The sequence below is a fragment of the uncultured Friedmanniella sp. genome, assembly GCF_964244285.1.
Lineage (GTDB): Bacteria > Actinomycetota > Actinomycetes > Propionibacteriales > Propionibacteriaceae > Microlunatus.
The window spans coordinates 1-45235 of the sequence record NZ_CAXTHT010000015.1 but is presented as its reverse complement, the minus strand read 5'-3'; the positions used below and the strand labels follow the sequence as shown (position 1 = coordinate 45235).

Sequence of the window (45235 nt, the reverse complement as noted above, 5' to 3'; positions counted from 1 at the left end):
CCATGTAAAACATCAACCGCAGCAGCCATGTCAACCATCACCCGAAGGCATACAAGCTGTTGGTGGGCCCCGTCGGACTCGAACCGACAACCCGCGGATTAAAAGTCCGCTGCTCTGCCAATTGAGCTAGAGGCCCTGGTCGCTGCGCCGCACACCATGCAGGTGGAGCGGAGCGTCCGCCACATTCAACCCCAGCGGTGGCGCAAGTCCAAGCGGCTAGCGGGCGCAGTCCGACCCCCGACCCGTGACCCCCTCCCTCCCTACGCTGAGGCCCGACGTCCCAGAGCTACCGGAAGGGGACCCTGTGGCGCACCGGCGCCGCGCCTTGGAGCAGGCGACCTTCCGCAGAGCCGTCGTCGACCGGATCGTCGTCCTGGTGCTGGCGGTGGTCGCGGCGTCAGGGCTGATGAGCATCCTGCCCAGCCAGACCCAGGTGGCCGTCTCGCGGCTGGGGTGCCGGGCCGTCTCGCTGGGGCTCGGCAGCTGCGGGGCGCCGGGGCTCGACCTGCAGGACACCCAGCTGGGCCAGGCTCGGTGTCCAGCGCTGGCCACCCTCGACGCCGCGCTGCCCGAGGTCCGCGTCCGGGAGCTGACCGCCGCCCAAGGCATCCCCGTCCGGATCAGCACCGAGCGCTCCGGCGACGTCTTCGTCCAGCTCGGGTCGTCCGCCCAGCCCGCTCCGCCGGCGCTGCTCCAGGGGCAGGTCCGGCCCTCGCGCGACGTCATCGACGGCGTCCAGGTACCCGCGCAGGCGGAGTGGTACCTGCCGCGAGGCCAGGGCCTGGAGCAGCTGCTCGTCGCGGTCCAGGACGGGCACCACACCTACGTGCAGCAGCATTCGGCTTTGGGGCTGGTCTCGCGGGTGCTCCGTCGCCGAGGTCGGGACGTCGCTCCGCCGTCCCTGCTCTTCAGCCAGGTCGACCTCGGCGGCCGAGCCTGGCCCGGTGTACGCGCCGCGTCGGCGCCTCCCCGCCGCAGGGCACCCGGTCAGAGCACCCCCGGCCCCGTCGCGGTGGCCAGCTCCGTCACCCTGCAGACCTCGACCCCGGCGGTCTCGACCTACAACCGGGTCACGCACGAGGCCGCGGTCGTCGCCCCGGTCCTCGGGCAGCTGGGCGCCCGTCCCGTCACCGGCGCGATGCGCTGGGTGCGCGACGACCAGGGCACGGTGATGTCGGTCCTGATCGCGGTGGTCTCGCCCGGCGCACTCTCACCCGGCGAGCCGGCGACGGCCGCCGAGAACCCTGGCGTCGCCTACATCGCCATCCCCGTCAGCACCGCACCGGAACGGGCCCTCGTCCAGTCCTGGCTGTCGGGTCCCGGCCCCGTCGTGGTCCCGCTCGACGAGCTGCTGGGTCTACGGGCGCCGTCGGCCAACGACCAGCTGGGCTCCTTCCTCACGCGCGCCGTCACGATCACGGTCCTGCACGAGAGCGGAGTCGGGGTGGCCGACCTGCAGGAACGCGTCACCACCGAGCTGCAGCAGCTGCGCCGCCAGGAGTGGCCGGGCACCAGGATCGTGTCCGCGGGCACCATCGCCCCGCAGCCGAGCGGCGGGCAGCGCCGCGTGCTGGCCGACCCGGGATGCACGACGTGACGTCCGGGCGCTGGACCCGCCGGTCCGCGCTGGTGCTCGGGCTGTCCGTGCTCGGCCTCGGGCTGGGCGTCGAACGCGCCCCGGCCGGCGTCTCCGCGGTGACCCTCGGCGGGCTCCGGTTCGACGTGCCGACCGCCGTCCAGCCGGCCGCGCGAGTTCCCGGCGTCACCCGGCCCTGGCCGTGGCAGGGCCTCACGCCGGGCGCCACGGGTTCGGCGCCCGCCACCGTCGTGCTCGCCCGCGCCGACCTCGACAGCACCGATCCCGAAGAGGTCCTCGGACTGCTGCTCGCCGGCACCAGCGGAGGCCAGTTGCCCGGGCTGCTGCTCGAGCCCCGCCGGACCCGCACCCTCGGCGGTGACCGCGGCGACCAGGTGCGGATCGACCTCAGCTACCAGGCCAGTCCCGCGCTGCGCTACCGCGGCACCCTGATGGTCCTGACCCGCCCCCGGCCCCCGGCCGCCGTGCTGGTGGTCCTGGGCAACGACGACCTGACCGCCGGGAACGTCGACTTTGTCCTCGACTCCGCGCGCTGGACCGCGTGATGAGCAGCCACGAAGGCATCCGAACGACCGCCCGCGCCTGGGCCGCGTCGTCGGTGACGCTGCTGGTGTCCTCAGCCGGCCTCTTCGCCGTCTCCGCCACCAGCACCACGACCTCGACGGCCCGGATGGCGGTGGCCGCAGCCGTCCTGAGCGCGCTCTCGTCGCTGGCCGGCCTGCTGGTCACCGACGTGGCCGGGCGGACCCTGCCGCGGCGGGTGCTGTGGGGCGGCACGGTCCCGATCGTCTGGGCGCTCGGGACGGCGGCCCTGGTAGCGGCGACCGCGGACCTCGGCCCGGCGCTGCTGGCCGGCCTGCCGTGGCTGCTCGGCGCCGCACCGGTGGTGGCCCTCGGCGCCCGGCTGCCGGTCCTGCGCGGTCTCGGCCTGCGCGCAACGCTGGGTCGGCTCCGTGGCCGGGTCCGCTCAGCAGCCCTGCCCGACGAGCGCTGACGGGCTCAGCGGACCAGGCGGGGCCTCACGTCGGCGAGGTCGGCGGCCAGACCCACGAACCCGAACCGGGCCGACGCAAGCGAGAAGGCGAGCCGGAGCAGACCGGTACCGCAGTCGATCGAGGTGCCGACCGGCGCCGGCGAGGGCGGCGGGGCGTCGTCGTCATCGTCTGCGGCCGGCGCCGTGGTCGGAGCGTGGAAGTCGGCGTCGAGGGTGCAGCTGGAGGCGTCGAAGCTGGTGGCGGCCACTGCGGAGGCCGTACCCGGCGTGCTGTTCATCGCCACGTCGGTGGCGACCTCGTCGCGAAACACGTTGTAGCAGTAGCCGGTGAGCGTGGCGCCGTTCTTGGCCGCCAGCCGGCTCGCCTCGAGCCGGCCGGTCTGGACGCAGACGCCGCCCCCCATCAGATTCGCGATGTCGCTGGGCCGGAGGAACCCGGGCGCCAGCTGGTCCGGCAGGCCGTCCAGGATCGCCTGCGCCCCGGCCAGCGCGGAGGCATCAGCCGCGTGGGCGGCGTTGGAGCGCTCGTCCCCCGCCACGGCGAACTTGCCGGTCAGGACGACCGCGGCCAGCAGGGCCAGGACGGCGAGCACCATCACCGCCAGGACGGGTCCCGCGCCGGCCTCGCGGCGACGACGCCGATCACGTGCGACCATCTCGGGTTCCTCTCGGCGGCAGGGCTTGTGACCGAAGAAAAGACGAACAGGAGCGACACGATGACCGGGCGAAGAGCCGTAGCCCTTCGCCCGGTGGGGTCGGTCGATCAGATGCTGGTGACCTTCTGGATGGCGGTGCTGACCAGGGTGCCCAGGGTCGCGCCGGCGGGCTTCAGGATCGCCACCACGGCGGCGATGATGATGCAGGCGACGGCGACCATGGCGACGTACTCGAGCGTTCCCTGGCCGGACTCGCGGCGGGCCTTCGCCTTGTCCAGCAGGGTGTCCTGGAGGACGAACAGGGTGATGAAGAGCTTGTTCATGATGAACTCCTTGTGGTGAGCCTCGACGGCTGGTGGTGGTGGTGAGGAGAGCCCATTTCCTCGTCGGGGCTGCCCTACAACGTCAACACTAGGAAGATCCGAGGCCGCTGACGTGGGCCCAGAGACCCACTGCCGGACCTAAATCCTCAGGCCTCGCAAGGCCACGAAAAGCCCTCACGACAGGGCCAGCCACAGCGCCACCGCGTGCCCCCGGTTGTTGGCCTGGAGCTTGGTGAAGATCCGGTTGATGTGGTTCTTGACCGTTTTCTCGGCGATGAACAGCTCGGCCGCGATCTCGCGGTTGGCCGCGCCCTGGGCGATCAGCTGCATGATGTCGGCCTCGCGTTCGGACAGCCCGTAGCGCAGCGCCAGCGCCGCCCGGCCGGGCGTGGGGTTGGACAGGGCACGGACGGCCTGGGCCGAGAAGGTGCCCATCCCGCGAGCGGCCATCCGCACGGCCCCCAGCAGCTCGTCCTCGTCGAAGTGTCCGTGCACGAGGTAGCCGCGGGCGCCGGCACGCACCGCCGCGGCGATGATCTCCGGGCTCTCGGAGTAGGTCAGCATGATCACCGCCGTCTGCTCGGCGATCTCCGACGCCGTCAGCACGCCGTCCTGGCGCGGCATCCGGACGTCGAGCAGCATCACGTCGGGACAGGCCCGACGGACCAAGGCCACCGCCTCGACCCCGTTGCTCGCCTCACCGACCACGTCGATGTCCTCGGCCGTGGCCAGCAGGCTGCGGACGCCCATCCGGACCACTGCGTTGTCGTCGGCGAGGGCGACCCGCACCGTCTGCCGCCGGGTGGCGCTGGCGGTCATCCGCCCTCCCCCTGTCGTCGTGCCGTCCAGGTCACGGTCGTCCCCTTCCCCACCTCGGAGTCGATGTGTACCGACCCCCTCACCGCCGACGCGCGCTCGCGCAGGCCCCGCAGGCCGAAGTGCCCGTCCCGTTCCCGATCCGGGGCGCCGGCCGGGTCGAACCCGACGCCGTTGTCGCTCACCACCAGCTGGATCTCGTGCTCACTGCCCACCAGGCCGACGAGCACCTGGCTCGCCCCGGCGTGCTTGGCGACGTTGTGCAGGACCTCGCCCAGGGCCGCGGCCAGCTGGCGCGTCACCTCCGGGTCGGCATCGACCACCGCAACCTCACTCAGCAGGGCCGGGATGCCGGTCTCGCGCTGCCATCCGGCGAGCACCTCGGTCACCACGTCGACCGTCGGCCGGTCGTGCTGGCCCGCGCGGAGCGTGAGCAGCAGGGCGCGGGCCTCCCGGGCGGCCTGGTCCGCGGCGCCGGCCAGCGAGCCGGCCAGGTCGCGGGCGAGCACGGGGTCGGAGTCGACGAGCCGGCGCAGCGCCTTGGCCCCCAGGGAGATGCCGTGGATCGACTTGCCCACCGAGTCGTGCATGTCGCGGGCCAGCCGGGCGCGTTCGTCGGCGGCTCCGACCGCGGCCACAGCCTCGGCCACCTCGTGCCGGGCCTGGATCATCGCCTGGGTGCTGCGGCGGACGCCGGACCCGACCGCGCAGACCCCGATGACCAGGGCGGGCAGGCCGGCGACCAGGGCGAGCCACCCCGTCCAGCTCGTCGGGGCGGCGCCGAAGAAGGCCGCGGGCGCCCCGAGGCTCGCGACCACCAGAGGCACCAACAGCAGCACCAGGACCGCGCGCGGGAACAGCAGCCCGCCGAGCAGGGCGGAGCAGACGACCGTCAGCGTGGCCGGCTGGCCCACCGGGACGCTGACCAGCAGGGCGACGCTCGTCGCGGTGTCCAGGAAAGCCAGCAGCGGATGCCGGATCAGGATCCGGATCAGGGCGTCGCTGCGGCCGAGCACCAGGCTGGACACGGTCAGCAGGCCGAGGCTCAGGGCCGCGGCCACCGTCGTCGCGCTCGAGCTGAAGACGGCGGGAGCGGCTAGGGCGAGGCAGACCAGACGGGCCGTGAACACCCAGCGCACCAGCTGCACGTAGCCCCGGTCGGCGAGCAGCGGCTCACTCGAGGAGGCCGACCCCCGGCTACGGGTCCGGGGCAGACCGAGGCCCCGGATCCCGGCAACGGCGGTCACCGCCGCGCCGTCGTCACGAGAAGGTCTTCAGGATCTCGCCGAGGTCGAGGCCGGTGCCGATCAGCAGCCCGACGCCGACCATGATCAACACCGCCGGCACCAGCACCAGCGACGTGACGAGGGTGACCCGCGGGGCCGTCTGCGCCGCCCGCCGCCGGATCCGCTGCGCACTCTCGCGCCTCATGTCGAACGCGATCTGGTTCAGCGTCTCCGCGAGCGGAGCGCCGAGCTCCTCGGCCTGGAGGAAGGCGGAGACGAAGCTGTGCATGGCCTGGGATCCCGAGCGCCGCTCCATGCTGGCGAACGCGACGCGCAGGCTCGCCCCGTGGGCCAGCTGGTCCAGGGTCAGCCGCATCTCGCCCTGGAGCGGGCCGTCGAAGCGGTCCGAGACCCGCGACATGGCCGCGCGGAACGCGATCCCGGCGTTCACCGTGACGGCCAGGATGTCCAGGAAGTCGGGCAGGTCGCGGTCGATGCTCTCCTGGCGGCGACGGGCCGTGCCCGCGATCCGGCCGAGGGGCAGGAACACCGCGACGACGGGCAGCAGGGGCAGGACGACGGCGAGCCCGCCGATGATCAACAGCACCCCGACCGGCAGCAGCAGGAGCAGCCACCACAGCATCTTGCGCAGCAGGCCGTCGACCGTGACCCCGACCGGGCGGCCGGCGTAGTCGACCTGACGCTGCAGGTACCGCACCCCGCCGGCGCCGATCAGCCGCCGGACCCGGGGCACGAGACGACCGGCCAGCCGTTCCAGCGGGGTCAGCCGACCGGCGGCCTCGCGTCGCCGCTCCTCCTTCAGCAGGATCAGGTCGGCCGCGTCGAGGTACTCCCCCGCGCTGCCGCGCATCAGCCGGTAGCCGAGCAGGAAGGCGACCAGGGCACCGGCACAGCCCAGCGCCGGCCACAGCGTCGAGAAGCTGAGCATCAGGCCTCGATCCGGGTCAGCCGGCGGACGACCAGCTGGCCGAACGCGAAGAGAGCGAAACCGACCACCAGCGCGGCCTGGCCGAGCGGGTTGCGGGTCATCTTGTCCACCAGGCCGGGCTGGATGAGGTTCAGGATGAGCAGGATGCCGATGCCCATCACCATCACGAGCGTCCCGGTGGTCCGCGCCTGCGCCAGCGTGGTCCGGACCTCGCGGCGCACCTCCTTGCGGTCGTCCAGGGTGAGGGAGATGTCGCGGAGGGCCTTGATCAACGAGCCGCCGGAGCGCGAGCTGACCACCAGCGTGGACATCAGCACCCGGACCTCGCGGGCGGGCAGCCGGTCCAGCAGCTGCAGCATCGCCTCCTCCAGCGAGGCGCCGAACCGGACGGCCGCGTTCAGCCGCTGGATCTCGCTGCGGGCCGGCTCCTCCATCTCACCCTCGGCGACCACCCAGGCGGTGGAGATGCTGAGGCCGGCGTTGGTGGCGTTGGCCAGCACCCGGGCCAGCTCGGGGATCTGCTGGACGAAGCGTTCCCGGCGTCGTTCCCGGCTGTGCCGCAGCCAGCTGCGCAGCAGCAGCAGGCCGCTGGCCAGGCCGAGGACGCCGAACGCCGGAGCCAGCAGCTGGGCCAGCACGTAGGGCACCACCAGCGAGATCGCCAGGGTGACGCCGAAGACGACGACCGGCGGGTGGCTGATGCCGGCCGAGAGCAGGTTGCGCTCCAGGGAGTGGCCCAGGCGCGACCGGTTGAACAGCCGGCTCATCCGCGAGAAGCGGGACCGCGGGGCCTCCTCCTTGAGGGTGCCCTGCAGGGCACCGACCAGGATGGTGCGCTGGTCGGCCGCGTTGGTGCTGAACTGGTAGGCGCCGGCCACCAGCAGGCCGGTGAACGCGGCCAGGCCCGTGAAGATCCAGATCATGCCGCCTCCACGTGCCAGCCGCTGGGCACGTCCTCGCCGCCGGCCCGCAGGGTGCTCACCAGCCGTGCCGGCAGCACGGAACGCAGGAACTGCCGCGACAGCGGGTCGAACCTGGCGAGCGTGGCCAGCTGGTAGTCCTCCCGACGGGCGGAGGTCAGGTAGGCCAGCTCGACGATGCGACGCGTCCCGTCGGCGTGCCGGTTCAGCTGGACCACGAGGTCGATGGCGGAGTTGACCTGGTCCCGGACCGCCGCGAACGGGATGTCGATGTCGCTCATCGTGGCCAGGGTCTCGATCCGGGACAGGGCGTCGTAGACGTTGTTGGCGTGCACGGTGGCCAGCGAGCCCTCGTGGCCGGTGTTCATCGCCTGCAGCATGTCGAGCGCCTCGCCGCCGCGTACCTCGCCGACGATGATCCGGTCCGGCCGCATCCGGAGCGAGTTGCGGACCAGGTCGCGGATCGTCACGTCTCCGCGGCCGTCGACGTTCGGCGGCCGGGTCTCGAGCCGGATCACGTGCTCCTGGTTGAGGGCCAGCTCCGCCGCGTCCTCGACGGTCACGATCCGCTCCCGGCTCGGCACGAACTGCGAGAGGGCGTTCAACATCGTGGTCTTGCCGGAGGCGGTGCCGCCCGACACGATGATGTTGAGCCGCGCCCGGACGCACGCCGACAGCAGCTCGGCGCTCTCCCGGTCGAGGGTGCCGCGCTGCAGCAGCTCGGCCAGTCCGTAGGCCTTCGGGAACAGCCGGATGGTGACGGCCGGGCCGTCGACGGCCAGGGGCGGCAGCACCACGTTCACCCGGGCGCCCCGGGGCATCCGGGCGTCGGCGGGCAGCCGCGCGTCGACCATCGGGCTGGACTCGTCCACCCGGCGGTTCACCGCGGAGACGATCCGGTCGATCGTCTGCAGCAGCTGGGCTTCGGAGGTGAAGCCGGACGGGATCCGCTCGACCCGGCCGAACCGTTCCACGTAGACGGTCTCGTGCCCGTTGATCATGATCTCCGAGATCGTGTCGTCGGCCAGCAGGGGCTCGAGCACGCCCAGCCCGACGGCCTCGTCGACCACCCGGCGCACCAGCGTCGAGCGCTCACGGCTGGAGAGGATGACGCCCTCGCGGGAGATCAGGTGGGCCAGCACCCGTTCCAGCCGGGCCCGCCGCTCCTCCCCCGACAGCCGGGACAGCTCCTGCAGGTCCACCTCGTCGAGCAGGATCTGCTTGAACCGGCGGATCTGGGCGTCGTCGGCCTCGCTCTCCGACGCCAGCCGGACCTGCGCCCGCACGAAGCCGGAGCTGAACTCTCGCCTCGCCTCGCTCACGGCATGACCACCGATCGGGTGACGGTCCGGGTGAGCAGCAGCACCGGCGGCGACTGCACGGTGACGGTGACGCCGTGGTCGGGCCCGTAGGTGTTGACGGCCACCAGGTGCACCGAGCCAGGCAGGCTGGCCTGAGCCGCGCCGACCGGAGACTGGTCGAGGGAGTAGGCCCGGGCCCCGTCACGGGCGGCCTGGGAGGCGGCATGCGCGGTGTAGGCCAGCGCCATCACCTGCACGACCACCACGAGCACGACGCAGAAGACGGGGATCAGGCCCACCATCTCCAGGGTGGCCTGACCACGCTCGCGACCGGCCTGGGGAGCCCGTCCGGTTTGGTGGGTCTGGTGGGTCTGGCGGAGGACGCTCATCGGGGCTCCTTGACCACGACGTGGTTGACCGGGATGGGCACCTCGCGGGCGACGCCGTCGCCCACCAGCAGCTTCGAGGTGACGGTGACCCCCACCGACGACCCGTCGGCCGCGACCGAGCTCTTGGCCCGGAAGGCCGGCGGCAACGCCTCGGCCACCGCCAGCTGCGGGTCCTGGCCGAGCGAGACTGCTCGCGCGGCGTCGCCGGCGGCGATGTCGGCGTAGGCCAGGGACACCCCGAACACGATCATCTCGACGCAGAGCAGGAACAGGACCAGCGCGACGGGGAACAGGGCGGCGGTCTCGAGGGTGGCCTGACCCGCCTCCTTCAACCGCCGCGGCCCGCGCCCGGGCGCGGCGACGGCCACGGCCTTCACCGACTCGCTCTCGGGCTGGGCCCCGGGGGACGCGGGAGCCGCCGCGGCGGCGGGCGTCCGCTCCTGGTCAGGCCCGCCGTTGCTGGCCAGCGCAAGGCGGAAGGAGACGTGCACGTCGAGCTCCTCGCCGATGGCCCGCAGGCTCTTCCACCAGGTCTGGTTCTTGACCTCCGAGGGCGTCCGGCTGTTGCCTGCGCGCTCGAGGCCGCGTTCGAGGTCGGGGATCAGCACCTGGGAGCGGGTCCCCAGGGTCAGCGCGTCAATGGTGTCCTGCTGGATCTCGCTGCGGCGGACGAAGCGGTTGACCACCACCTTGACCGCGTCGGAGCTGGTCACCCCGAGCGACTCCCAGGCCACCACCTGGCGACGCGCCGCCCGGAGCGCCGGGACGTCGGCGGTGACCACCTGCAGGGTGACGTCGGCGGACTCGACGGCCGCGGCCTGGGTGGTGGTGATGGCCGAGCCGACGTCGACCAGCACCAGGTGGTAGAGCGCTCGCAGCTGGGTGAGGATGCGCCGGACCGCCTCGGGGGTGATGAACTCGGTCTCGCGGATCTCGGTCGGCGCCAGCAGCAGGTGCAGCCCGCTGGTGTGCACCACCACGGTGTCCGCGACGGCCCGGCCCGTCAGGTCGTCGCTGATCTTGGCCAGGTCGGCGATCGAGACCCGGTGGCTGACGTCGAGGTAGCTCGGCACGTCACCGTTCTCGACGTCGAGGTCGACCAGGCAGACCCGCATCCGCCGCTCGGTCGTGGCCGCGTCCCAGGCGAGGTGGGACGCCAGGACGGTGGCGCCGACACCGCCCTTCGCACCGGCGACGGCGATGACGCGGGCGCCTCGGCTGGCGGTGCCCTGCGCCGCGGCCTGGTTGTCGGCCAGCACCCGGCGCACGGTGGTGTTCCACTCCAGCAGGCTGGCGAGCCGGTGGTTGAGGTCCTCCAGACCGAACGGGCTGGTGAGGACGCCCCGCGCCCCGGCGTCGAGAGCGGCGCTGTAGGAGTCCGCCCCGTCCCGGGTGGTGACCACGAGCACCGCCAGCGCGGGGTTGCGCAGCGTGAGGTCGCGGACGAGCTGCATCACCGGCCCCGGGCCCAGCTGGTCGTGGACGAAGACGATGGAGGGGCGCTGGCTCAGCACTGCCGAGACCATCTCCTGGGTCGACTCCGCGACGAAGGCCACCTCGACCTCCGCGTCGCTCTGCTCCAGCCGCGACCTCAGCTCCTGCACGATCACCTGGTCGGCGACCGCGATCACCGCCCGCGTCACTGCTGAGCCGCCTTCGTGGGGACGGCCTTGCCGCCGAGCCCACGGGCGTCGAAGGTCCGGCGTTCCTTGCTGCGGTCCTGGGCGACGCCCGGCGGCAGCCCGATCAGCCGGACCTCAGCAGCGAAAGAGCTCGCGTAGGTCACCGAGAGGGCAGCGTTCGGGGAGAGGGCCAGGGTGACCGGGATGACGTTCTCGATCGACTTCGCGTCGGGGGACTGCACCTGCTGCTGGCCCAGCACCGAGACCACCCGCACGTTCTCGACCAGGATCCGCGACTGGTCGGTCAGGCCGACCACCTTCGAGAAGACCGCGTAGACGTCCACCCGGTCGCCGGGACGGACGCGGCCGGCGAGGCCCGTGACCGCATCGACGTTCACGGCGACCTCCCGCTCGTTGGCGTCGAGGTCACTCGGCGGGACGAGTCCGTCCAGGCTGATCGTGGCGCCGGCCGTCATCGGGGTGGCGGTGACCCGGCCGTCGATGTCGGCGGTCTTCAGCACCGTGTTGTCCGCCGCCCAGCGCTCGGGCACCTCGGCGGGCTCGGTGTTCTCCGCCGACAGGGTCGTGAAGGCCGGCAGGTCCTTGGTGACGTGGTAGACGGTCACCATCGGCCCGACCCGGCTGTTGACGCTGCCCACGTAGGTGGACACGCCGACGAAGACGAGGATCGCGGCCAGCGCGGACAGCACCATGAGGAGCACACCGCGTCGCTGACGAGGGTTCATGTGGGCACACCTTCTGAGGAGCGGGTGCCGGCCACGCCGGCGGGGACGGGTGCGGCGGTCGACGAGGGTGTCGGCGCAGCGAGGGTGATCTGGGCGACGGGTTCCGCCGTAGGAGCCCGAGCGGCCTGGGAGGCCGGGCGCCAGGGCCCGTGGCCGCAGAAGGGGCAGAGGCCGTCGAGCAGACCGGCCGAGCACGAGCCGCAACGACCCTGGGGGCAGGTGCGCGTCGTCGAGGTGACCAGCACGGTCAGCTCCACGCTCGACCGGGTGGAGTACGGGGCGCGGGCGACGGCGACCTCGACAGGCACCAGCGTGACCGCGCCGAGCTGCCCGGCCAGCAGGGCCGGGGCCCCGGCGACGTGGTGCACCGTGGCCCCGAGCGGCACCGGCGAACCGGGGCGGGCGGGGACGAGGGCGGGGTCGGCGGCCAGGTCGCGGACGTAGCCCGTCCGGCGCAGCAGGCCCGCGACCAGCTGGTCGGCCCGCGGGCTGGGCTCCTCGAGCCCCCACACCCGCCGGTACCAGACCAGGCTGTGCGACCGGGCGGCGTGTCGCCGGGCCAGCTGGACGGCCGCGCTCGGGTCCGGCCAGCCGTCGGCGGCCGCGGACGAGGACTTCAGGGCCTGGGCGATCAGCACCAGGGTCAGCGGGTGGTGGTCCAGGGGCAGCACGCACACCCGGGCCAACGGGTGGGCGGCGACGAGAACGTGGGCCTGCTCGCGCGCCGCGGTGGTGTGGTGCCGCGGGGTGAGCAGCAGGACCGGCTCGGTGCTCGAGGTGACCAGCGGCAGCAGACCCTGGTGGTCCTCGGGCAGGACGCCGCTGACGTCAGCGTGCCCGGAGGCCCCCGTCACCGCGATCAACACAGATTCTCTCCCCGGACTCGGCGTCGCCGAAGGGCGTGGTCGCGAGGTCGCGGGAACGCGGATCGCGGTCCGGCCGCGCCGTCGAGCCGGCCTGGACGCGCAGAAAATTACCGCGGGAGGGGGTCACGGCCGGGCCCGAGAAGAGGGCTCAGCGAGAGCGGCTGCGCCGGCGCAGCAGCAGCCCGACGCCGGCGGCGAGGACCACCACGACCCCGAGCCCGGAGAGCAGTCCGACGGCGAAGCCGCGCCCGGACGAGCCGCTCGGCGGCGCGCCGGTGGTCGCCGATGAGGACGGCGCGGGGGTCACCGGCGCCGGCGACGGCGACGGCGACACGCTGGCGTCCGGCGTGGGGCTGGGCGAGGCGGTCGAGGCATACTGCGGCTGCCCGGCCGGCTTGCCGTCCACGGCCACGCTGACCCGGACCGACATGGGGCTGCCGGTGAGGGTCTTCTGGATCGGGTCGAGCTTGATCCCGACGAAGTAGTCACCGGCCACGGAGGCGGTGCTGGAGTCCGGGCTGACACTCGCGGCGTTGCCGTTGCCGGCCAGCGGCGTCTCGCGGTTGCGCACCCGTACCTGTGGCGAGGCGGCCGTGACGGTTGCCTTCTGGGCCAGGCTCGCGTTCTCGTACAGCTCCTTCATCGCGACCCGGGCCGGGGAGTACAGGGTGAGGTGGGTGGTGACGGCCTCGTTGGAGTCCAGCCCGCCCCTCTCCGGGCCCGACGGTGCGGTCACGGTGGCACGGAGCCGCTGGCCGACGTCCAGCGGGACCCGGTAGACGACGGTCTCCCCCACCGTGACCGTGTCGGACCAGGTCCCGGCCCCGATCTCCGGCGCGTTGGAGAAGCCGGAACCGCCCACGACCTTGTGCACAGTCCCGCTCTTGCCGACGGCCTTGCCGCGGCCGTCGTAGCCCGAGACCGGCCCGGGGAGCGTGGCCAGGTTCGTGACCGGCGGCTGCTCGGCCACGACCAGCTCGACCGGCACGTCGGCCGCCCCGCCACCGGGAGCCTGCCGGGACAGCGACCAGCGCAGCTGCGGGTCGGTCGCACACGCGGGTGGAGCCGTCGAGCCCGCACCGGGCGGGTACTCCGAGCGGACCACGCCGCCGTACACCGACGCCGCGGTCAGCGTTCCGGAGGCCGTCTGGGTCGTGGAGCAGACCTCGCCGTCCATCGTGGTCAGCTTCAGCGACCACTGGTCGGCGTTGAAGATGCCGAACGGCTTGACCACGGTGCCGATCGAGGCGGTGACCAGCGAACCGGGGGTCCGGTTGATCGTGTAGTAGCGGGGCTTGTTGCTGACGTCGTAGCGGTCGCGGTACTGACCGGCGCCGATCTCCGGCGCGTCGCCGGACTTGAGCGTCCCCTTCACCGGGGTCCCGCTCACCTCGAACGGCCGCAGGGCCCGCTGGGTGAGCTTGCGGACGGCGTCCTGCAGGGCGCCGCTGTTCCCGGCGTCGTAGTAGCTGCCGTCGCCGGCCGCAGCGATGCACTGCAGCTGCTTGCGGGCCTTGGCGCCGACGTCGAGCCCGATGGCGTTGAACTGCAGGTCGACGCCGGACTTGGCCAGCTTGCGAGCGGTCGGGCACGGGTCCCCGGAGCAGGTCTCCTCGCCGTCGGAGATCAAGATGAGTACCCGCTTGCCCGAGGAGCCGAGGTCGTCGACCGACTTGCCCAGCGAGTACGCGATCGGGGTCTCCCCCTTGGCGGTGAAGGAGTCGACCGCCTTGTCCATGCGCGACGTGTTCAACGGCCCGATCGGCAGCACGAGCTTGGTGTCGGTGCACGCCTTCGGGTTCTGCGCCTTCGGCTCGGCGATCGTGCTGCCGTACACCCGGAGGCCCACCTGGGTGCCGGCGGGCAGGGCGCTCGCGACCTGCTTCAGGGCCTTCTTCGCGGCGGCGAACTTGGTGCCGCCGGAGGAGATGCGCTCGTTCATGGAGCCGGAGACGTCCAGCAGCAGCAGCACCTTGGTCGACTCGTCGGCGCTGGCCCGCGGGCTCGCGACCCAGGACCCGGCCGCGACCAGCAGCACGCTCAGCATCGCGAGCGCCAGCCTGCGCCCCAGCCTGGTGATCGGCACCGTCGACTCCCCGTGTGTGGTTCCGGTTGCGGGGCCAACCTAGGTACCCGGGGGGTCGTCAGCCAAATGACGCACCCCCCCCCCGGTTGCGCGGGGACGGGTTCGGGTCAGGCCGGCAGCAGCAGGGCCCACAGGTAGGCACCGAGGATCAACGGCGGGCCGTAGGACACATGGGACGTGCGGGCACGCCGGTTCAGGATCAGCGCGACCGCGACGACGCCCGCGACGAGACAGCCGGTCACCAGGCCGTAGAAGGCGTTGGACCAGGAGAACCAGCCGAGCAGCCCGGCCAGCCCTCCCGACAGCTTCGCGTCGCCCCAGCCGAAGCCGTCCCCGTCGCGGTAGAAGAGGCCGGAGACCAGAACGAGGAGGGTGAAGACCGCCACGGCCACCCCGGCGCAGAGAGCGGCCCGGGCCAGTGCCGTCCAGTTGCCGGCGACCAGGGAGCAGAGCGCCAGCAGCACCGCACCGACGGGGTAGGCACGCAGCGTGAGCACGTCCGGCAGCCGGTGCACCTCCAGGTCGATGAAGGCCAAGGTCAGGCCCCAGACCAACGCGACGACGTAGGTGACGGCGACGGCGGCCGGCACCCCGGCGTAGAACGGGGTGCCGAGCAGCGCGCCGGCCGCGGCGGTGACCGGCAGCCACCCCGGGGCCAGGGTGCGCCGGACGAGGTCGTCGTCGTAGCGGTAGCGGCGGGTACGCAACCACAGCGCAGCCGCCAGGCCGAGCCCGGCGGCCAGCAGGACGCACAGCCAGCTCACCAGACCTCCTCGTCGACCGTTGCTGGACCTTCACGCTCGTACACTCACCGAGCGCCCAGACCGTACCGGCGCCAGGGGCCACCAGCCCGGTGAGAGGAGATCATGACCCGACCGAGACGGCGCGGCCCCCACGTCCCCGCCCTGCTCACCGCCCTGATCACCGCCCTGGCCTTCGGGCTCGGCGGCTGCTCGCAGCCGGCCGACCAGGACTACACCAGCGTCACCACCGGCATGCTCGTCGTCGACCGGCCGGCCGGCTGGCAGGACGTCATCCCGGTGCAGGCGCCGTGGGCGGTGGGCTTCCGGCCCACGCCTACCGCGGTGGAGCAGATCCAGCTGTCGGGGGATTTCGGACATTTCGTCACGGCCGGGGAGGCCGTGGGCTCGCTGATCGGCCAGGCGCAGGTGGGGCTGAAGGAGTTCCATGTCGTGGAGACCCGCGACCTGACGGTCCAGGGAGCCACCACCGCCCAGGTCGTGCGCTACACGATCACCGACAACCAGGACTCCCAGCTTTCCGGGGAGTGGATCGTGGCCAACCAGTGGCCGGCCCAGCAGTCGGCCGCGGTGTCCATCCTCACTCCGCAGTACCAACCCGACCTCGAACGACGGGTTGTCGACTCGATGCGGTTCAGCCCGAAGAGCTGAGGGATTTCTTGGGCCCGACAATGGGCCCAGAGACCCACGACCGGTGACGCCGCGCCCTCCTACGCTCCCCGAAGAGAGCCCGGACCGACCCGGTCCCGGCCGCGCACGACACACTCCGGGGAGCGGACCTGATGCCACACCGGCTCACCTGCAGGCCCGACACCCGCCGACGTTCGGCCGGTGCGGCCACGCTCGAGTACTCCGCGGCGATCGCCATGGTGGCCCTGCTGATCGGCGCCGTCGTCGTCCCGATGAAGGCCGCGCCGGTGGCCGAGACCGTCCGGGTGGCGCTCTGCAAGGTCTACACCGCGCTGGGCGAGGGTGGGTCGTGCGGCTCGCCCGTCCCGCCCGACCCGGACCATCCTGTCGAGCCGCCTCTGGACCCCAAGCCGACCCGGTGCAAGGTCACCGAGCACGGGGAGAAGGTGACCTCGGAGGTCAAGATCGCGTTCGTCAAGATCGGAGAGAACGCCGGCTTCATCGAGACGACCTACAGCGACGGTACGGTCACCTACACCGCCACCGACGGTGCCTCAGCCGGCCTGACCGGCGGCTTCGGGACCAAGCTGGACATCGGCAAGGTGGAGCGGGGCGCCCGCGTCGACTTCGGTGCCGACCTCAAGTTCGACTACGGCAGTACCTGGACCTTCGCCAACGCCAAGGAGGCGGCCGCGATGAAGAAGCAGCTCGACGACTACCTGACGGAGCAGGAGATCATCAAGCACAACCCGGAGTACTCGATCAAGTTCCTGTGGAGCGACCCGAAGGAGCCGCCTAAGCCGCCGAACCTGCACGTGTCGACGGTCGAGGTCAGCGGCAGTGTCGACGGTCACGTCGGGCTGAGCCTGCCATTCCCGAAGTCCGACCCCGACTCGGACTCCGGCGTCCCGAACCTCACGCTCAGCGACTTCGGGCTCAAGTTCGGCGGCAGCAACAAGTGGACCCAGATCACCGACACCGTGACCGGCTCGAAGACCTACACGACCTCCGGCGAGGGTTACGGGGAGGTCCACGGCACGGTCGGACCCCTGGCCGGGGAGCTGCGGGGGGTGCTCGGCTCGAGCCTGGCGGTAACCCGCGACAAGAACAACCAGGTCACCAAGGTCACGCTGGTCACGACCCGTGAGGGCAAGGCCACCAGCACCACCACCGCCGGCCAGAAGGACCTCGGCGGATCGGGCTCGGACGCCGACGGCGCCAGCCACGCGACGGTCACCACCGCCAGCCTGGACGTCAAGACCCCCGAGCAGCGCGCGCTGGTGGACGCCTGGCTGGCTGAGCAGGCCGGCGACCCGAATGCCTACGTCTCCCCCGAGACCTACTACCCGGACCGCCTGGCCCCGGGTGACCCCTTCCAGAACCTGATGTTCACCAACGGAGTGGTCAGCAACGTGGAGTACAACAACGTGAGCGACAAGCAGGGCTTCGCCGCCGAGGTGAAGCTGGGCGTGGCCTTCGGGATCGACCTCAGCCTCGAGACCACCGACTCCAAGGCCACCGCGGCCACCTACCTCGGCGTCCCCACCCCCGAGGGCACCCGGCCGCCGGTCGACTTCCCCGAATGCGTCAGCAAGTGAGCGGCCGCGCGGTGAGCACCCGTCCCGGCCCGGCCGGCCGCGCCGCTGTGGGAGTGCGGATGTTTCTGGTCGTGCTGCCGGCGGTGCTCCTCGGCTACCTGCTCGCGACCGTGCTGCTGCCCGGTTCGCTGCTGGTCGCCCACCCGCACCTCGGCTGGCTGCTCGACGTGCCGCCGGGCCTGCTGGCCGGGCTCGGGCTGGGGTTCTGGCTGCAGCCCCCTTCCGGTGAGCGCATCGCAGCCCGGCTCGTGCTGACCGCCGTCATGACCGCGGTGGTGGTGCTGGCCCTGCTGGGCCTGGCTCAGCTCCGGGCGCCGGCGACGGCGTCCGGGACGGCGGTCTCGGCGGTCGCGCTGGGCGTCGCGGTGACCGTCCTGGTGCAGGTCGTGGTCACGGCTGCTCTCTGGCGGACCCGGGGCCTCCGGTGAGCAGCCGCGGCGAGCGGGTCTTCGGCCCCGGCCGGCACGTCCTGCTCAGCGACGGCCGGCAGGTCGCCCCGCTGGCGATGGCGCAGACCTCCGCGACCCGTCGCCGAGGTCTGCTCGGCACCGACCGGGTGGAGGGCGCGCTGTGGATCACGCGCTGCCCGTCGGTGCACATGATCGGGATGCGCTACCCCATCGACGTCGCCGTGCTGGACCGCGACGGCGTCGTCCTGGCCGTGCGGACGATCCGGCCCTGGACGGGCGGGACGAGCTTCCGTCGGGGGGCGGTGGCCACGCTCGAGGCGGCGGCCGGCGCCCTTGCGGCATGGGGGGTCGAGCCGGGGTCCCGGCTCACGGTGGACCTGACAGGCTGAGGCCCATGCGCATCGTGGTCATCGGCGGCAGTGGACACATCGGCACCTTCCTGGTTCCCCGGCTGGTCCGGGCCGGCCACGAGGTGGTGAGCATCAGCCGCGGCCAGTCGACCGGCTACGTCGACGACCCGAGCTGGCAGCAGGTCGAACGGGTGACGGCGGACCGCGCCTCGGAGGACCGCGACGGCACCTTCCCGGGCCGGGTGGCCGCCCTGGAGCCGGACGCGGTCGTCGACCTCATCTGCTTCACGCTCGACTCCGCGACCGCCCTCGTCGACGGGCTCCGCGGGAACACCGGCCACCTGCTGTACTGCGGCTCGATCTGGCGGCACGGCCCCAGCACCCGCTTCCCCGTCACCGAGACCAACGGCGCCCCGCCCGTCGGGCAGTACGGCATCGCCAAGGCCGCCACGGCTGACGCGCTGAAGGCCGAGACGGCCGCCGGCGGTCTGGCCACGACGTCGATCCACCCCGGCCACATCGTCGGCCCCGGCTGGCACCCGGTCGGCCCGCTCGGCAACTTCGACCCCGGCGTCTGGCAGCAGCTCAGCTCCGGGCAGCCGCTCGACGTGCCCGGCCTCGGGACGGAGTCGATGCACCACGTCCACGCCGACGACGTCGCCCACGCCTTCCAGGCCGCGATCGACCACCGCGACGCCGCGGCCGGGGAGGACTTCGACATCGTGGCCCCCACGGCACTGAACGTACGGGGCTACGCGCAGATCGCCGCCTCCTGGTTCGGGCAGGCGGCCCAGCTGAACCCCGTCAGCTGGGCGGAGTTCCGGGCCGGCACCAGCGGGGACCACGCCGACGCCAGCTGGGAGCACCTGATGCGCGACCACTACGTCAGCATCGACAAAGCCCGCTCCCTCATCGGCTACCAGCCACGCTACGAGCCCGAGGCCGCCGTGCTGGAGTCGTTGCGCTGGCTCGTCGACCACCACGAGATCGACCTCGCGCACCCGCTCGTCGTCTAGACGAGCTGCTCCGCGGCGGGGTCTGCGGCACCCACCTTGCGGGCCCGGCGAACCGGCCGCTATACACACAGGAGAGACCACGAGCTTCGACGGAGAGGCCGACCTGTGCTTGCCCACCGCACGAACCGCCGCAGGATTGCCACGATCGCGGCGACCGGCGCCCTGATCCTGCCCGTGGTGTCGCTGACCGGAACCCCGACCGCAGCGGCCGCCGCACCGGTGCTGGACACCAGCCTGGCCCGGTCGCCGGAGCTGAGCGAGACCTCCCGGCTGGCCGACCGTCGGACGGTCGTGACCGGCGACCGTGCCTGGGTGCTGGGGACCGCGGACGGCCGCTTCCCGGCCGCCGGCTTCCATACCCGCGGAGAGATGGGCGGCATCTGGCTGCCGAACCTGAAGCTGCTCGACGGCATGTGGTTCGGGATCGACGGCGACTGGATCGGCGAGGGCACCAAGACCACGGCTGGCTGGGGCTACGTCCGCACCGACCTCCCCACCACCCACGGTGTCGCCGCGAGCCGGACCGACGTGGTGCCGGACGGCGTCTCGGGCGTCCTGATGGGGCTGAGCCTGCGCGCCACCCGGACCCGCACCATCACCCTGAAGTTGAACGCGCACTCGGAGCTGATGAGCTCCTACCCCTGGGGTGAGACGAATCCGAGCCAGACCGGTGTGAACCTGCCCGACACCGTCGCCCGGCGCGGTGGCAACCTCGAGTTCCGCGACCGGGGCACGGCGCCCGGCGCCCACCAGACCAAGCACAGCTGGGCGGCCGTCGTGGGCTCGAGCCTCGATCCGGCGGCCACCGGGAACGCGACCGGTGCCGACTTCCGCGGCCCTCAGGACCCGGCGACGATCTGCCCGGCCTCTGGCCCCGACGCGCCGACGCAGCCAGCACGCTGCGACGACACCGAGTACGGCCACGGCGCCGGCGGGCAGCTGAGCTACCGGGTCAAGCTCCGCAAAGGCGAGACACGGACCTTCTGGTTCGGCGTCGGCGGCTCGACCGAGGGTGTGGGCCGCGCCCGCTCCGAGCTCCGCGCCGCCCTGAGCGACCCCGCCGGTGCGCTCGAGGACCTCCGAGCCGCCCGGCAGCAGATCGACGCGAACACCACCGTCGACCTGCCCGGCGACCCCCAGCTGGCCGACAGCGTCCGCTGGTCCAAGCAGATGCTGGCCGCGTCGGAGCAGACCGTCGACGACGTGCACGTGCGGGTGGTCAATGCCGGGCAGAACTACCCGGCACCGGTCGGGACACTTCGGTCGATGAGCTGGCTCGGCGCCGGCTGGCCCGACTACACCTGGCTCTTCGGCACCGACGGCGAGTACACCGCCTTCGCTGCCGTGGCCGCCGGCCAGTTCGGCCCCATCGAGGCGCACCTGCGCGCGCTGCGCGACGTCTCGGCGATCGCCAACGGGGGCAGCGGCAAGATCGTGCACGAGGTGACCCCCGACGGAGCCGTCTACTTCGGGGCCAACGCCGATGCCGGCAACACCGACGAGTCGGCCAAGTACCCCTCGGCGGTCAACCTGGTCTGGCACTGGACCGGCGACCGGGCTTTCCTGCGCGACCTCTACCCGGCCAGCAAGGCGGCCATGGAGTGGGTCGCGAAGCAGGACGCCGACGGCGACGGCTGGCCCGAGGGGCTGGGCAACGTCGAGCGCGAGGGGATGGGTGAGGAGAAGCTGGACAACGCCGTCTACGCAGTCCGCGGCTACGCCGACCTGGCCGACCTGGCCAAGGCCCGGGGTGATGCGAAGACCCGTCGTTGGGCCGTCGCCCACGCCCGGGCGCTGCTCGACCACTTCGAGGCGGACTGGTGGTACGGCGGGGACACCCGGTCCTACGCCGACTCCCTCGACGACCCGGGCAACGAGCAGGTGTTCCAGCGGCACTGGATCGGCCTGACGCCGACCGACGCCGTGCTGCCCGCGATCCCGGGACGCAAGGCCGCTCCGCTCGCCAGCCGCAAGCACGCCGTGGCCACGCTGAAGGAGCACCAGGGCCCCTGCTACGCCGCGGTCGGTCTGGGCCTCTTCCACACGGGTACGGGACCGACGTCGGCCGAGACGGGCAACCCCGGGTCGAGCTGCGACTCGGTCGTGTCCGCGGTGCCCAGCGAGCGCAACATCTACACCCTCAACTCCGCCATCGCCGCGGTCAGCGAAGGTAACTACGGTCGGCTCGGCACCGGCCAGCAAGGCCTCTACACCACCGGCAACGCACGCGCCCAGCTCGACCCGAGCCTCTGGGAGATGCCCGGGATGATGCCCGAGGTCGTCCCCGGCGGCGACTCCGGGGCCAACATCGAACGCCTCTTCACCGAGCGCTCGATGGTGATGCAGGCCTGGGGCGCGTACGGGACGTTGTGGCCGGTCGTGCACCAGTGGCTCGGCGTCTCTCCCGACGCCGGCCGGGGCCGGGTGTCGGTCGTCCCGCAGGTGCCCCAGGGCCAGACGCAGGCCTCCGGTGACCAGATCCGGGTCGGGCGGGGCAGCGTGGACGTCGCCGCGCAGCACCACGGCTCGGTCTACAGCACCACCGTCGACCGGCACGGTCGGATCGCGCTGACCCTCGGCGCCGTCCTGCCCCGCGGCTCGGAGATCGTCTCGGCCACGCTGGACGGCCGGGCTGTCCGGCCGCGTCTGACCACCACCTCCCGGGGGCTCGAAGCCACGGTCGCCCGCGGGGGCGGCCAGGGCAGCTCGACGCTGGTGGTGACCATCGCCTGAGGCCGGGCCGCCGGCCGGGCTACCGGCCTCCAGACGATGGCGCAGCCGTGCATCCAGACGGCTGGCCCGAGCGCAGAGCAGGCGACGGGCGCGATGGACGCGCACCGCCTGACCCAAGGAGTTGGATCGTGCGCAGAGCACTTCTGACCGGCATCGCGGCAGCCTCGCTGCTCACCGCCCTCGGCACCGGAGCACCACCCGCCCAGGCCGCCAGCCATCATCACAAGCCGGCGAAGGCCGTCGTCACGATCCTGCACGCGGTGCCGGACACGCCCGTCGACGTGTACGTGAACCACAAGAAGATCCTCGACGACTTCCAGCCCGGCACCTTCAGCCCGTCGCTCAGCCTCAAGGCCGGCAGCTACAAGGTTGCCATCACTGCCGCGACCGCGAAGAACGACAAGAACCCGATCATCGGGCCCGCCAAGTACCGCTTCTACCCGGGCCACAACTACACCGTCGTGGCTCACCTCGACGCCGCCGGCAACCCGACGGCCACCCGGTACTTCAACACCCGGGCCCGCTCCGGCAAGGGCAACGGCCGTCTGATCGTGCGCCACGACGCCGCCGCACCCCCGGTCGACATCTTCGCCGACGGTGCCCTGACGATGCGTCACCTCACCAACCCGAAGCAGTCGAAGATCAACGTCGCCGCGGGTACGTACTCCGTGGCCGTCGCCCTGAGCGGGACCACCACCCCGGTGATCGGCCCAGCCGACGTCCGCGTCAAGGCCAAGCAGGACACCATCGTCTACGCCTGGGGCAGCGCCGCCGCCGGCAACCTGACGGTCGCCGTCCAGACGGTCAAGACCAAGTAACCGACCCGCGTCCTGAGCTTGTCCTCCGCGCCCTGGGCCGGTCGAAGGGCAGGTTCAGGGCGCGGCCCGGGCTACGGACTCCGCCCCAACATCTGATCGCAGCCTGGCGACACCGGTCTACTCGACGTAGAGACAGAACGGGTGGCCGTCGGGGTCGAGATGCACGAGGACGTCGTCCTGCGGCTGGAAGTCCGCGACGATGGCGCCGCAGGCCACGGCGTGCCTGCTGCCCGCAGCAAGGTCGCTGGCCCGGATCTCGAGGTGAGCGGTCATCTGCGGGTGACCCGGCTGGGCGGGCCAGACCGGCCGGACGTGGTGCTGCTCGGGCTGGAAAGCAAGCCCCGGCCCGCCGTCCGGGTTGGCCAGGGTCGCCCAGCCGGCGTCAGCGGTCTCGACCGTCCAGCCGAGCAGGTCGGCGTAGAACTGCACCAGCCGGTCGACGTCCGGGGTGCCGAGGTTGAGGTAGGTGACGCTCAGCCGGAGCTCCCCCATGGCTCTCAGCGCCCCCGGCGCCAGTCGGTGACCGCCGCCTCGACGTCGACGGTGGCGACGAAGACCGGGCGACCCGCGACCGGGCGACGGCGAAGGTCCAGGATGCGCTGGTTCAGCCCCTCGACCAGGTCGCGGACGACGCGCTCGTCGCGGACGTCGGCCAGCGTCTGCGGTAGCTCGGCGACCTCCTTGCGCAGCGCCATGGCCGGCGGCAGCGGTGGGGAGATCTGCTCCCGCTCCATCAGCCCCTTGACCCACCAGTCGGGGTCGTGCGGTCCGCCGACGCCGGGGATCGGCTTGCCGGCACCGGGCAGGTCGTCGAACTTCCCTTGCTCCTGCGCCTCCCGGACCTGGCGGTCGACCCAGCTCTCGTAGCGCTCCACGGCACCTCCTGCCTGTCGGCTGCTCAGGCCGCCCAGATTAGTAAGGTGTGCCACGCTGGAGGGATGGACCCGTGGAGCGTGGGGCTGGCGGTGCTGGTCGTGGTCGGGCTGGTCGCCATCGTCGTCGGTGCGCTCTACGACCGGCGACGCAACGAGCGGCGGGCGCAGGAGATGCTGTCGCCGCCGTCCCGCGCGATCCCCCATTTCCGCGCCGACGCCCCAGCCCCGCAGTACCTCTCCGAGCTGCAGGCCCGCCGGGCGCCCAGCACGAACGTGGCCGACGCGCTCTCGGCGGAGCAGCGAACCGAGATCACCACTCAGCTCGCCGACGACCGCACTCCGACGGTGGCGGCGGGCTACGCCTCGGCCGACTTCGTCACCGATCCCACGAGCCGCTGGGCGGTGCTCGAGGATCCCGTCGTCTGTATCTGCGGCGACGAGGTCGTGAGCACCCGCGAGCTGCTGGGACTGCTCGAGCGGGTGATCTTGAGCCGGACGCCGCTGGTCCTCGTCGCGCCGGAGCTGGCCCGCGACGTGCTCAGCACGCTGGAGGTGAACCGGATCCAGCGGCGGCTGTCGGTCGTGGTGGTGCTGGTCCCGGACGCCGCCGAGCGGGAGCGACTGGCACGGCTGTGCGGGGCGAGGCTGACGGAGCGCTCCGACCGGCAGGCGGGCTACCTGCCACCGGTCGACCTGGGCCGGTGTGAGCGCTGGGTCAGCACCGCTACGTCCAGCCACGTCGTCGCGCGGCGCACCGCGACCACCTGACCTTTTCCAGAGTTCCGCCGGACTGGGGCCACGCTGCTCGGCTGAGAGGTCGATCAGTCGTAGCCCAGCTCGTGCAGCCGGTCGTCGTCGATGCCGAAATGGTGGGCGATCTCGTGGACCACGGTGATGTGGACCTCCTCGACCACGTCGGCCGCGGAGTCGCACACGGCCAGGATCGGCAGCCGGTAGATCAGGATCCGGTCGGGCAGGACGCCGGCGTAGAAGCTGTCCCGCTCGGTCAGCGGCACCCCGTCGTAGAGCCCGAGCAGGTCGGGCTCACCCGGCGGCGGGTGGTCCTCGACCAGGATCACGCAGTTGTCGACCAGCTCCGCCAACACGGCCGGGATATCGTCCAGCGCTTGTCGAACCAGGTCCTCGAACTCGGACGTGGCGATCTCGATGCTCACGGTCGACCGGTCGGGAGGTCCCGCGGTGTCGGTGGCCAGCGGCGGTCGGCCAGCCAGGCCAGCACCGAGAAGGCGAGGATCAGCAACGCCAGCGCCACCGAGGTGACCGCCACCGCCGCTCCCCCACGGGCGCCGACGTCGATGAACGGGTACGGGTACCAGCCCGTCGCCGCACCGATGACCAGCGTGTAGACCAACCAGCCGACGGGGTAGATCAGGCCGAGCAGCACGACCCGCAGCGTGATCCTCGGCCGGGGACCGACCAGGAGCCAGCCGACCACGGCCAGCAGCGGCACCACGACGTGCAGCACCTTGTCGGTCACGTAGGGCCAGCCCGTCAGCTGCAGCAGCGGCCGCAGGAAGAACCAGTGCACGAGTCCCGTGACCGTGATGCCGACCACCGCATCCAGCCGGAGGACCCGCCAGAGACGGCCGTCCACGGTCGGCCGCCGCGCCGCTGCGGCGGTGGTGAGCAGCACCAGGAGGTTGGACAGCACGGTGAAGTAGCTGACGAAGTGGAGGAGGCGTGCGGCCAGGCCCGGTGGCCGGTCCTCGACCAGCACGGACGCGCCCGTGACGACCAGGACCAGCTGCGTCCCGAGACCCGCGGCCGCGGCCAGCGCCGTCACGGTGTGCCACAGTCGGGCCGCCGACGTCGAGGTCATCCGGGAACCCTACCCAGCCCGTCCACGACCAAATAACACCGTTGTAACTCATCTGATCTTATCGGCGAGTCGGCTTGCCATCTCTCACCAATCTCTACTCACGTCTTGCCGCAGGCCCTGAGAGACGCTTAGAGTCTGTGCAACTTGGGGTCAGAGAGACAGATGTGATGCGTGTGACTCAACGCGTGTCGCTCAACAACCGGTCGGCGTTCAGTGGGTTGTCCGGACAGAAGGGACAACGATGCGTGCGCTCCGAGCCAGGCTCAAGATCACCGGACTTGTGGTCGCGGCCGCCCTCCTGCTGGGCCTGGTGGGGACGCTGCCGGCGGAAGCCGCCGGCAAGGCCACGGTCACCGAGACCCTGAACGTCCGCTCCGGTCCGGGGACCAGCCACAAGATCATCGGTACCCTGAAGACCGGGCAGGCCGTCACCACCCGCGGCACCACGGCTGGCTGGACCAAGATCAACTTCAGGACCCGAACGGCCTACGTCGCCACGAAGTACCTGTCGACCGCCACCGCAGCACCGGTGGTGGGCACGAGCAAGATCAACAGCGGCACCGTCCGCGCGTCGAGCACGGACCTCAACCTCCGCGCGGGAGCGGGCACCACCTACGCCGTGCGACGGGTGCTCGCCTCGGGGACCCGGGTCACGATGACGGGCCGCACCAAGGGCACCTTCGCCGAGGTGATCGCCGGACGCACGACCGGTTGGGCGAGCACCCGATACCTGAAGGCGGCCAGCGGGCTGCCCGCGGTGGTCAGCACCCGGGTGGCCACCGCGGCGCTCGACCTGCGCACCAGCTCGGGCGCCGGCTCGACGACCGTCGGTGAGGTCGAGAAGGGAACGAACCTCTCGATCACCGGGGCCGTGGCCAACGCCCGGGCGCAGGTCGTCTACCGCTCCACCGTCCGGTGGGTGACCGCCCGGTACCTGGCCCTACCGGCCAGCACGAAGCCGACGGTCCCCGGCCTGCCGCCGATCACCGGCACCCGGTACGCGACCACGACCCTGGACATCCGCTCCTCCAGCGCGGACCGCTACGAGGCCGTCTCCGAGGTGCCGCGCGGCACCAAGCTCAAGATCACCGGCGTGATCAGGCAGGCCAGGATGCAGATCATCTTCGACGGGGCCGCGCGCTGGGTCACCGCGAGGTACCTGGCCACGAAGAAGCCCGCGACCGCGGCTGGCGGCAGCGCCTACGCGGTCGAGAAGGGCCTCAAGCCGAACGCGATCAAGGTGCACCGCGCCGCGCTGAAGGCGTTTCCGGAGATCGTCACCTACTACGGCGTCCGCAAGGACCCGATCCCCGACCACCCGTCGGGTCGCGCCCTCGACCTGATGCTGCCCGGCAGCTACCGGTCCGCGTCCAGCCAGGCTCTCGGCTACCGCGTCCGAGACTGGGCCCGCGCGCACGCCCGTGAGCTCGGCATCCAGTACGTGATCTTCCACCAGCACATCTGGAACATCCAGCGCGACGGCGAGGGCTGGCGACTGATGGGAAGCCGGGGCAGTGACACGGCCAACCACATCAACCACATCCACATCACCGTCTACGGCTGAGACGGCTCCCGACCCGGTCCCGACACGGAGCCGAGGGCGGCGAAGTCGACCCCGGTGAGCTCTTCGGAGACCGACCAGAGCCGGGCCTGCAGCGCGGCGTCGTGCGACTGCGGGCTCGAGGCCACCACCACCGGATTGCCCCGGGCCTCGGCGAGGCCGCCCGGGCCGTAGTACTGACCGCCGGTCGCCGTGGGGTCCGTCGCTGCCCGCAGCGTGGGGAGGGCACCCATCTGCGGGGTCTGCAGCAGCGGGCTGAAGACGCTCATCGCAGCCTTGACCCAGGCTTGCGAGTTCCGACCGAGCTCGGTGGCCGCGACCCCGGGGTGCGCGGCCAGGGCGGTCGTCGGAGCACCGATGGCGGCGAGCCGGCGCTGTAGCTCGTAGGTGAAGAGCAGGTTGGCCAGCTTGGCCTGGCCGTACGCGGCCACCCGGTCGTAGCTCTGCGTGAACTGCAGGTCGTCGAAGTGGATAGCGGCCCGGATGCGGTGCCCGACGCTCGACACCGTGACGACGCGTGAAGCCGGAGCTGCGAGCAGCGAGCGCAGCAGCAGACCGGTGAGGGCGAAGTGGCCGAGGTGGTTGGTGCCGAACTGCAGCTCGAAGCCGTCCGCGGTGCGGCTGAGCGGGGTGTACATGACGCCGGCGTTGTTGATCAGCAGGTCGATCGTCGGATGGGCCGAGGACAGAGCGGCCGACGCCTCGCGGATCGAGGCGAGCGAGCTGAGGTCCAGCGCCTGCACCGACACGTCGGCGTCCGGGACGGCGCTGAGGATCTGCGCGGCCGCCGCCTGTCCCTTCTGCCCGTCGCGGACCGCGAGCACGACGCTCGCGTGGTGCGCCGCGAGCGCGCGCGCCGTGGTGAGGCCGATCCCGGTGTTGGCACCCGTGACCACCGCCACCCGGCCACGCTGGTCGGGGATCTGGGACTCGGTCCAACGGTTCTTCGGCATGATGAGGTCCCGTCCTACGATATGAGAGATAGCGTTCCGTTTAATTATGCGGAACGTGCGCCCCGCTTGTCTAGAGGCGAGGGCGACCCAAGGAGCAGGAGACGACGTGATCGAGCGCAAGCTCCGGGCCGACGCCCTCCGCAACCGGGCTCGGCTGCTCCAGGTCGCGTTCGACACCTTCGCGGCCGAAGGGCTCGCCGTCCCCGTCGACGAGATCGCCCGGCGGGCCGGGGTGGGCGCCGGCACGGTCTACCGGCACTTCCCCACCAAGGACCTGCTCTTCGCCGCGATCATCAGTGACCGTCTGAGCCAGCACATCGCGCACGCTCAGGAGATCACCGCCCGAGCCGCTCCCGGGCCGGCGTTCTTCGAGTTCCTCGACTGGACCGTCCGTGAGGGTGGTGTCGACCAGGGGCTGATGGAAGCCCTCTCCGGGACAGGCTTCGACCTCGCCGCCGCCGTGCCTGAGGCCGAGTCCGCGTGGGTGGGCACCTTCGGGCGGCTCCTCAGCGCCGCCCAGGCCGCCCGCGCGGTCCGCGACGACATCGACGTGGCCGATCTCAAGTCCCTGGTCGTCGGCTACCAGGCCGCCCTCCGCTACCGCAACGACGACCACGCCGCCGACCGGCTCGTCGACCTGCTGCACGCCGGCCTCGCCCCCCGCCCCACCGACGGCACGGCCTGAGCCCGCGGGCGGCGGTATAGTCGCGCTGCACCAGGTCCCCATCGTCTAGCGGCCTAGGACACCGCCCTTTCAAGGCGGCAGCGCGGGTTCGAATCCCGTTGGGGATACTCGTCCAAAAAGCCTCTGACCAGGAGTAATAATTCGTTCGGCTTGAGCCGGTCAGGTATCGGGCGAGCCCCCATGGGGCGCTGATGGGGCAGTGGGAAAACCAAGCAGAGCGTCCAGGCGGTCAACAGCCTCGGCCGACCCGTCCTCGAAAAGGCCTCCGTAGCGGGTGAGCGTGAACGCCACACTGTTGTGGCCGGCCCACTCCGAGACCTCCCGGACGTTGCAGCCGGCGGCCACCAGGATCGCGACGAAGCTGTGCCGTAGTCCGTGGAAGGTGAATCCGTCCAGACCCGCGGCGGCGACGGCAGGATGCCATACGTGCCGCCCGAACGTTCCTCGGAACAGCGGCCCACCCTTGGACGCGGTGAAGAGCAGCGAGCCGGGACCAACGTCGACGAAAGCAGTCAGATGTTCGTCGATCCGGCGCATCACTGACCGCGCCACCGGGATCGTCCGCCGCGACCGCTTGGTCTTCGGCGCTTGGCCGAGCATGACCTTGCCCGCCACCTCGACAGCAGTGCTCTCAACGATGATCCGTGACCGAAACACGTCCACGTTCCGTCGGGTCAAGCCGACCGCCTCACCCCAGCGGAGTCCCGCGTATGCACCAACGAGGACCAGCGCCCGATAGCGCTCAGGCATCTTCTCGACCAAGCGCTCGAGCTCGGCCTGGGACAAGAAGAGCGGCGACGTTGCTGACTCGGACGGCAACGGGACAGCCGAAGCCGGATTGAGCATCAACCTGCGGTCAGCGACAGCAGCACTCAAACACTGCCGCAGAGCGAACACAGCCTTTCGCACGGTGGCGGCCGACAAGCCCGCGGCGATCATCTCCGCCACCCACGAACGCACGTCGGCATTTGATATTGCTGCCAGGGCTGTCGAACCGAACCGTGGGAGAACCTGACGGTCCATCGACACCCGCAATCGCGCCCAGGTCGTTGCCCGCAGGTCATGCCGGGTCTCGACCCACGCGACCGCCCACTCCTCCAGTTTCATCTCGCCACGACGTGGATCGAGCCAAGACCCGTTGGAGAGCTCGGCTTCGACCTCCGCACGGCGTCGATCAGCGTCCACCCGTCGGCGGAATGTCTCAACGTGCTTGCGCCCGGCCCGATCCCGGTACCGAACGTCGTAGCGAACTGTCGTCCGACCACCCTCGCGGGGGCCTACAGTCCTGCGCTCAACCCAGGCCATGCCGAGAGCCGCGAGGGTGACCGAAGGTGTCAGCTCGGGATGTAAGCCACCGCTCCACCTCCGAGCGCCGGTAGCGAACATGGCGCCCGACCCGGTAGCCCGTCGGGCCCTCGCCACGATGCCGCCACCCGTACAGAGTGGGTACCGGCACCCCGAGCATGTCCGACAGATCAGCCATCGTCATCAACTTCTCCAGATCAGTCAGTGGCATGATCAACTCGTCTTCGGACGGGTCATGCGCTTCGCCTCAGCCTTTGTGGCTCCGATCGGCAGCCGATCCTGCGACGGACTTTTCTCAGGCACCGGCCAAGGGAAGAGTGAGCCAGCTATGGCGACCGCATACGTGCCGTCGGTCTGCCGCTGGTAGTCGCTGTGCTGGTGGGATCCGCCGGCGTGACTGAGTGCAGCGAGGATGAGGGTCTGGTTGCCGCGGTCGACGCCGCTCATCACTTCGGCGAGGTTCCGGCCGAGTGGCTGGTTGCCGGACAGGGCAGCGACGACGGCCAGGACGCGCTGCTCGCCGCCGGAGAGCTGGCCCGTCGCCGGGTTGATGGCCTCGGCGTCGAGCCAGTACTCGTCCGGCCTCCCCCGGGCCGCTAACCAGGGTGAGCCGGGCAAGGCGAAGCGTCCGCCGAAGGAGCGGATGAGCAGCTCCACGCCAGCCTCGTCACCGTAGGATCCACGGGCATAAGCCCGGAGGCTGGCGTGGACGGCGGCCGCAGGAGGTACGTGCCGGTGTTGGGTGTCCCTCATGGAGCGTCCTTCGTTGGGTAGCGGGCGTCTACGAAAGCAAGACAACTGAGCCGGGTTCCTGGTCTCGTGTTCCACTTCAGCGTCGAGGCCCGACTGTGTCGCGTGCCCGGTGAGGGACCGCGCGATCAACGGCCTGAACGCCGGGGCTGCGGACACGACAGACGGTGGGAGAGATGTGGCTGCTGGTGTCGAGTAGGACGTGAGCAGCGGATCGGAGTAGCTGAGCTGCATCGACGTTACGGAGCCCAGTCCGGGTGAGGTCTTCCCGGAGCGGGACCGGAAGGGTGATGGGCGCGCGGCCCTCGAGCCGGGTCATGCCCACCCAGACCTGGAATGGGTTGGTATCGAGGAGCCTCTCAAGTGCGCCCTGGGTGAGCCTGACGACGACGTCGGTGGGGGCGCGGAGCCGGTCCGAGTCGAAAGCGTCGGCCAGGCCGCGCGCAATGTTGACAGCGGCGCCCAGGCTGCCGCCGATCAAGTGGCCGGCGTTGCCGCGGTCGAGCTCCGGGTCGCGGAGCGCCTGGTTGAGTGAACGAGACGCATCCGCGAGCTCGCGGGAGATCCCCGTCCTCGGTGCGGCGAGTCCGGCCCAGGCTTGGCGGACCTGCCGCCAGTGTTCGGCCGATCGGACGAGCGCAGGAAGCACTCTTTCGCGCTGCTCGGCCAGCTTGTCATTTCCAGCAGGGCCGGACCGAGCCGCACTCTGCAGCAATGCAGCGGTGTGGGCGAGGAGGCCGTGCTGGACGTCGCTGATGATGTAGTTGTCCTTTGGCTCGGGTGGCTGCTCGGACAAGACCTGGTGGGCAGTCGCCGTCCATCGGGCGAGGGCCATGTCGAGTCGTTGACCGGCGACCGAGTGGGGTGGCTTCCAGTGCAGGTGGACGTCGAGGACCTGCTCAGCGATGCCGACAGTCTCGCAGGCTCGTCCGATCTCTGCGAGAAGGTCGGGGTCCTTGGTGGCGGCGAGCTCCCGCCGCAGAGCGAGACCGGCGGCGTGGGTGACCAGGTAGCCGGCATGCAGCATCGACCCCTGCCCCCGTTGATCGCCTGTCGTTGCTGCGGCGCCTGATTGGGCAGGGTCGGACCGGTAGTGCGAGGTCAGCCGGTCGAACTGGAGGGTCAGCGCCGTCACCCGCGGGTCGGTGCTGTCGAAACGTGATGGGCCCGGCTGTCCAACATTGTTGATCATGGACTGGATCCCCAGGAACGGGTCCCGGCTTGCGGAGGTACGCAAGGAAGAAGTGGCAGCGCGCCAAGCCTGGGCGGCGTGGTTGATCATGTCCTGCCAGTTTCGGTAGGGGCCGGCGCCGACGGAGAGATCAGGGTCGGCGAGGAGGTCGCGAGCGAGCTGGTCGGTGCGCGCCAGCAGTGGGGCCGGCGTGCTCACCGTGGCGACCGTCCGCTGGTCTGGCTGGGCGGCGAGGCGTCGATGCGTGCGATCAGCGCCGTCAGGTCGCTGAGCAGGGTCGAGGTCCCGGCGGGGAAGCTCGTCAGGGGGCCGCGGCGGAGCTCCTGGGCCGCTGCGCGGAGCGTCGACCGAAGATCATCTCGTCGGTCGCCGGTGTGATGGTCGCTCCGCTCCCCGCTGTCCAACCGGAGCCCAGGCGGCAGCAGCGACAGCGCCTCCCACAGCACGGTCTTCACCTCGAACTCGATCAGCTGGTCGTCGACGGCGTGGTTGACGTTGATCTGCTCCGCTGTCCCGGCGGCGGCGTAGAGCGACTGCGCAACCCGCAGCAGGCCGGCTTGGGCGTCGTCGAGTTCAGGGATCGGCGGTTCCACGGGGGGCTGCGGGGTGTCCATCGGTCAACCTCCGGATCGGGTGGTCGTCGATCCGATCAGGCCGGCCGGAGCAACGTCCTGGACAGGACCGGACGCTCCGGCGCTTGCCGGCCGTTCCTGGACAGCCGAGACCCCGCCTGTGGATAACGGTTCCTGGGGACGGAAACGGCCCATTCCTTGAGTGAGGGGACTCGCCGCTGCCCTACGGAGAGGAACCATCCAATGCTCGAGCATCTGCTCCAGGTCGAACCCGGCGATCTGATCATCGGCGCCAACATCCGCACCGCCACCTGCACCGACTCCCACGCCGACGCGAAGCAGTTCGCCGCGTCGATCAAGGCGCGCGGTGTGTTGGAGGCGATCACCTGCCACCGCGACCCCGACAACCGGCTCGTCGTCCTCCGCGGACAGCGGCGGGCGATCGTCGCCGCCCAGGTCGGCACCCCGACCGTAACCGTTCCCGTGCGCGTCGTCGACACCCCCGGCGAGGTCGACCGGATCACCGACCAGCTCGGCGAGAACGTGCACCGCGAGCCGATGGTCGACACCGACGTATTCGGTGCGGTCGAGCAGCTCGCCCTCCTCGGCGTCAGTGCCACGCAGATCACCAAGCAGGTCGCGATCCCCCGCAGCCACGTCGACGCCGCCCTCACCGTGACCAGGGCGCCCCACGCCCGGGGAACGACTCCAGCACGGGCTGTCCCTGCCGGACGCACTCCTGTTCGCCGAGTTCGAAGCGGACCCGGACGCCACCGCGACGCTGGAGCGCGCCGTTGAGGAGGGGCAGCCGCTCGTCCACGTCGCGCAGCGGCTCCGCGACAACAGCGAGGAGCGCACCCTGATCCGGACCGAGATCAACCGGCTCCGGAGCGAAGGTGTGCCGGTGCTCGAACCGGCGGAGGTGCCGGTGTCGCTGTGGCGGCACCGCCTCGACGGCCTGGTGCGCGCCGACACGGGCCAGCCCGTGCCCGAGTCAGAACTGGCCGCCCTTCCGACCGCGGTCATGGTCGTCGGCGTCGAGTGGGCCGAGTCCGAGGCGGAGCCCGAGCCCGGAACCGAGCAGGACGATCCAAGCGGCCCGGACGGGTCCGCTGAGCCCGGGGTTTCCGGACGGCTGCGGGTGGTCAGCGAGTGGGTTGTGCTCGATCCTGAAGCGGCCGGCCTCGTCCCGTCCTTGCAGTGGCGCCAACAGCACCGCGGCACCGGAGGGCCGGTCCTGGCAGCCTCGACCGACGCGGACGCGGAGGCTGAGCGCGAGGCGAAGCGCGCCGAGCGGCGCGCGGTGATCGCGAACAACAAGGAGTGGGACAGTGCCGAGACCGTCCGCCGCGACTGGCTCGCGACGTTCTGCACCCGTAAGACCCCGCCCGAGAGGGCGGAGGAGTTGATCACCGCAGCCGTCCTGCTGGCCGAGGACAACCTCAGCCGCGCGATGACCGGCCACCACCGGCTGCTGCGCGGCTGGCTCGGTCTCGAGCCACAGACCTGGCAGGCCCCCGACGGGCTGCCCGGCTACCTGCGCGAGGTCCGCACACCGAAATGTCATGTCATGTTGGCGCTCGCCGCTGTCCTCGCCGCCTGGGAGGAAGGCCTGTCCCGCGAGTCGTGGCGCCGACACAACCCGTGGGACGCCCGCGTCCTTACCGCGATCACCGGCTGGGGGGACCAGCCGAGCGCGGTCGAGGACCTGATGGTCACCGCCGAGGATTCGTCCGCAACGGCGGACGCTCCGGCGGAGACGAGTGAGGTCGACACCGCCTAACCCAGGCGGCCAGCCGAAAGGCGACGGCGTCCCACCTCCGGTGGGGCGCCGTTCCTGCGTCCTGACCAGTGCTCACACTTCTGCGGCCGCCGTCTCGGCTGCAAGCCTCCGCAGCCGAGCGACTTCTCGGGCGGTGACGGCGCCGCAGCACCAGTCGACCACCGACGTGGTCGACTGCCCGAGTTCGGTGATCATCCGGTTGAGGGTGACGCCGGCCGCGATCTCAGCATCGCGCAGCCTCGCCCGCCCGTCTACGAGGGTCACCTGGACCTCGACCGCCAGCGCCTGCAGCTCCTTGTCCCGGGTCGCCTGTTCGCGGCGCCGTTCCAGCTGCGCCTCGTGCACCGCCCGCCTCGCCGCGACCCGATTCTCCGCACGCCCCACCGAGCACCTCCTCATCCGACGACGGCCCAGCAAGCACGACACCCGCAGCTCCCGGACACCTGAGCGTCCCGGCTGTCACCTGCGCTCCCCCCGGCCGTCCCGACCGACCCGAGCAGCACACACCTCTTGCACTCCGGGTCGGGGTCGGCGGTCGGCTCGTCCAGGAGCACCGCCGTGGCGGGTTGGTCTGGTTGTGACGATGTCGCTGCACAAGCTGACGGCGGGGTCGGGCTATGACTACCTGACCCGGCAGGTCGCGGTGCAGGACGTCACCGAGAAGGGCCATCTCGGCTTGGCGTCGTACTACTCCGAACGCGGCGAAATCCCGGGGGTGTGGATCGGTGCCGGCTGCGCCGGCATCCGTGACGACTTCGCCGGCTCGACCGTGACGGCCGAGCAGATGCAGGCCCTGTTCGGCGCCGGGCTGTCCCCCGTCGGCGCGGACAACCTCGCCGCACTCCCGGCCGACGCGACCGACCGCGAAGCCCGAGCCGCCCTGCGCCTGGGTGCGCCGTTCTCGGTCAGCGACCGGGAGGTGTCGGACTTCCGGATCCAGGTGGCCCGCCGGCTCGGTGCGCTCAACCGCACCCGCGGGCTCCCCCGGGACGCCACGGTTTCGGTCGACGACCGGGCCCGGATCCGTACCGAGGTCGCTACAGACTTCTTCACCGCCGAGCACGGCCGCCCACCCGCCGATGCGCGCGAACTCAGCGCCGGCATCGCCCGTCACTCGCGGCCGCGGACCACTGCGGTCGCCGGGTTCGATCTGACGTTCTCCCCGCCGAAGAGCGTCAGCACGCTGTGGGCGGTCGCCGAGCCCCGTCTGGCCGCCCGGATCGAACGGGCCCACCAGCAGGCTGTCCAGACCGCACTGCGCTTTATCGAAGCGGAGCTGCTGTTCAGCCGCGAAGGTGCCCGCGGCGTCCGGCAGGTCGAGGTCGACGGTCTGGTCGCCGCGGCGTTCACCCACCGCGACACCCGAGCCGGCGACCCGGACCTGCACACCCATGTGGCTATCGCGAACAAGGTCCGCACGACCGACAGCGGTAAGTGGCTGGCGGTGGATGGCCGCGTGCTCTACAAGGGCGCCGTCGCCGCCTCGGAGACCTACAACACCGCGCTGGTGAAGTCCCTTGAGGCGCTCGGGCTGCAGTTCTACGACCGCCCGGCCGCTGACCCGCGTAGTCGGCCGGTCCGCGAGATCGTCGGCGTCAGCCAGCGGCTGAACGAGCGCTGGTCGACCCGCCGCGCCGACATCGAGGCCCGCCGCGAGCGGCTGGTGACCGACTTCCAGGCCCGGCACGGCCGGCCACCGTCGCCGGTGGAGTCGATCAAGCTCGCTCAGCAGGCCACCCTGGAGACCCGCGACACCAAGCACGAACCGCGGACGCTGGCCGAGCAGCGGACGGTCTGGCACCGCCAGGCGACCGAGACCCTCGGCGATAACCTCGGTGATGACCACCGGCTGCAGCAGATGATCACCGGCGTCTTCCACCGCGACCAGACGCCACTCTCCAGAGCCGACGCCGGCTGGTTCGACCACACCGCCGATCAGATGGTGGGCGTGATGGAGCAGCGCGGCGCGACCTGGCAGGACACCCACCTGCGGGCCGAGGCGCAGCGACGCATCCGCCTCGCCGATGTCACCCTCGACAAGACCCCGGCCGCCGTCGACCACCTCGTCCGGCTGGCGAAGGACCGGTCGGTGTCGCTCGCCCGCGTCGACCCGGTCAACGAACCGACGCTGCTGCGGCGCTCCGACGGCGCCAGCGTCTACACCGTCCACGGCGCCGAGCTGTTCACCTCCGCCACCGTGATGGCCGCCGAACAGGCCGTCCTCGACCTCGCCGAACGCACCGACGGCCGCCGCCTCCCGACCCACATCGCGCAGGCGACAGTCGACGAAATGGCGGGATCGGCCACCCCGCTGACCCCGGGTCAGGAGGCGCTCGTCCTGGCACTTGCCACCAGCGGCCGCCGGCTGCAGCTGGCCATCGCACCGGCGGGCGCCGGCAAGACCACCGCCATGCACGCCCTGACCCGGGCCTGGACCGGCGGCGGTGGCACGGTGGTCGGGCTCGCCCCATCAGCGTCGGCCGCAGCGCAGCTGCGTGAGCAGACCGGCACGACCACCGACACGCTCGCCAAGCTCGCCTGGTCCATCCGCCACGGCGACCTGCCGCCCTGGGCTGCCGAAATCGGGGGCCGGCACCTGCTGATCATCGACGAGGCCGGGATGGCCGACACCCGATCCCTCGCCACCGTCAGCACCTGGGCCGCCGACCGCGGAGCGTCGATCCGGCTGGTCGGGGACGACCAGCAGCTCGCCGCGATCGGCGCCGGCGGCATCCTCCGCGATCTCCGCCAGCACAGTCACACCGTCCAGCTGACCGAGCTGATGCGGTTCGCCGACCCGGCCGAGTCCGCCGCCACCCTCGCGCTCCGCGCCGGGCAACCCTCCGCGCTCGGCTTCTACCTCGACCACCGACGCGTCCACGTCGGCGACCTCACCACCATCACCGAGCAGGCGTTCACCGCCTGGGACGCCGACCGCCGGCAGGGACGCGACTCGCTGATGATCGCCCCCACCCGCGCGGTCGTCGCCGACCTGAACCGCCGCGCCCGAGCCCAACGCCTCGCCGACAACCCCACCAGCCCCGGGCAGACCACTGGTGGACGGAACACGCCGAGTCAGCGCAGGGAAGCCCGGTTGGCTGGCGGGAACCGCGCCTCAGCGGGCGACATCATCATCACCCGCAGGAACGACCGGCGGCTGCGGACCTCGCGCACGGACTGGGTCAAGAACGGCGACCGGTGGACGGTGCGTGACGTCCGGGGGGACGGCAGCCTCCGCGTGCAGCACCAGACCAGCCGCCGGATCCTCACCCTGCCCCGCAGCTACGTGGCTGACTCGGTTGAGCTCGGCTACGCCTGCACCATCCACTCCGCCCAAGGGGTGTCGGTCGACACGATGCACGGCGTAGCGACCGGAGAGGAGAGCCGCCAGCAGCTCTACACGATGCTGACCCGCGGACGACACGCCAACCACCTGTGGCTGCAGACCGTGAGCGACGGCTCCCCCGGCACCCTCATCCACCCCGACGGCACCCACCCGCCGACACCGACCGACCTACTTGAACGCATCCTGGCCCGCGACGACACCGCCCGCTCCGCCACCACCCTGGCCCAAGAACAACAAGATCCACGGCTGCTGCTCGGCGACGCCACCCAGCGCTACCTGGACGGACTCAGCGTCGCCGCCGAACAGCTCGCCGGACCCGACCTCGCCCGCGCGATCGACCAGCATGCCGACCGGCTCCTGCCCGGCGTGTCCGACGAGCCGGCCTGGCCCGCTCTGCGCTCCCACCTGCTCCTGCTGGCGGCCCAGGACGTCGATCCGATCGACGCCCTCACGACAGCTGTCCGCCGCGAGGACCTCGGTAGCGCCCGTGACCGCGCCGCCGTGCTCGTGTTCCGGCTCGACGACACCCGCCTAGGGACCACATCCGCCGCTGCGCCCGCCCCGCTGCCCTGGCTCCCGCCCATCCCCAACCGCATTGCCGCCGACCCGACCTTCGGGCCCTGGCTGACCGCCCGCGCCGAGCTGATCACCGGGTGTGCCGACGAGCTGCGGACTCAGACCGCAAGTGCCGCGGTCCCGCCGGGCTGGTCGCTGGCCGGTGCCCGCCGTCTTGACGGTCAGCTCCTCGCCGATGTCGAGATCTGGCGGGCCGCCACCCAGACCGACCCTGACGACCTTAGACCCACCGGGGTCGCGGCCCGCACCTCTGCCGCCGCGGCCTGGAAGCGGCAGGTCGACCAACGACTGCGCCTCGATCGGCGGCCGGCACTCCAGGAATGGGCCCCGCTCCTGACCGAGCTGCACCCGGCGCTCGCGAACGACCCGTTCACGCCCCAGCTCGCCGACCAGCTCGCGGCAATCTCACGGGCCGGGCTGCCCGCCGCCAACCTCCTGCGAGAAGCCATCGGCGGCCCCGGCAGCAACCTCTTCCCGCAGACACACGGAGGGAATGGCAGGCGGCCGCTACCGGACGACCACGCCGCAGCTGCGGTCTGGTGGCGTATCACCGCCGACCTGCACCGGCGATACGGCGGCCAGCCGCCAGCCGGCGAGCGAGCCATCGATGGCCAAGGGTGGCTCGATCGGCTGCAGCCGCTGGTCGGCGAGACGCGGGCCCGCGAGCTCGGCGACAGCCCGTACTGGCCGCTGCTCGTCGAGCGGATCCGTGACGCCCTCGACCGCGGCTGGCCGCTCGACCAACTGGTGGTCCCTGCTGCCGAGCACCCCACGATGGACGCCTGCCTTGCTCTGGTCTGCATGATCGGCGCCACCACCGAACCCCCGGCCGACGCCGAGACCGCACCTGCGGAGAACCCCGCCCCCCACGACCTCCACCACGGGTGGACACCCGACGCACCCGGCACCCCGGCGACAGCGGACATCTCGACCGCCGAGCTGTGGGACCAGATCGCCGCTGACGTCCCAGCAAACAGCAAGGAAGCCGGCGAAGCCGTCGACGCGGCAACAGATGGCTACTTCGGCGCAGGTGTCGAGGCGCAGCTCCACGTCGCCGGGATGGTCCGCGACAGCCTCGGACCGCCCTATCTCGGCGACGACGAGGTGCGGTGGATGTTCGACCGGGCCGACGCCTGGCGCGACAGCCCGGTCTCGCGCCATCGGATGGTCCAGATCAACCAGCTGACCCAGGCCTTCTTCACCCGCGCCTTCCCGGGCAGCTGGGCACAGGACTACCTGATCGACCGGCTCAACGTCGACCTCACCGACCACCCCGTCGTGCTCCCCGGCTACGCCCCAGACAGTTGGACCGGCCTGGTCCAGCACCTGCGCCGGCTCGGCGTAACCGACCAGGAGATGCTCACGGCCGGCGTCGCCCGGACCGCGTCCACCGGAGGCCTGATCGACACCTTCCGCGACCGGCTGATGCTTCCAATCACCCACGACGCAGAGATCCTCGGCTTCGTCGGACGCCGCCACCCCCGCCACGACCTCGACCTCCCAAGCGACCGGAACAACCGGACCGGCGGCCCGAAGTACCTGAACACGTCCGAGACCCCGCTGTTCCACAAAGGCGACCAGCTCTACGGCGACCCCGGCGCCGATGCGCTCCCGGTGATCGTCGAAGGACCTCTCGATGCCATCGCCGTCAGCCTCGGCACCGGCGGCCGCTACATCGGCCTCGCACCTCTCGGCACCGCCCTCACCGACCAGCAGGCCGCGCTCCTCGCGGGACGGCCGGTCATCCTCGCCACCGACGCCGACCAGGCCGGAGACCGTGCCGCGGAGCGCGACTTCTGGCGGCTCGCCGTCCACGGCGTCGACCCCTCTCGCGCGATCTTGCCTGCTGGCACCGACCCGGCCGCCGTCCTCGCCGGACACGGCCCCGATCAGCTACGAGCCGTCCTCGACAACACCCGCCAGCAGGCCCGAGCCATGATCGAGACGCGCCTCGCCGGCGAGCCCCGCGGCCAAGAGCTTGAGGACGTCGTTTCAATCATGGCCGCCAGACCTCGCGCGACCTGGTTGGCCGACACGGCAGCTGTCGCCGACGCTCTCGGACTTCCGGAGGACGCAGTCCGCGCTTCCTTGCTGCGTCATGTCGGCGCCTGGAACGACAACCCCCGGCAAGCGGCCGCCCTCGGGCTCGCGACCACCCGGCTCACCGCTGCTCCGGGGCCTGGGACCGCCGCGTCGGCGCACAGCACCCAGCCCCGCGCCCCCTCAAGCCGCCAGGACCGAGTCGAGCCCGCGCGAACACCAGCCGCCACGACGCCCGGGCCGCACCGGTGACCGCGACGGCCGTCACACCCGCAGGTTCTGACACAGTGCTGTACACCCGAAGCTGCGCACGCTGCCCGATGTATCCAGAGGCCCGCGCATGATCATCACCCTCGTTGCCGCGCTCATCGGCGCGCTGGTCGGGCTACTGCTTTGGTTGCGGCTTCGGACGCTCGACTATCGGCGGCCCTACGATGACATCGACGAGCTCGACAGCCGCCCACGGCACCGGTGGGTACTGCCACTGGTTCCGGCCACCTGGGCTTGGTTGACCTTCACGCTCTCGTGGACCTCCTGGCGGGCAGTGCTGCTGTGGTTGCCACTGAGCGTCGTACTGACTTGGGTGTCCGCGGTCGACCTGGACGTCAGACGATTACCCAACCTCGGCCTCGCTGGGGCCGGGCTGTGGACGGCCGCCTTCCTCGTTGCCGAAGCGGCGGTCACCGACCGGACGCGACCGTTGGTGGAAGGTGTCGTGGCCGCGGCCGCCAGCGCCATGATCTTCTTCCTACTGCACCTGGCCAGCCGAGACGGCCTCGGACTTGGAGACGTCAAACTGATCGCCGCCCTCGCCGCAGCCTCAGCAGCCACGGCCGGTTGGCCGACAGTGGCGGGGCTGACCCTGCTGGGCTGCCTGATCGCACTCGGGATGGCAGCCACACATCGGCGCGACATTGCCCTCGGACCGTGCCTCGCGCTCGCTGCGGTGATCGCCGTCGGCGTCGCCGTCAAATTCTGAGGAGAACGTCCTTGCCCTCAGCGTCACAGTCCGGGAGTTGGGACGCTACGTGCCGGCCGCGCGGGCTCGCGGGGTTGACGCGGCCGCCCATGCCGCTGGTCAAGTGGGCCGACATCAGGATCAACTTTGCCCATCAGCGCTCGCAGATGACGATGGCCGGAGTCAAGCACCCCGCGGAGCTGCCGGGTGCTGAGGCCGAGCTCGGCGGCGATGTCGATCATCGTTCGACCGACGGCGGCGTCGCCGTGAACCGACTCCAGTACGCGCCGCTCGTGCGGCGGCAGCATAAACAACATCCCTGCCGCGGACGGCAGTTCCGCGTGATCGCCAACACCTGAGGTAGGCCGATCGGGGAAGTCCGGACGCCCGTCCGCCACCATGAGGGGGGCTGGCCGGCGGTAGGAGAAGCTCGCGACTACTACGCGTTCCTCCATCTGCAGTGAGCCGGCGATCTCCGCTGTACTGATGGGTAGCCCCAGTGCCTCCCGACGGGCGACCTCGCGTTCGACCCGCCCTGCATTGCGGCCCTGGGAAGGCCGCAGATCGCCGCCGCGGGTGCTGACCAGACTGCTCACCGCCCCCCGGATGTGCGGCAACGCGAACGAGCTGAAGTAGGGAGACTTGGTCGGGTCGTAGCGGTCAACAGCGGCTGTCAGACCGAGCACACCCTCCTGGAAGTAGTCCTCACGGTCGAGTCCAGCCGCGGGGACGAACCGGGCGACGGCGAAGCGGACCAAACCGAGATTCCCCTCGATCATCTCCTGCCGAGCGGCCCGGCCGTCCTCGACGAGTGCCTGACGCTCCAGCGGGGACACGCCGGCCATCAGACGTGCCGCCAGCTCGTCGGTCGAGGCGGCGGCCGCGACCACACCGGCGTCGCGGCGCCGGCACAGCCCGCGCATCTGCTCGGCGTCAAGAGTCATGAGATATCGGGGGTCACGAGATCTCACCGGTGCGGGGGTCGATCACGAGTCCGTCGGACACGACCAGGCGGGGCACGGACGGTTGCCGCCCTGTTCGCTTGGTGGCCGCAAGTAGGTCTGCGCGGTACCAGCCCGCGCGGCGCGCGTGCTCGCTCGCCGAGCGGTAGCGGGTTGTACGTGCCGCCGCCGGCGGGCCGGTGTGGCCGGTCTCGCAGGAGCCGCGTGTGCGCGTCCGCAGCCGGTCGAAGAAGGCGGGCAGGCAGTAGCGGTGCCACTCCTCCAAGAGGTCGCTGGTCAGCGTCAGGGTGGCGCGTCGGCGTTGGTCGGCGATCACGCCGAGCTCATGGACGAGGTGCGGGTGCAGCGGCCAGCAGGCGGGGATCTCGTCCTCCCCGAGCCAGACAAACTCGGTGTTCAGCCAGTCGACCACCGCGTCGAGCCACTCCCAGACCTCCTCGCGGAGGTCGACGGACGCACAGGTCGCGGGCAACCACGGTCGGGGTAGGTCATCGACCGAGCCGAGGTGATGGGTCAGCGCCAAGTCGTTCGACTGCTCGACATGGCGAAGGTCCTCATAGGCCTCCCACATCAGCGGCCCGACCGGAGGAAAGGCACGGACCAGGGCATGTCCGTCCTGCGACTCGGCCATCAGTCCGAACTGTCGTCGCCGCCACTGCGGTCATGGGGGGTGAGGCCCAGCCGTCGGGCCGCGGCCAGCGGGTCGCCCTCACCCGAGGTTTCGGCGGTGTGGCGGGCCTCGGAGAGCCGACGGCGCGCCGCCCGCTGCGAGGCGAGCAGGAGCCGGCCCTTGCGTCCCTCGATGCAGCGGTCGAGCTGGGCGATGATCGGTCGGCCGTTCTCGGCCAACACCAGCGCCTGGCGTTCGGGGAGCTCACGGATCTGCTCGGGACGCAGGATCGGGACCGTCTCACCGCTGACCGTCCGGCCGCCACCACCACGCATCTGCCAGCTCGACCTGGCCACCCGGACCGTGCCGATCAGTTCGGACAGCTCCCGGTTGAACGACGCATCCTTCGAGCCGCCGAAGATGATCGCCACGTTGGTCAGCCCGAACAGTGCCCGCGCGTCCTGTTCACCGAAGATCGCCGCCAGCTGTCGCCAGGTCTGCACCGCGTAGATGAACGACAACCCGAGCGCCCGCTCGTTCGCCATCCGCGTCCGCAGCGTCGGCAGCGGCGCGGTCGAGGCAAGCTCGTCCAGACACGCCAGCAGCGGCGGACACAACCGCCCATACGGCGACTCGTTCGCCAGCTGGAGCGCCGTGTCGAGCACGTGCTCGGCTAGGGCCGTCATTAGCGGCGACGCCGAGGCGTACGGGTCCTCCCGGCCCAGCAGGTATACCGTCCCGTTCCGCTTCAAGACGTCGCGGAGGTCGGTGGCCGGCCGACCAGGCCCCGGCACGCACCGGCGGCGGATCTCCGCCTGAAAGAACAGCCCGAGCGATTGCTGCACCGTCGCCGCAGTGTTACCGGCCGTCCGGTCATCGCCGTGCAGAGCGCCGTGCAACAGCCCGTGCCAGAACGGCGCCGCCTCCTGATGCTCGCGGAGGATCTCCGCCGGCTCGGATGCGGACCGGGGATGCGCCACCCAGCGCAGCACGTGGTCCAGAGTGCGACCGGTCAGCGCTGCCGCGTGGAAGTACGCCTGCACCACCTTCGCGGCCTCGGCCGCGTAGAAGCGGGCCGCATCATCAGCCTGACCGCCCGCCGCGGAAGCCCGGATCGTCCCCGCCGTGAACGCCTTCGCCCGGCGCTCGGCGACCATCGAGTCCGCGCACCCAGCGACCGGATCCCACACCAGCTCCGGCAGCCCCGGGGTCAACCCGAACGGGTCGAGCACGACGCACGGCCCCCGCTCCGACCGCCGCTCGATGCTCAGCAACAGATCATCGACCTTCGTCAACGTCACCAGAGCCGGGCCGGGCGCCTCGAGCAGCGCCGGCACGAGCAAATCCAACGTCTTACCCGAACCCTGCGGGCCGAACACCCCTGCCGTCCGGTCGAACGGCACCCACAGCTCACCCGCCCGCGGCTGACGGGACCGACCGAGCCGCCAGCCCACCTCCGCAGCTACCCACCGGCGAGTCATCGGGCATCGTCTCCACTGTGTTCCTGCAGCACACGACGCGCGCAGAGATCTGGGCGCACTACCTTCCGCACTCGCGACAGGCGCGACGGCCCGAGCAGCCGATTGGCCTCCGCTGACGAGGCGACTCCCCTGAGCGCATTGGGCCCAAAGCGGACCAGCAGCTGCCAACCAAGGACGCCAAGCCCGCTGAACGCGAGCAGTTCCGTCGCAGCGATTGCCACCGCAACCAGAGACGGAGCCAGCGGTGCCACCGCACTGGCAAGACCCGATGTGGTCTGACCGGCGAGCAGCTGCGGCACCGAGGACAACAACTGATCCGAGGGTGGCCAAAGCCAGCCTCTCCCAGCGACTGCGAACGCCACCGAACGGCCACCCTGCAGAGCAACTACCGCGACGCAGACGACCATCGCGAGACACACGGCTGGCAGCTCCCAGCTCCGCGGATACGCATCAGCCTCTCGGCGCACAACAGACCCCGAATTCATACGACGGTATGTGCTGATCAAGCCTGGCTGACGCTCTCCTGGACGCCCGCTCCGAGGGCGCCGCCGTAAACGAGCTCCCAACAGCGCTGGGCCGGGGACGCAGGTGGGTCGGAAATATAGGTAGCGCCCTTCAGCCAGATATCGTCCGGAGGCTCGACGGCGAGGTCAGCGAGTCTCTTCCCTCTTGCTCGGTCCGACTCCCCCGCTACCTCGCCGTCCGGGGAGGCGACTCTGCCGGCGCTCCGCAGCACGCCCCGCTTACGGAACACATCGCGGGCGGGTCATACGGACTGGCCCCGCTCACCCGCCGCACCCTGAGGCCGCCGGTCAGGTGTACCGATGGCAGCCGCCAACCCCGTCCTCCACTGGTCGTGCTGCGCAGGAGGGTCGTCCACTGAACGTGCTCCGCACGACGGTCCGCCACTGGTCGTGCTCCGCACGACGGTCCGCCACT

44 protein-coding genes and 2 tRNA genes are annotated in these 45235 nt (G+C 71.4%); 18 read left to right on the top strand and 28 right to left on the bottom strand.

The window, feature by feature from the left end:
• Positions 1-60 precede the first annotated feature (60 nt).
• Positions 61-136: transfer RNA gene (locus ACFE7W_RS19735), tRNA-Lys, on the bottom strand.
• A gap of 168 nt (positions 137-304) precedes the next feature.
• Between ACFE7W_RS19735 and ACFE7W_RS19730 the strand changes: the two genes are divergently transcribed.
• The 3 genes from ACFE7W_RS19730 to ACFE7W_RS19720 are packed head-to-tail and all read left to right on the top strand — an operon-like array spanning position 305 to position 2591.
• Complete coding sequence (locus ACFE7W_RS19730; RefSeq protein ID WP_375426538.1) at positions 305-1597, top strand: hypothetical protein; 1293 nt, start codon at positions 305-307, stop codon at positions 1595-1597.
• Entirely contained in the window at positions 1594-2142 is a 549-nt protein-coding gene (locus tag ACFE7W_RS19725) for a hypothetical protein (protein ID WP_375426537.1), read from the top strand. Before ACFE7W_RS19730 ends, ACFE7W_RS19725 begins: the two co-directional genes overlap by 4 nt.
• Positions 2142-2591: a hypothetical protein gene (locus tag ACFE7W_RS19720; RefSeq protein ID WP_375426536.1), complete on the top strand. Its 450-nt coding sequence runs from the start codon at positions 2142-2144 to the stop codon at positions 2589-2591. The genes ACFE7W_RS19725 and ACFE7W_RS19720 overlap by 1 nt, the downstream gene beginning before the upstream one ends.
• A 5-nt stretch (positions 2592-2596) precedes the next feature.
• On the opposite strand, the gene ACFE7W_RS19715 is transcribed toward ACFE7W_RS19720, so the two are convergent.
• The 13 genes from ACFE7W_RS19715 to ACFE7W_RS19655 all read right to left on the bottom strand — a co-directional run bounded on the left by ACFE7W_RS19715 (position 2597) and on the right by ACFE7W_RS19655 (position 15255).
• A complete protein-coding gene (locus ACFE7W_RS19715) occupies positions 2597-3247 on the bottom strand; it encodes a hypothetical protein (protein WP_375426535.1) in 651 nt (216 codons plus the stop codon).
• Between the two features lie 107 nt (positions 3248-3354).
• Positions 3355-3570: a hypothetical protein gene (locus ACFE7W_RS19710; protein WP_375426534.1), complete on the bottom strand. Its 216-nt coding sequence runs from the start codon at positions 3568-3570 to the stop codon at positions 3355-3357.
• 174 nt (positions 3571-3744) lie between these two features.
• A complete protein-coding gene (locus ACFE7W_RS19705; RefSeq protein ID WP_375426533.1) occupies positions 3745-4389 on the bottom strand; it encodes a response regulator transcription factor in 645 nt (214 codons plus the stop codon).
• Entirely contained in the window at positions 4386-5633 is a 1248-nt protein-coding gene (locus ACFE7W_RS19700) for a sensor histidine kinase (protein WP_375426532.1), read from the bottom strand. Before ACFE7W_RS19700 ends, ACFE7W_RS19705 begins: the two co-directional genes overlap by 4 nt.
• Positions 5634-5646: 13 nt before the next feature.
• Complete coding sequence (locus tag ACFE7W_RS19695; RefSeq protein ID WP_375426531.1) at positions 5647-6561, bottom strand: type II secretion system F family protein; 915 nt, start codon at positions 6559-6561, stop codon at positions 5647-5649.
• A complete protein-coding gene (locus ACFE7W_RS19690; protein WP_375426530.1) occupies positions 6561-7484 on the bottom strand; it encodes a type II secretion system F family protein in 924 nt (307 codons plus the stop codon). The genes ACFE7W_RS19695 and ACFE7W_RS19690 overlap by 1 nt, the downstream gene beginning before the upstream one ends.
• Positions 7481-8803 (bottom strand): CpaF family protein, encoded by a 1323-nt coding sequence (locus tag ACFE7W_RS19685; protein ID WP_375426529.1) that lies wholly within the window; start codon positions 8801-8803, stop codon positions 7481-7483. The genes ACFE7W_RS19690 and ACFE7W_RS19685 overlap by 4 nt, the downstream gene beginning before the upstream one ends.
• Positions 8800-9171, bottom strand: a complete 372-nt coding sequence (locus ACFE7W_RS19680) for a TadE/TadG family type IV pilus assembly protein (protein WP_375426528.1) — start codon at positions 9169-9171, stop codon at positions 8800-8802. Before ACFE7W_RS19680 ends, ACFE7W_RS19685 begins: the two co-directional genes overlap by 4 nt.
• The gene (locus tag ACFE7W_RS19675; protein ID WP_375426527.1) at positions 9168-10814 is read right to left on the bottom strand and encodes a CpaE family protein; all 1647 of its coding nucleotides are present in this window, start codon (positions 10812-10814) and stop codon (positions 9168-9170) included. Before ACFE7W_RS19675 ends, ACFE7W_RS19680 begins: the two co-directional genes overlap by 4 nt.
• Positions 10811-11539, bottom strand: coding sequence for a Flp pilus assembly protein CpaB (gene cpaB / locus ACFE7W_RS19670; RefSeq protein ID WP_375426526.1), 729 nt, complete (start codon positions 11537-11539; stop codon positions 10811-10813). The genes ACFE7W_RS19675 and cpaB overlap by 4 nt, the downstream gene beginning before the upstream one ends.
• Positions 11536-12402, bottom strand: coding sequence for a hypothetical protein (locus ACFE7W_RS19665; protein WP_375426525.1), 867 nt, complete (start codon positions 12400-12402; stop codon positions 11536-11538). Before ACFE7W_RS19665 ends, cpaB begins: the two co-directional genes overlap by 4 nt.
• A 151-nt stretch (positions 12403-12553) precedes the next feature.
• The gene (locus ACFE7W_RS19660) at positions 12554-14491 is read right to left on the bottom strand and encodes a VWA domain-containing protein (RefSeq protein WP_375426524.1); all 1938 of its coding nucleotides are present in this window, start codon (positions 14489-14491) and stop codon (positions 12554-12556) included.
• A gap of 107 nt (positions 14492-14598) precedes the next feature.
• A complete protein-coding gene (locus tag ACFE7W_RS19655; protein WP_375426523.1) occupies positions 14599-15255 on the bottom strand; it encodes a prepilin peptidase in 657 nt (218 codons plus the stop codon).
• Between the two features lie 102 nt (positions 15256-15357).
• Between ACFE7W_RS19655 and ACFE7W_RS19650 the strand changes: the two genes are divergently transcribed.
• From ACFE7W_RS19650 to ACFE7W_RS19620, 7 genes are all read left to right on the top strand, one after another.
• A complete protein-coding gene (locus tag ACFE7W_RS19650) occupies positions 15358-15903 on the top strand; it encodes a hypothetical protein (protein ID WP_375426522.1) in 546 nt (181 codons plus the stop codon).
• Positions 15904-16034: 131 nt separating this feature from the next.
• A complete protein-coding gene (locus tag ACFE7W_RS19645; RefSeq protein ID WP_375426521.1) occupies positions 16035-17480 on the top strand; it encodes a hypothetical protein in 1446 nt (481 codons plus the stop codon).
• Positions 17481-17491: 11 nt separating this feature from the next.
• Positions 17492-17908 carry a hypothetical protein gene (locus tag ACFE7W_RS19640; RefSeq protein WP_375426520.1) on the top strand — a complete coding sequence of 139 codons (417 nt, stop codon included), beginning with the start codon at positions 17492-17494 and terminating at the stop codon, positions 17906-17908.
• Positions 17905-18279, top strand: coding sequence for a DUF192 domain-containing protein (locus tag ACFE7W_RS19635; RefSeq protein ID WP_375426519.1), 375 nt, complete (start codon positions 17905-17907; stop codon positions 18277-18279). Before ACFE7W_RS19640 ends, ACFE7W_RS19635 begins: the two co-directional genes overlap by 4 nt.
• Positions 18280-18284: 5 nt before the next feature.
• Positions 18285-19256, top strand: coding sequence for an NAD-dependent epimerase/dehydratase family protein (locus ACFE7W_RS19630; protein ID WP_375426518.1), 972 nt, complete (start codon positions 18285-18287; stop codon positions 19254-19256).
• A gap of 105 nt (positions 19257-19361) precedes the next feature.
• Entirely contained in the window at positions 19362-21989 is a 2628-nt protein-coding gene (locus ACFE7W_RS19625; RefSeq protein WP_375426517.1) for a glycogen debranching protein, read from the top strand.
• 128 nt (positions 21990-22117) lie between these two features.
• Positions 22118-22807 (top strand): DUF4397 domain-containing protein, encoded by a 690-nt coding sequence (locus tag ACFE7W_RS19620; RefSeq protein ID WP_375426516.1) that lies wholly within the window; start codon positions 22118-22120, stop codon positions 22805-22807.
• A 117-nt stretch (positions 22808-22924) separates the two neighbouring features.
• Here ACFE7W_RS19620 and ACFE7W_RS19615 read toward each other — a convergent pair whose 3' ends face one another.
• Together ACFE7W_RS19615 and ACFE7W_RS19610 are read right to left on the bottom strand one after the other, a co-directional pair.
• A complete protein-coding gene (locus tag ACFE7W_RS19615; protein WP_375426515.1) occupies positions 22925-23299 on the bottom strand; it encodes a VOC family protein in 375 nt (124 codons plus the stop codon).
• A 5-nt stretch (positions 23300-23304) separates the two neighbouring features.
• A complete protein-coding gene (locus tag ACFE7W_RS19610) occupies positions 23305-23682 on the bottom strand; it encodes a DUF1992 domain-containing protein (RefSeq protein WP_375426514.1) in 378 nt (125 codons plus the stop codon).
• Between the two features lie 63 nt (positions 23683-23745).
• On the opposite strand from ACFE7W_RS19610, the gene ACFE7W_RS19605 reads away from it, so the two are divergent.
• The gene (locus ACFE7W_RS19605; RefSeq protein WP_375426513.1) at positions 23746-24450 is read left to right on the top strand and encodes a hypothetical protein; all 705 of its coding nucleotides are present in this window, start codon (positions 23746-23748) and stop codon (positions 24448-24450) included.
• 53 nt (positions 24451-24503) lie between these two features.
• Here the strand turns inward: ACFE7W_RS19605 and ACFE7W_RS19600 are convergent, their stop codons facing one another.
• Positions 24504-24857 (bottom strand): metallopeptidase family protein, encoded by a 354-nt coding sequence (locus ACFE7W_RS19600; protein WP_375426512.1) that lies wholly within the window; start codon positions 24855-24857, stop codon positions 24504-24506.
• Positions 24854-25522 (bottom strand): Pr6Pr family membrane protein, encoded by a 669-nt coding sequence (locus tag ACFE7W_RS19595; protein WP_375426511.1) that lies wholly within the window; start codon positions 25520-25522, stop codon positions 24854-24856. The genes ACFE7W_RS19600 and ACFE7W_RS19595 overlap by 4 nt, the downstream gene beginning before the upstream one ends.
• 241 nt (positions 25523-25763) lie before the next feature.
• On the opposite strand from ACFE7W_RS19595, the gene ACFE7W_RS19590 reads away from it, so the two are divergent.
• Positions 25764-27086, top strand: a complete 1323-nt coding sequence (locus ACFE7W_RS19590; RefSeq protein WP_375426510.1) for an SH3 domain-containing protein — start codon at positions 25764-25766, stop codon at positions 27084-27086.
• On the opposite strand, the gene ACFE7W_RS19585 is transcribed toward ACFE7W_RS19590, so the two are convergent.
• A complete protein-coding gene (locus ACFE7W_RS19585) occupies positions 27077-28036 on the bottom strand; it encodes an SDR family NAD(P)-dependent oxidoreductase (RefSeq protein ID WP_375426509.1) in 960 nt (319 codons plus the stop codon). The two genes, ACFE7W_RS19590 and ACFE7W_RS19585, sit on opposite strands and share 10 nt — an antisense overlap.
• Positions 28037-28142: 106 nt before the next feature.
• Between ACFE7W_RS19585 and ACFE7W_RS19580 the strand changes: the two genes are divergently transcribed.
• Together ACFE7W_RS19580 and ACFE7W_RS19575 are read left to right on the top strand one after the other, a co-directional pair.
• Positions 28143-28721, top strand: coding sequence for a TetR/AcrR family transcriptional regulator (locus ACFE7W_RS19580; protein WP_375426508.1), 579 nt, complete (start codon positions 28143-28145; stop codon positions 28719-28721).
• A gap of 34 nt (positions 28722-28755) precedes the next feature.
• A tRNA-Glu gene (locus ACFE7W_RS19575) sits at positions 28756-28828 on the top strand.
• A gap of 52 nt (positions 28829-28880) precedes the next feature.
• On the opposite strand, the gene ACFE7W_RS19570 is transcribed toward ACFE7W_RS19575, so the two are convergent.
• The 5 genes from ACFE7W_RS19570 to ACFE7W_RS19550 all read right to left on the bottom strand — a co-directional run bounded on the left by ACFE7W_RS19570 (position 28881) and on the right by ACFE7W_RS19550 (position 32582).
• On the bottom strand, positions 28881-29906 hold the full coding sequence (locus ACFE7W_RS19570; RefSeq protein ID WP_375426507.1) for a tyrosine-type recombinase/integrase: 1026 nt from the start codon (positions 29904-29906) through the stop codon (positions 28881-28883).
• Positions 29907-30012: 106 nt separating this feature from the next.
• Positions 30013-30204 carry a helix-turn-helix domain-containing protein gene (locus ACFE7W_RS19565; RefSeq protein ID WP_375426539.1) on the bottom strand — a complete coding sequence of 64 codons (192 nt, stop codon included), beginning with the start codon at positions 30202-30204 and terminating at the stop codon, positions 30013-30015.
• A gap of 35 nt (positions 30205-30239) precedes the next feature.
• Positions 30240-30683 (bottom strand): hypothetical protein, encoded by a 444-nt coding sequence (locus ACFE7W_RS19560; protein WP_375426506.1) that lies wholly within the window; start codon positions 30681-30683, stop codon positions 30240-30242.
• Positions 30684-30855: 172 nt separating this feature from the next.
• Positions 30856-32166 carry a hypothetical protein gene (locus ACFE7W_RS19555; protein WP_375426505.1) on the bottom strand — a complete coding sequence of 437 codons (1311 nt, stop codon included), beginning with the start codon at positions 32164-32166 and terminating at the stop codon, positions 30856-30858.
• The gene (locus ACFE7W_RS19550; protein ID WP_375426504.1) at positions 32163-32582 is read right to left on the bottom strand and encodes a hypothetical protein; all 420 of its coding nucleotides are present in this window, start codon (positions 32580-32582) and stop codon (positions 32163-32165) included. Before ACFE7W_RS19550 ends, ACFE7W_RS19555 begins: the two co-directional genes overlap by 4 nt.
• Before the next feature lie 201 nt (positions 32583-32783).
• Here ACFE7W_RS19550 and ACFE7W_RS19545 point away from each other — a divergent pair, with 201 nt between their 5' ends.
• Complete coding sequence (locus ACFE7W_RS19545) at positions 32784-33338, top strand: ParB N-terminal domain-containing protein (RefSeq protein WP_375426503.1); 555 nt, start codon at positions 32784-32786, stop codon at positions 33336-33338.
• Positions 33339-33444: 106 nt separating this feature from the next.
• A complete protein-coding gene (locus ACFE7W_RS19540) occupies positions 33445-34323 on the top strand; it encodes a hypothetical protein (protein ID WP_375426502.1) in 879 nt (292 codons plus the stop codon).
• Between the two features lie 72 nt (positions 34324-34395).
• On the opposite strand, the gene ACFE7W_RS19535 is transcribed toward ACFE7W_RS19540, so the two are convergent.
• Positions 34396-34707, bottom strand: a complete 312-nt coding sequence (locus ACFE7W_RS19535; protein WP_375426501.1) for a hypothetical protein — start codon at positions 34705-34707, stop codon at positions 34396-34398.
• Between the two features lie 199 nt (positions 34708-34906).
• On the opposite strand from ACFE7W_RS19535, the gene mobF reads away from it, so the two are divergent.
• Positions 34907-40537, top strand: coding sequence for a MobF family relaxase (gene mobF, locus ACFE7W_RS19530; protein WP_375426500.1), 5631 nt, complete (start codon positions 34907-34909; stop codon positions 40535-40537).
• Positions 40538-40625: 88 nt separating this feature from the next.
• Entirely contained in the window at positions 40626-41264 is a 639-nt protein-coding gene (locus ACFE7W_RS19525) for a prepilin peptidase (protein ID WP_375426499.1), read from the top strand.
• 23 nt (positions 41265-41287) lie between these two features.
• Here ACFE7W_RS19525 and ACFE7W_RS19520 read toward each other — a convergent pair whose 3' ends face one another.
• From ACFE7W_RS19520 to ACFE7W_RS19510, 3 genes are read right to left on the bottom strand one after another with little or no spacing between them, the layout of a single operon-like run.
• Positions 41288-42187, bottom strand: coding sequence for a sigma-70 family RNA polymerase sigma factor (locus tag ACFE7W_RS19520; RefSeq protein ID WP_375426498.1), 900 nt, complete (start codon positions 42185-42187; stop codon positions 41288-41290).
• A gap of 13 nt (positions 42188-42200) precedes the next feature.
• A complete protein-coding gene (locus tag ACFE7W_RS19515) occupies positions 42201-42836 on the bottom strand; it encodes a hypothetical protein (protein WP_375426497.1) in 636 nt (211 codons plus the stop codon).
• A complete protein-coding gene (locus tag ACFE7W_RS19510) occupies positions 42836-44296 on the bottom strand; it encodes a type IV secretory system conjugative DNA transfer family protein (protein ID WP_375426496.1) in 1461 nt (486 codons plus the stop codon). The genes ACFE7W_RS19515 and ACFE7W_RS19510 overlap by 1 nt, the downstream gene beginning before the upstream one ends.
• Positions 44297-45235: the final 939 nt, after the last annotated feature.

What these genes read in the sequence shown, in the direction of transcription:
- ACFE7W_RS19720 (WP_375426536.1), top strand. Translation starts at nt 2,142, where the DNA reads ATGAGCAGCCACGAAGGCATCCGAACGACCGCCCGCGCCTGGGCCGCG.
- ACFE7W_RS19715 (WP_375426535.1), bottom strand. Translation starts at nt 3,247, where the DNA reads ATGGTCGCACGTGATCGGCGTCGTCGCCGCGAGGCCGGCGCGGGACCC.
- ACFE7W_RS19710 (WP_375426534.1), bottom strand. Translation starts at nt 3,570, where the DNA reads ATGAACAAGCTCTTCATCACCCTGTTCGTCCTCCAGGACACCCTGCTG.
- ACFE7W_RS19705 (WP_375426533.1), bottom strand. Translation starts at nt 4,389, where the DNA reads ATGACCGCCAGCGCCACCCGGCGGCAGACGGTGCGGGTCGCCCTCGCC.
- ACFE7W_RS19695 (WP_375426531.1), bottom strand. Translation starts at nt 6,561, where the DNA reads ATGCTCAGCTTCTCGACGCTGTGGCCGGCGCTGGGCTGTGCCGGTGCC.
- ACFE7W_RS19690 (WP_375426530.1), bottom strand. Translation starts at nt 7,484, where the DNA reads ATGATCTGGATCTTCACGGGCCTGGCCGCGTTCACCGGCCTGCTGGTG.
- ACFE7W_RS19680 (WP_375426528.1), bottom strand. Translation starts at nt 9,171, where the DNA reads ATGAGCGTCCTCCGCCAGACCCACCAGACCCACCAAACCGGACGGGCT.
- cpaB (WP_375426526.1), bottom strand. Translation starts at nt 11,539, where the DNA reads ATGAACCCTCGTCAGCGACGCGGTGTGCTCCTCATGGTGCTGTCCGCG.
- ACFE7W_RS19650 (WP_375426522.1), top strand. Translation starts at nt 15,358, where the DNA reads ATGACCCGACCGAGACGGCGCGGCCCCCACGTCCCCGCCCTGCTCACC.
- ACFE7W_RS19645 (WP_375426521.1), top strand. Translation starts at nt 16,035, where the DNA reads ATGCCACACCGGCTCACCTGCAGGCCCGACACCCGCCGACGTTCGGCC.
- ACFE7W_RS19630 (WP_375426518.1), top strand. Translation starts at nt 18,285, where the DNA reads ATGCGCATCGTGGTCATCGGCGGCAGTGGACACATCGGCACCTTCCTG.
- ACFE7W_RS19615 (WP_375426515.1), bottom strand. Translation starts at nt 23,299, where the DNA reads ATGGGGGAGCTCCGGCTGAGCGTCACCTACCTCAACCTCGGCACCCCG.
- ACFE7W_RS19605 (WP_375426513.1), top strand. Translation starts at nt 23,746, where the DNA reads ATGGACCCGTGGAGCGTGGGGCTGGCGGTGCTGGTCGTGGTCGGGCTG.
- ACFE7W_RS19595 (WP_375426511.1), bottom strand. Translation starts at nt 25,522, where the DNA reads ATGACCTCGACGTCGGCGGCCCGACTGTGGCACACCGTGACGGCGCTG.
- ACFE7W_RS19590 (WP_375426510.1), top strand. Translation starts at nt 25,764, where the DNA reads ATGCGTGCGCTCCGAGCCAGGCTCAAGATCACCGGACTTGTGGTCGCG.
- ACFE7W_RS19585 (WP_375426509.1), bottom strand. Translation starts at nt 28,036, where the DNA reads ATGCCGAAGAACCGTTGGACCGAGTCCCAGATCCCCGACCAGCGTGGC.
- ACFE7W_RS19565 (WP_375426539.1), bottom strand. Translation starts at nt 30,204, where the DNA reads ATGGCTGATCTGTCGGACATGCTCGGGGTGCCGGTACCCACTCTGTAC.
- ACFE7W_RS19550 (WP_375426504.1), bottom strand. Translation starts at nt 32,582, where the DNA reads ATGGACACCCCGCAGCCCCCCGTGGAACCGCCGATCCCTGAACTCGAC.
- ACFE7W_RS19545 (WP_375426503.1), top strand. Translation starts at nt 32,784, where the DNA reads ATGCTCGAGCATCTGCTCCAGGTCGAACCCGGCGATCTGATCATCGGC.
- mobF (WP_375426500.1), top strand. Translation starts at nt 34,907, where the DNA reads ATGTCGCTGCACAAGCTGACGGCGGGGTCGGGCTATGACTACCTGACC.
- ACFE7W_RS19525 (WP_375426499.1), top strand. Translation starts at nt 40,626, where the DNA reads ATGATCATCACCCTCGTTGCCGCGCTCATCGGCGCGCTGGTCGGGCTA.
- ACFE7W_RS19520 (WP_375426498.1), bottom strand. Translation starts at nt 42,187, where the DNA reads ATGACTCTTGACGCCGAGCAGATGCGCGGGCTGTGCCGGCGCCGCGAC.
- ACFE7W_RS19515 (WP_375426497.1), bottom strand. Translation starts at nt 42,836, where the DNA reads ATGGCCGAGTCGCAGGACGGACATGCCCTGGTCCGTGCCTTTCCTCCG.
- ACFE7W_RS19510 (WP_375426496.1), bottom strand. Translation starts at nt 44,296, where the DNA reads ATGACTCGCCGGTGGGTAGCTGCGGAGGTGGGCTGGCGGCTCGGTCGG.